General features: G+C 72.4%; 51 protein-coding genes and 2 riboswitches (2 of these 53 only partly in view). Of the genes, 20 read left to right on the plus strand and 31 right to left on the minus strand.

Translation table 11 applies throughout. The features are described 5' to 3' along the window. Positions 1 to 1,528, minus strand: partial view of an alkaline phosphatase D family protein gene (locus tag ACFV0T_RS21275; protein ID WP_385781220.1) — the 5' portion only. Its footprint begins 104 nt before the window's first position; only the first 1,528 of its 1,632 coding nucleotides appear in the window; its start codon is at positions 1,526 to 1,528; its stop codon lies beyond the left edge, outside the window. Positions 1,529 to 1,637: 109 nt separating this feature from the next. Continuing rightward, complete coding sequence (locus ACFV0T_RS21280; protein WP_385781223.1) at positions 1,638 to 2,282, minus strand: HNH endonuclease family protein; 645 nt, start codon at positions 2,280 to 2,282, stop codon at positions 1,638 to 1,640. A gap of 401 nt (positions 2,283 to 2,683) precedes the next feature. Here ACFV0T_RS21280 and ACFV0T_RS21285 point away from each other — a divergent pair, with 401 nt between their 5' ends. Both ACFV0T_RS21285 and ACFV0T_RS21290 read left to right on the plus strand, forming a co-directional pair. After that, entirely contained in the window at positions 2,684 to 3,265 is a 582-nt protein-coding gene (locus tag ACFV0T_RS21285; protein ID WP_385781226.1) for a TMEM165/GDT1 family protein, read from the plus strand. A gap of 159 nt (positions 3,266 to 3,424) precedes the next feature. Next, positions 3,425 to 4,093 (plus strand): HAD family hydrolase, encoded by a 669-nt coding sequence (locus tag ACFV0T_RS21290; protein WP_385781229.1) that lies wholly within the window; start codon positions 3,425 to 3,427, stop codon positions 4,091 to 4,093. Positions 4,094 to 4,351: 258 nt separating this feature from the next. Here the strand turns inward: ACFV0T_RS21290 and ACFV0T_RS21295 are convergent, their stop codons facing one another. Further along, positions 4,352 to 5,509 (minus strand): peptidoglycan-binding protein, encoded by a 1,158-nt coding sequence (locus ACFV0T_RS21295; protein ID WP_385781231.1) that lies wholly within the window; start codon positions 5,507 to 5,509, stop codon positions 4,352 to 4,354. 161 nt (positions 5,510 to 5,670) lie between these two features. On the opposite strand from ACFV0T_RS21295, the gene ACFV0T_RS21300 reads away from it, so the two are divergent. Next, positions 5,671 to 7,707 (plus strand): DHA2 family efflux MFS transporter permease subunit, encoded by a 2,037-nt coding sequence (locus ACFV0T_RS21300; RefSeq protein ID WP_385781234.1) that lies wholly within the window; start codon positions 5,671 to 5,673, stop codon positions 7,705 to 7,707. Positions 7,708 to 7,774: 67 nt separating this feature from the next. Here ACFV0T_RS21300 and ACFV0T_RS21305 read toward each other — a convergent pair whose 3' ends face one another. Then, positions 7,775 to 8,353 carry a GNAT family N-acetyltransferase gene (locus tag ACFV0T_RS21305; RefSeq protein WP_385781237.1) on the minus strand — a complete coding sequence of 193 codons (579 nt, stop codon included), beginning with the start codon at positions 8,351 to 8,353 and terminating at the stop codon, positions 7,775 to 7,777. Between the two features lie 209 nt (positions 8,354 to 8,562). On the opposite strand from ACFV0T_RS21305, the gene ACFV0T_RS21310 reads away from it, so the two are divergent. After that, positions 8,563 to 9,261 carry a hypothetical protein gene (locus ACFV0T_RS21310; protein WP_385781240.1) on the plus strand — a complete coding sequence of 233 codons (699 nt, stop codon included), beginning with the start codon at positions 8,563 to 8,565 and terminating at the stop codon, positions 9,259 to 9,261. 5 nt (positions 9,262 to 9,266) lie between these two features. Further along, a complete protein-coding gene (locus ACFV0T_RS21315; RefSeq protein ID WP_385781243.1) occupies positions 9,267 to 10,019 on the plus strand; it encodes a hypothetical protein in 753 nt (250 codons plus the stop codon). On the opposite strand, the gene ACFV0T_RS21320 is transcribed toward ACFV0T_RS21315, so the two are convergent. Then, entirely contained in the window at positions 10,008 to 10,472 is a 465-nt protein-coding gene (locus tag ACFV0T_RS21320) for a DUF1992 domain-containing protein (protein WP_385781246.1), read from the minus strand. The genes ACFV0T_RS21315 and ACFV0T_RS21320 overlap by 12 nt on opposite strands. Positions 10,473 to 10,571: 99 nt before the next feature. On the opposite strand from ACFV0T_RS21320, the gene ACFV0T_RS21325 reads away from it, so the two are divergent. After that, a complete protein-coding gene (locus tag ACFV0T_RS21325) occupies positions 10,572 to 10,964 on the plus strand; it encodes a hypothetical protein (RefSeq protein WP_385781249.1) in 393 nt (130 codons plus the stop codon). Between the two features lie 30 nt (positions 10,965 to 10,994). Here the strand turns inward: ACFV0T_RS21325 and ACFV0T_RS21330 are convergent, their stop codons facing one another. Beyond that, positions 10,995 to 11,684: an O-methyltransferase gene (locus ACFV0T_RS21330; RefSeq protein ID WP_385781252.1), complete on the minus strand. Its 690-nt coding sequence runs from the start codon at positions 11,682 to 11,684 to the stop codon at positions 10,995 to 10,997. 156 nt (positions 11,685 to 11,840) lie between these two features. After that, entirely contained in the window at positions 11,841 to 13,214 is a 1,374-nt protein-coding gene (gene proP / locus ACFV0T_RS21335) for a glycine betaine/L-proline transporter ProP (protein WP_385781255.1), read from the minus strand. 375 nt (positions 13,215 to 13,589) lie between these two features. On the opposite strand from proP, the gene ACFV0T_RS21340 reads away from it, so the two are divergent. After that, positions 13,590 to 15,641 (plus strand): bifunctional glycosyltransferase 87/phosphatase PAP2 family protein, encoded by a 2,052-nt coding sequence (locus ACFV0T_RS21340; protein ID WP_385781259.1) that lies wholly within the window; start codon positions 13,590 to 13,592, stop codon positions 15,639 to 15,641. 17 nt (positions 15,642 to 15,658) lie between these two features. On the opposite strand, the gene ACFV0T_RS21345 is transcribed toward ACFV0T_RS21340, so the two are convergent. The 3 genes from ACFV0T_RS21345 to ACFV0T_RS21355 all read right to left on the minus strand — a co-directional run bounded on the left by ACFV0T_RS21345 (position 15,659) and on the right by ACFV0T_RS21355 (position 19,857). Beyond that, complete coding sequence (locus ACFV0T_RS21345) at positions 15,659 to 16,789, minus strand: acyltransferase family protein (protein ID WP_385781262.1); 1,131 nt, start codon at positions 16,787 to 16,789, stop codon at positions 15,659 to 15,661. Between the two features lie 61 nt (positions 16,790 to 16,850). Next, positions 16,851 to 18,491, minus strand: a complete 1,641-nt coding sequence (locus ACFV0T_RS21350; RefSeq protein WP_385781265.1) for a hypothetical protein — start codon at positions 18,489 to 18,491, stop codon at positions 16,851 to 16,853. Between the two features lie 196 nt (positions 18,492 to 18,687). Further along, positions 18,688 to 19,857 (minus strand): steroid 3-ketoacyl-CoA thiolase, encoded by a 1,170-nt coding sequence (locus tag ACFV0T_RS21355; protein WP_385781268.1) that lies wholly within the window; start codon positions 19,855 to 19,857, stop codon positions 18,688 to 18,690. Positions 19,858 to 20,051: 194 nt separating this feature from the next. Between ACFV0T_RS21355 and ACFV0T_RS21360 the strand changes: the two genes are divergently transcribed. After that, positions 20,052 to 21,287, plus strand: coding sequence for a cytochrome P450 (locus ACFV0T_RS21360; protein ID WP_385781270.1), 1,236 nt, complete (start codon positions 20,052 to 20,054; stop codon positions 21,285 to 21,287). 81 nt (positions 21,288 to 21,368) lie between these two features. On the opposite strand, the gene ACFV0T_RS21365 is transcribed toward ACFV0T_RS21360, so the two are convergent. From ACFV0T_RS21365 to ACFV0T_RS21400, 8 genes are all read right to left on the minus strand, one after another. Continuing rightward, a complete protein-coding gene (locus ACFV0T_RS21365) occupies positions 21,369 to 22,058 on the minus strand; it encodes a YoaK family protein (protein WP_385781274.1) in 690 nt (229 codons plus the stop codon). Positions 22,059 to 22,159: 101 nt separating this feature from the next. Beyond that, the gene (locus ACFV0T_RS21370) at positions 22,160 to 22,573 is read right to left on the minus strand and encodes a transglycosylase SLT domain-containing protein (protein ID WP_385781276.1); all 414 of its coding nucleotides are present in this window, start codon (positions 22,571 to 22,573) and stop codon (positions 22,160 to 22,162) included. Positions 22,574 to 22,910: 337 nt separating this feature from the next. Further along, positions 22,911 to 23,729, minus strand: a complete 819-nt coding sequence (locus ACFV0T_RS21375; protein WP_385781280.1) for an ECF transporter S component — start codon at positions 23,727 to 23,729, stop codon at positions 22,911 to 22,913. Next, entirely contained in the window at positions 23,726 to 25,531 is a 1,806-nt protein-coding gene (locus tag ACFV0T_RS21380) for an ABC transporter ATP-binding protein (RefSeq protein WP_385781282.1), read from the minus strand. Before ACFV0T_RS21380 ends, ACFV0T_RS21375 begins: the two co-directional genes overlap by 4 nt. Continuing rightward, positions 25,528 to 26,565 (minus strand): energy-coupling factor transporter transmembrane protein EcfT, encoded by a 1,038-nt coding sequence (locus ACFV0T_RS21385; RefSeq protein WP_385781409.1) that lies wholly within the window; start codon positions 26,563 to 26,565, stop codon positions 25,528 to 25,530. Before ACFV0T_RS21385 ends, ACFV0T_RS21380 begins: the two co-directional genes overlap by 4 nt. A gap of 298 nt (positions 26,566 to 26,863) precedes the next feature. Further along, positions 26,864 to 27,526: an SCO2322 family protein gene (locus tag ACFV0T_RS21390; protein WP_385781284.1), complete on the minus strand. Its 663-nt coding sequence runs from the start codon at positions 27,524 to 27,526 to the stop codon at positions 26,864 to 26,866. Next, the gene (locus tag ACFV0T_RS21395) at positions 27,523 to 28,764 is read right to left on the minus strand and encodes a prenyltransferase/squalene oxidase repeat-containing protein (RefSeq protein ID WP_385781287.1); all 1,242 of its coding nucleotides are present in this window, start codon (positions 28,762 to 28,764) and stop codon (positions 27,523 to 27,525) included. Before ACFV0T_RS21395 ends, ACFV0T_RS21390 begins: the two co-directional genes overlap by 4 nt. Positions 28,765 to 28,879: 115 nt before the next feature. After that, a riboswitch (cobalamin riboswitch) is annotated at positions 28,880 to 29,015 on the minus strand. Between the two features lie 116 nt (positions 29,016 to 29,131). Then, positions 29,132 to 30,160, minus strand: coding sequence for an MBL fold metallo-hydrolase (locus tag ACFV0T_RS21400; protein ID WP_385781289.1), 1,029 nt, complete (start codon positions 30,158 to 30,160; stop codon positions 29,132 to 29,134). Positions 30,161 to 30,328: 168 nt separating this feature from the next. On the opposite strand from ACFV0T_RS21400, the gene ACFV0T_RS21405 reads away from it, so the two are divergent. After that, positions 30,329 to 31,786, plus strand: a complete 1,458-nt coding sequence (locus ACFV0T_RS21405) for an aldehyde dehydrogenase (RefSeq protein WP_385781292.1) — start codon at positions 30,329 to 30,331, stop codon at positions 31,784 to 31,786. Positions 31,787 to 31,792: 6 nt separating this feature from the next. Beyond that, positions 31,793 to 32,026, plus strand: a complete 234-nt coding sequence (locus tag ACFV0T_RS21410) for a ferredoxin (protein ID WP_385781295.1) — start codon at positions 31,793 to 31,795, stop codon at positions 32,024 to 32,026. Between the two features lie 67 nt (positions 32,027 to 32,093). After that, a riboswitch (TPP riboswitch) is annotated at positions 32,094 to 32,281 on the plus strand. A gap of 118 nt (positions 32,282 to 32,399) precedes the next feature. Here the strand turns inward: ACFV0T_RS21410 and ACFV0T_RS21415 are convergent. Continuing rightward, positions 32,400 to 33,041 (minus strand): TetR family transcriptional regulator, encoded by a 642-nt coding sequence (locus tag ACFV0T_RS21415; RefSeq protein WP_385781298.1) that lies wholly within the window; start codon positions 33,039 to 33,041, stop codon positions 32,400 to 32,402. Between the two features lie 209 nt (positions 33,042 to 33,250). Here ACFV0T_RS21415 and ACFV0T_RS21420 point away from each other — a divergent pair, with 209 nt between their 5' ends. From ACFV0T_RS21420 to ACFV0T_RS21430, 3 genes are read left to right on the plus strand one after another with little or no spacing between them, the layout of a single operon-like run. Beyond that, positions 33,251 to 34,675, plus strand: a complete 1,425-nt coding sequence (locus ACFV0T_RS21420; protein ID WP_385781300.1) for a glycosyltransferase family 4 protein — start codon at positions 33,251 to 33,253, stop codon at positions 34,673 to 34,675. Continuing rightward, positions 34,669 to 35,421 carry a class I SAM-dependent methyltransferase gene (locus ACFV0T_RS21425; protein ID WP_385781303.1) on the plus strand — a complete coding sequence of 251 codons (753 nt, stop codon included), beginning with the start codon at positions 34,669 to 34,671 and terminating at the stop codon, positions 35,419 to 35,421. Before ACFV0T_RS21420 ends, ACFV0T_RS21425 begins: the two co-directional genes overlap by 7 nt. Beyond that, the gene (locus ACFV0T_RS21430; RefSeq protein ID WP_385781306.1) at positions 35,418 to 36,488 is read left to right on the plus strand and encodes a prenyltransferase; all 1,071 of its coding nucleotides are present in this window, start codon (positions 35,418 to 35,420) and stop codon (positions 36,486 to 36,488) included. Before ACFV0T_RS21425 ends, ACFV0T_RS21430 begins: the two co-directional genes overlap by 4 nt. A 13-nt stretch (positions 36,489 to 36,501) precedes the next feature. Here the strand turns inward: ACFV0T_RS21430 and ACFV0T_RS21435 are convergent, their stop codons facing one another. Then, positions 36,502 to 36,795, minus strand: a complete 294-nt coding sequence (locus ACFV0T_RS21435) for a hypothetical protein (RefSeq protein ID WP_385781309.1) — start codon at positions 36,793 to 36,795, stop codon at positions 36,502 to 36,504. A gap of 147 nt (positions 36,796 to 36,942) precedes the next feature. Here ACFV0T_RS21435 and ACFV0T_RS21440 point away from each other — a divergent pair, with 147 nt between their 5' ends. Further along, the gene (locus ACFV0T_RS21440; protein WP_385781312.1) at positions 36,943 to 37,494 is read left to right on the plus strand and encodes a hypothetical protein; all 552 of its coding nucleotides are present in this window, start codon (positions 36,943 to 36,945) and stop codon (positions 37,492 to 37,494) included. 27 nt (positions 37,495 to 37,521) lie between these two features. On the opposite strand, the gene ACFV0T_RS21445 is transcribed toward ACFV0T_RS21440, so the two are convergent. The 5 genes from ACFV0T_RS21445 to ACFV0T_RS21465 all read right to left on the minus strand — a co-directional run bounded on the left by ACFV0T_RS21445 (position 37,522) and on the right by ACFV0T_RS21465 (position 43,560). Next, positions 37,522 to 38,532: an LLM class F420-dependent oxidoreductase gene (locus ACFV0T_RS21445; RefSeq protein WP_385781314.1), complete on the minus strand. Its 1,011-nt coding sequence runs from the start codon at positions 38,530 to 38,532 to the stop codon at positions 37,522 to 37,524. Between the two features lie 99 nt (positions 38,533 to 38,631). Then, positions 38,632 to 39,477, minus strand: coding sequence for a hypothetical protein (locus ACFV0T_RS21450; protein WP_385781317.1), 846 nt, complete (start codon positions 39,475 to 39,477; stop codon positions 38,632 to 38,634). 159 nt (positions 39,478 to 39,636) lie between these two features. Then, positions 39,637 to 40,590 carry an N-acetylmuramoyl-L-alanine amidase gene (locus ACFV0T_RS21455; RefSeq protein ID WP_385781319.1) on the minus strand — a complete coding sequence of 318 codons (954 nt, stop codon included), beginning with the start codon at positions 40,588 to 40,590 and terminating at the stop codon, positions 39,637 to 39,639. Between the two features lie 449 nt (positions 40,591 to 41,039). Then, a complete protein-coding gene (locus ACFV0T_RS21460) occupies positions 41,040 to 41,690 on the minus strand; it encodes a class I SAM-dependent methyltransferase (protein ID WP_385781322.1) in 651 nt (216 codons plus the stop codon). Positions 41,691 to 41,820: 130 nt separating this feature from the next. Then, positions 41,821 to 43,560 carry an MFS transporter gene (locus ACFV0T_RS21465; RefSeq protein WP_385781325.1) on the minus strand — a complete coding sequence of 580 codons (1,740 nt, stop codon included), beginning with the start codon at positions 43,558 to 43,560 and terminating at the stop codon, positions 41,821 to 41,823. A gap of 314 nt (positions 43,561 to 43,874) precedes the next feature. Here ACFV0T_RS21465 and ACFV0T_RS21470 point away from each other — a divergent pair, with 314 nt between their 5' ends. Genes ACFV0T_RS21470 through ACFV0T_RS21480 form a run of 3 tightly spaced genes read left to right on the plus strand, consistent with a single transcriptional unit; the run spans position 43,875 to position 46,936 of the window. Beyond that, positions 43,875 to 45,500 (plus strand): MFS transporter, encoded by a 1,626-nt coding sequence (locus ACFV0T_RS21470; RefSeq protein ID WP_385781327.1) that lies wholly within the window; start codon positions 43,875 to 43,877, stop codon positions 45,498 to 45,500. A gap of 51 nt (positions 45,501 to 45,551) precedes the next feature. Then, a complete protein-coding gene (locus tag ACFV0T_RS21475) occupies positions 45,552 to 46,091 on the plus strand; it encodes a SigE family RNA polymerase sigma factor (RefSeq protein WP_385781330.1) in 540 nt (179 codons plus the stop codon). Further along, a complete protein-coding gene (locus ACFV0T_RS21480; RefSeq protein WP_385781333.1) occupies positions 46,091 to 46,936 on the plus strand; it encodes a hypothetical protein in 846 nt (281 codons plus the stop codon). The genes ACFV0T_RS21475 and ACFV0T_RS21480 overlap by 1 nt, the downstream gene beginning before the upstream one ends. Positions 46,937 to 46,984: 48 nt before the next feature. Here the strand turns inward: ACFV0T_RS21480 and ACFV0T_RS21485 are convergent, their stop codons facing one another. The 4 genes from ACFV0T_RS21485 to ACFV0T_RS21500 are packed head-to-tail and all read right to left on the minus strand — an operon-like array spanning position 46,985 to position 50,609. Further along, positions 46,985 to 47,617, minus strand: a complete 633-nt coding sequence (locus tag ACFV0T_RS21485; RefSeq protein WP_385781412.1) for a response regulator — start codon at positions 47,615 to 47,617, stop codon at positions 46,985 to 46,987. Positions 47,618 to 47,669: 52 nt separating this feature from the next. Further along, positions 47,670 to 48,974 (minus strand): sensor histidine kinase, encoded by a 1,305-nt coding sequence (locus ACFV0T_RS21490; protein ID WP_385781335.1) that lies wholly within the window; start codon positions 48,972 to 48,974, stop codon positions 47,670 to 47,672. A gap of 16 nt (positions 48,975 to 48,990) precedes the next feature. After that, positions 48,991 to 49,707, minus strand: a complete 717-nt coding sequence (locus ACFV0T_RS21495; protein ID WP_385781337.1) for an ABC transporter permease — start codon at positions 49,705 to 49,707, stop codon at positions 48,991 to 48,993. Then, positions 49,704 to 50,609, minus strand: a complete 906-nt coding sequence (locus ACFV0T_RS21500; protein ID WP_385781339.1) for an ABC transporter ATP-binding protein — start codon at positions 50,607 to 50,609, stop codon at positions 49,704 to 49,706. The genes ACFV0T_RS21495 and ACFV0T_RS21500 overlap by 4 nt, the downstream gene beginning before the upstream one ends. A gap of 559 nt (positions 50,610 to 51,168) precedes the next feature. Here ACFV0T_RS21500 and ACFV0T_RS21505 point away from each other — a divergent pair. The 3 genes from ACFV0T_RS21505 to ACFV0T_RS21515 all read left to right on the plus strand — a co-directional run bounded on the left by ACFV0T_RS21505 (position 51,169) and on the right by ACFV0T_RS21515 (position 54,187). Further along, on the plus strand, positions 51,169 to 52,029 hold the full coding sequence (locus ACFV0T_RS21505) for a MaoC/PaaZ C-terminal domain-containing protein (RefSeq protein ID WP_385781342.1): 861 nt from the start codon (positions 51,169 to 51,171) through the stop codon (positions 52,027 to 52,029). A 97-nt stretch (positions 52,030 to 52,126) separates the two neighbouring features. Further along, on the plus strand, positions 52,127 to 53,203 hold the full coding sequence (locus ACFV0T_RS21510) for a Zn-dependent alcohol dehydrogenase (protein WP_385781345.1): 1,077 nt from the start codon (positions 52,127 to 52,129) through the stop codon (positions 53,201 to 53,203). A 39-nt stretch (positions 53,204 to 53,242) separates the two neighbouring features. Next, entirely contained in the window at positions 53,243 to 54,187 is a 945-nt protein-coding gene (locus ACFV0T_RS21515; RefSeq protein WP_385781347.1) for a 3-oxoacyl-ACP reductase, read from the plus strand. Between the two features lie 162 nt (positions 54,188 to 54,349). Here the strand turns inward: ACFV0T_RS21515 and ACFV0T_RS21520 are convergent, their stop codons facing one another. Beyond that, positions 54,350 to 54,505: a hypothetical protein gene (locus ACFV0T_RS21520; protein ID WP_385781350.1), complete on the minus strand. Its 156-nt coding sequence runs from the start codon at positions 54,503 to 54,505 to the stop codon at positions 54,350 to 54,352. A gap of 95 nt (positions 54,506 to 54,600) precedes the next feature. After that, positions 54,601 to 55,612: the 3' portion of a hypothetical protein gene (locus ACFV0T_RS21525; RefSeq protein ID WP_385781352.1), read on the minus strand. It continues 137 nt past the right edge of the window; the window shows 1,012 of its 1,149 coding nt (coding positions 138-1,149); the start codon falls outside the window, past its right edge — the gene reads right to left on this strand; its stop codon occupies positions 54,601 to 54,603.

Consider the following 55,612-nt stretch of genomic DNA (forward strand, 5'->3'; position numbering starts at 1 on the left):
TCAGCTGGTTGCCGAACCACGGGCCGCCGGTCCTGCGCCAGCCGACGGACGAACGCGCGCAGCGCCCGTGCCGGGCGAGACGGCGGCCGAGCAGCCGCGCGACGGCGCTCCAGCCGAAGCGGAAGCCCACCCGTATCGACAACGGGATCGAGTTGTGGACGGGGGAGCAGGTCAGTTGCAGCACCTTGGCGTCCGGTCCGGTTCCCGGCGCCCACGACGGCTCGGCGACGTACGCGTGGTGCACGTCTCCGGACAGCACGAGCACCGTCGCCGGCGCCGCCGTCCCCGAACCGGCCTCGGCGATCAGGTCCGCCAGCGCCTCGAAGGACGCCGGGAACGCCGCCCAGTGCTCCAGGTCGGCCCCGCGCCGCAGCCGCTCCCCGAACCGGGCCCACCGCTCGCCCCGTTCCCCCCGGCACAGCGCCGCGTCCCACGCCTCGGCGTCGTGCACCAGATGCGGCAGCAGCCAGGGCAGGGAGGTGCCGATGAGGAGGTGGTCGCGGGACCCGGGCGCGTCCAGCGCCTGGGTCCGCAGCCACTCCGCCTCGCCCGGGTCGAGCATCGCCCGCTCGCCCTCGTCGAGGACGCGGGCGGCCCGGCTGTCCACCATCAGCAGCCGTACCCGGCCGAAGTCGCGCCGGTAGCTCCAGCGCACGGAGGCCGGGTCGGCGTCGGCGCGGGTGGCGAAGGCGCGCAGGATGTCGGTGCCGTCGGGAGTGTCGCGGACGGCCGCGTACAGGGCGTCGGAGGCGAGTTCGGCCGGGGACAGGTTGCCCAGGTGCTGGTGCACCCAGTACGACATCAGGCCGCTGAGCACCCGCTCCTGCCACCAGCAGGTGGCCCGCATGTCGGCGAGCCAGGCGGCGGAGGTGTTCCAGTCGTCGACGACGTCATGGTCGTCGAAGATCATGCAGCTGGGCACGGTGGACAGGAGCCAGCGCACCTCGGGGTCGAGCCAGGACTCGTAGTAGAGCCGGGTGTACTCCTCGTAGTCCGCGACCTCGGCGCCCGGGGCCTCCCGCAGATCGCGGCGGCCGGCCAGCCAGCGGCGGGTGGCGGCGGAGGTCTCGTCGGCGTACACCTGGTCGCCCAGCAGCACCAGCACGTCGGGCCGTTCGCCGTCCGGGTGGGCGGCGATCCGTGCCGCCAGGCTGTCCAGGGCGTCGGGGCCGACCGGGTCGTGCTCGTCGGCGGGCGGCGCGGCCCAGCGGCAGGAGCCGAAGGCGACCCGTACGTCGTCCCCGGCGTCGGGGGAGCGGATGACCGAGGGCGGGAAGGGGGAGCCGGGCAGCGGCCACACGGGCGTGTCGTCGAGGAGCACCTCGTACGACGGCGAGCCGCCCGGTGTGAGCCCGGTCACCGTTATCAGGGCGTAGTGGTGACCCGCGACCTGAAAGGTGCGGGAGCTGCCGCCGGCGCCGTCCGCGCAGCGCACCTCGGCGGCGCACGGACGGCTCGCCTCGATCCAGACCGTCGCCGACGAGCCGTCGGCGTACCTCAGCAGTGGTCCCAGGCGTAGTTCCGCCACGGTGATCGCCCTCCTCCGTCGCCCCGTACGGTACGGAACGAGGGGGGTGAACGGGGAGGGTCCGGCGCGGACCGGATGGACCGCGCCGGCCGGGCGGACCGACTCGGGCTCAGCAGCCGTTGAGGACCGAGCTCAGCTTGGTCTTCTCGGCGGAGTCGACCTTGAGGTTGTAGTAGTACTTCACCTGGACCCAGGCGCGGACGTAGGTGCAGGCGTACGAGCTGAGCGAGGGCATCCACTCGGCCGGGTCCTTGTCGCCCTTGGCCTGGTTCACGTTGTCCGTGACGGCGAGCAGCTGCGGGCGGGTCACGTCGTTGGCGAAGCCCTGCCGCTGGGCGGTGGTCCAGGCGCTCGCGCCGGAGTCCCAGGCCTCGGCCAGCGGGACGAGGTGGTCGATGTCGACGTCGGAGGCGGCGCTCCAGGTGGCCCCGTCGTAGACGGAGTGCCAGCTGCCGCCGGTGGCGACGCACGCGGAGTCGGTGGTCACGTTGGAACCGTCCCGCTTGAGGATGTACTCACGGGTGTTGCAGGTTCCGCTGATGGTGATCCAGGTGGGGAACAGGTCCCGGTTGTAGCCGGTGCGGTTCTCGGTCGCCACGGTGAGCGAGGCGAGGTAGGTCCGGGCGGTGGCGGCGCTGACCGGGGTGGGGAGGGCGGCGGAGGCGGTCGGCGAGTTGAAAAGCCCGACCGAGGCTATGAGGCCGGTGAGGGCGGCCAGTATGCTCACCTGTCGACGCGCGTAGAACTTCGGCATGCGAACTCCCTGGGGGTGTGGGGGTGTTGGAGTGCGAGCGAGGGAATGCTCGCGGCGCCGCATTGCGGGGGGATGTGCGCCGGGTAAGAAGCTAATGACGTGTGCATGACACAACAAGGGGTGCGGAGGGACTTTCGGCCCTCGGAGGCGCGTCGGGGTGTCGCGTACTATGGGGGGAGCAGAAGGGGAGTAGCTCTTCGCCGGACCGTCGACATACTGCTCAGCTCGTCTGAGCCGGCGCCCGGAGGCAGACCTCGTCCACGAGGTCGGCCAGCGAGACCTTCGGCAAGCAGTGCAGGCCCGTGCCCGACGGCACGGGAGCCGTGTGCTGCCGTGCCGAGGTGTCGCGAAACGCAGCGTGCAGCACTCTCGGCGGGGCAGCCCCGACCGATTGAGGGACCTTGATCAGCATCACCGTGACGGCGCTCGTCTTCGGCGTCGTCTTCCTGGCCGAACTGCCGGACAAGACCGCGCTCGCCGGCCTCGTCCTCGGCACCCGCTACCGCGCCTCGTACGTCTTCGCCGGTGTCGCCGCCGCGTTCACGCTGCATGTCGTGCTCGCCGTCGCGGCGGGCAGCGTGCTGACGCTGCTGCCGCAGCAGATCGTGCACGCGGTCACGGGTGTGCTCTTCCTCGGTGGTGCCGCGGTGCTGCTGATGAAGAAGGACGACGGTGACGAGGAGATCCGCAAGCCGCAGGACCAGTCCTTCTGGAAGGTCGCCGGAGCGGGATTCATGCTCATCCTGGTCGCCGAGTTCGGCGACCTCACCCAGATCATGACGGCTAACCTCGCGGCCCGCTATGACGACCCGCTCTCCGTCGGCCTGGGCGCGGTGCTCGCGCTCTGGGCGGTCGCCGGGCTCGGCATCGTCGGCGGAAAGGCGCTGATGAAGCGGGTTCCGCTGGGGCTCATCACCAAGATCGCGGCGCTGCTCATGCTGGCTCTGGGGGCGTGGAGCCTGTGGGAGGCGGTCGCCGCCTGACCGCCCGCGCGAGCTGAACTGTGGGTGAACGCTTCGCGGGGGCGGTGGCGCGATACCGGAACTGTTTTGTACCGTAGAGAAACAAAGTGGCTCCCGCCCGTGTTCCCTGACCGGCGGGCGGGGCCGCCTTGTCCCCCCACCCCACGTTCGGAGCTGCCGATGACGGCCACCACCGCGCCCACCGTTCTGACCGCCCGTGCCCTCCTGCTCGACATGGATGGCACCCTCGTCAACTCGGACGCCGTCGTGGAGCGGATCTGGCGCCGCTGGGCCGACCGGCACGGGCTGGACGGGGACGAGGTCATGAAGGTCGTTCACGGGCGGCAGGGGTACGCGTCGATGGCGCTGCTGCTGCCCGACCGGCCCATGGAGCGCAACTACGCGGAGAACACCCGCATGCTCGCCGAGGAGACGGCCGACATGGACGGCGTCGTGCCGGTGCCGGGGGCGCCGGAGTTCCTCGCGTCGCTGCGCGAGGTGCCGCACGCGCTGGTGACGTCGGCCGACGTCGCGCTGTCCACGGCACGGATGACGGCGGCCGGGCTGGCGCTGCCCGACGTCCGGATCACCGCCGAGTCCGTCGGGGCGAGCAAGCCGGACCCCGAGGGGTTCCTGAAGGGCGCCGCCGAACTGGGCGTCGCTCCCGCCGACTGCGTGGTCTTCGAGGACTCCGGGGCGGGCATCGAGGCGGGCCGCGCGGCGGGGATGCGGGTCGTCGGGGTCGGGCCGCGGGCCGGGTTCCACCGGCCGGACGTGGTGGTGCGGGACCTGACGCAGGTGAGGGTGGAGCCGGCGGGCGACGGGGCGGTCCGGCTGTACCTCGGATAGGCCCGGCGGTACCTCGGGGTGGGCGCGGCTGCACTTCGGTCAGGTCCGGCGGTACCTCGGGTTGGGTACGGCGGCGGACTTCTCGTTCCGAGGTGTCCGGCTACGGTTCCGGCGTCCTGCGGCTGCGACGTGTCCGCTCGGGCTTCGCCCGGCACCGGCGTCCTACGGATCCGGCGTCCTACGGTTTTGGCGTCCTACGGTTTTGGCGTCCTACGGTTTTGGCGTCCTACGGTTTTGGCGTCCTACGGTTTTGGCGTCCTACGGTTCCGACGTCTCCGCTTCCAGCTTCGCCCGGCTCTCCGCCCCGTACACCCCCAGCTCGTCGCTGCGGATCCCGCGTGCCCACTGGTAGTTGCGCAGGGCGTCCTCGAGGCGGCCGCCGAACCTGCCGTCGATCTGGTCGTTGTAGAGGTACAGCTGACGCAGCCGCTGCTGGAGTTCGCTCACCTCGGGGCCCCTGTCGCCGCGGCGCAGGACCTGGACGTCGCCCTGGCCGCCGTTCCCCGGGGCCAGCGAGGCCGTCGCGGCGGCGCTCGTCGCGGTTGCGGTCGGCTCGGTCGAGCGGGACGGCGACGGGGAGGCGCTGGAGCGCGACGCGGACGGCGAGGACGACGGGCTCGCGCCGGCCGACCGGGACGGCGACGCCGACTCGGCGGACGGCGTCGCGGACGCGGAGGCCGTGACCGAGGACTCGGAGGCCGTGCTGGTCGCGGTGTCCGGCACGGCCGCCCGGATGTCCTCCGGCGGCGCGGTGTCCCGCGACGGCGTCTCGTAGGAGAACAGCCCGCCGGCGAATCCGGCCGCCGCCATCACCGCGACGACCGCTCCCGCCGCCCCGAGCAGCGCCGCGCGGCGCCGGCCACGGTGCGGCGGCTCGGGGGCCTCGAACGCCTCCGCGTACGGTTCCCCCGCCGCGCCCTCGAACAGGCTCAGGTCGCCCGCGCTCGGCGCGTCCGGCGGCGGCGCGAGGGGTGTGGGAAGCGTGGGGGGTGCTTCGATCCGGCGCAGGGGCATGGTGATGTCGGCGGGCTGCGGTACGGGTGGTGCTGGTGGTACCGCCGTCTCTGGTCGTACCGACGCTTCCATGGATTCCGTCGGACCGGTCGTCGCATCCGTCATCGCACCGGTCGTCGGTTCCGTGGGGTGCCGGTCCGGCCGGTCCGTCGTGGGCTCCGGGGCGTTCGGGGTGTTCGCGTCACCCGCGAGCTCCACGTACGGCCGTATCCGCAGCGGGTCGAAAGCCTCCGTCGCGGCCGCCTCCGCCGTGCGGGCGTCGCGCAGGGCGTCGGACGCCTGCTGGGTGCAGGCGCACGACGGGGTGTGGTCCGGGCCTCGGGGCGCGCCGCACTCCGGGCACCGGTGCCCGTGCGCGCGCTCGTCCGGTCCGGCCCCGCCCTCGGTCCAGGGTTCGTCCACGTGTTCGTTCCTCCCCATGCGAACTCCAGAGATTATGCAGACCCTCCACACAACCCGTGACCCGAAACCCCCCGGAATGCCAGGTTCCGTAGGGACTCGACAGGCCATAACCGGTCACACCCACCACGATGGAGGTGTCACGAGAGCCTCAGGAGGTCTCCATGGCCGTGGACGCGCACGCCCGGACGGGCGACGCGGAGCAGCAGCATGTGTCCGGCAACGTGTTCGTCTCGATGGGCGCCCTGCTGCTGGGCATGTTCCTCGCCGCTCTCGACTCGACCATCGTGTCGACGGCGCTGCCCACCATCGTCAGTGAGCTGGGCGGTCTGGAGCACCTGTCCTGGGTGGTCACGGCATACTTGCTGGCGTCGACCGCCGCGACCCCGCTGTGGGGCAAGCTGGGCGACCAGTACGGGCGGAAGAAGCTGTTCCAGGCCGCGATCGTGATCTTCCTGATCGGTTCGGCGCTGTGCGGCATGGCGCAGAACATGCCCGAGCTCATCGCCTTCCGCGCGCTCCAGGGACTGGGCGGCGGCGGGCTGATCGTGCTGTCGATGGCGATCGTGGGCGACATCGTGCCGCCCCGTGAGCGCGGCCGCTACCAGGGCCTGTTCGGCGCGGTCTTCGGCACGACCAGCGTGCTCGGCCCGCTGCTGGGCGGCCTGTTCACCGAACACCTCAGCTGGCGCTGGGTCTTCTACGTCAACCTGCCGATCGGCATCGTCGCGCTCGCCGTGATCGCGGCGGTGCTGCGCATCCCGCGCAAGGCGACCCGGCACGTCATCGACTACCTCGGCACCCTCCTCATCGCCGCCGTCGCCACCTGCCTGGTGCTGGTCGCCTCGCTCGGCGGCACTACCTGGGCCTGGGACTCGGCGCAGATCATAGGTCTCGCGGTGCTGGGCCTCGTGCTGGCGGTGGTGTTCGTGACCGTCGAGCGGCGGGCGGCCGAACCCGTGCTCCCGCTCAAGCTCTTCCGCGTCCGCACGTTCACCCTTTCGGCCGTCATCAGCTTCATCGTCGGTTTCGCCATGTTCGGAGCGATGACCTACCTGCCGACCTTCCTCCAGGTCGTCCGCGGCATCTCCCCGACCCTGTCCGGTGTCCACATGCTGCCGATGGTGGTCGGCATCCTGCTGTCCTCGACCCTCTCCGGACAGATCGTCAGCCGCACCGGCCGCTGGAAGGTGTTCCCGATCCTGGGCACCGGCCTCACCACCGTCGGACTGCTCCTCCTGCACCAGATGGACGAGTACAGCTCCACCGCCGAGATGAGCGTCTACTTCTTCGTCTTCGGCCTGGGACTCGGCCTGGTGATCCAGGTGCTCATCCTCATCGTCCAGAACGCGGTCTCGTACCAGGATCTCGGCGTCGCCACCTCCGGCGCGACCTTCTTCCGGTCCATCGGCGCCTCCTTCGGCGTCGCCATCTTCGGCTCGATCTTCGCCAACCGCCTGGCCGAGCAGCTGGCCGACGTCTTCCGGGGCGTGCGCCTGCCGGCCGGCATCTCCGTGGACTCGCTCCAGGCCGACCCACGCGGCATCGCCGCCCTCCCCGCCGCCCTGCGCGGGGCCGCCCTGCACGCGTTCGCCTCCTCCATCACGGACGTCTTCCTCTACGCGGCCCCCGTCGCCCTCGCCGGCTTCGTCCTGGCGTGGTTTTTGAAGGAGGACCGGCTGCGCGGCTCGGTCACGGCCCCCGACCTCTCGGAGACCCTCCCCCCCAATCCCGTTCAGCGTTCGTCGTACGACGAGGTGTGCCGCGCGCTGTCCACGCTCGGCACCCGTGAGGGGCGGCGCGAGGTCTACCGCAAGATCACCGAGCGGGCGGGCTACGACCTCCAGCCCGCCGCGAGCTGGCTGCTGCTGCGGATGAAGAAGTACGGCTCGGCCGAGCCCGCCGTACTCGCCGAGCGCACCACGGTTCCGATGACCGTCGTCATCGAGGCCGCCCGGCAGACGGAGGAAAGGCGTCTCGCCTTCCGCGAGGGCCTCGACCTCTACCTGACCGACGAGGGACGCGAGGTCGCCGAACGGCTGGCGCAGGCCCGTGAGGAGTCGCTGGCCGAGCTGCTCGGCGACTGGTGGGGACCCGACCGGCCGACCGACCTGAGCCAGCTGGTGAAGGAACTGAACGACGAGCTGTGCGGCTCGGACCAGGAACAGCCGCACAACGGATCGCCGAAGTCCTTCAATTGAGCGCGTTGCATTCCCGGAGCCCTCGGAGCCCTCGGAGCCCTTAGAGCCCTCGGAGCCCCTAGAGCCCCTAGAGCTTGTTGAGTTCCTCGTGTTCCTCGTGTTCCTCGTGTTCCTCGTGTTCCTCGTGTTCCTCGTGTTCCTCGTGTTTCTTGTGTTCCTTGAGCTCCTTGCGGAACCAGTGCTCGGCGTACGGGTCGTCGTTGTGCGGTCCGGTCTCCGTGTAGCCGAGCCGGGCGTACAGGGCGCGGGCCTCGACCAGGTCGTCGCGCGTGTCCAGCACCACCCGCGTGGCGCCCAGGCCGCGGGCGGCGTCCTCGGCGGCGGCCACCAGCGGCGCGGCGCCGCCCCGGCCACGCATCCCCTCGTACAGGAACACCCGGGTCAGCTCGGCGGTCGTGGCGTCCAGCAGCCGTACGCCCGCGCTGCCGGCCGGCTCACCGCCGTACCGCGCGACGAGCAGCAGGCCGCCCGGCGGGGCGAGGTCGGCGCCGGTCCGCGCGGCGATCTCCCGCTCCAGCTCGTCCGGGTCGGTACGGCGTCCCTCGTGCAGCAGGTACCAGCGGTCGCTGACCTCCGTGTAGTACGCCCGCCAGAGGCCGGCGGCGATGGGCGAGTCGAAGGGTTCGGGCGCGATGGTCCAGATCATGACCACATTGTCGGGACCGGTCCCGGACCGCCCGCAACCGAATATCCATGCTGGAGAGGCGCGTTGGAAGCGTGTGGCCGGTGACGGGTCGGCCCCGCTCCACGCCGGGCCACGGCCCGCCCGGCACCGCCCGGACACCGTTTGGACAGTGTCTTCGGGGTAACCCGGAGTGAGAACCGGCCCGTTGGGCCGATACAGGGAAGGCAACCATGTCCACAGGCGTGATGATCGCTCTGATCGTGATCGTGGTGGCCGTCGTCGCGGTGGCGGTCGCCCTGGCCCTGCGGGCCCGAGGCCCGCGGAGCGGAGGGGGTCTGAAGCGTCGCTTCGGACCCGAGTACGACCGGGTGGTGGCCGGGCACGACGGCGACGTACAGGCGGCCGAGCGAGAGCTGACCGAGCGCGTGGAGCGGCACGGCGGGCTGCGTGAACGCCCGCTGGAGCCCGCGGAACGCGAGCAGTACGAGGCCCGCTGGACGGCCGTGCAGGAGCGCTTCGTCGACTCTCCTCGGGAGGCGGTCGCCGAGGCCGACCGGCTGCTCGCGGAGCTGGCCGGCGCCCGCGGCTTCCCGGACGGCGCGCAGTACGAGGAGCAGCTCGCCGCGCTCTCCGTGCACCACGCCGACCATGTGCAGGGCTACCGCCGCGTGCACGGCGCCGGCGCCGTGCGCACCGACACGAGGGGTGACGGCGACGGTCCGGGCACGGGCACCGAGGAGATGCGGGAGGCGCTGGTCGAGGCCCGCGGGCTGTTCGCGGACCTGGTGGCCCCGGCCCGCCACGACACCGGCCGCCACCGGACGGACCACGACTCCGGGCCGACGCCGGACGAACGGCGGACCACGGCCCGATCCAACGGCCACGGCACTCCGTGGGCGTTCAACAAGCGTCACGCGAAGGGGAGTTGAGCTACATGTCGGATGGGAAGCGACCCGCGGCCGACCGCAGCGGCACGGATACCGAGAGCACGGGTACGGGCCCGGGGGCGGAGACGTCTCCCGGCACGCCCGGCACGCCCGAGCCGTACAAGACACCTGAGGCACGCGAGACATCCGAGGCACACGAAGCCCGCGAACTGCGTGAGGCACGCGAGACACGCGAACCGGCCGGCTCGGTGACGGCGGGGACCGGAACCCGCCCCGCGACCGGCCCTGATGCCAAGCGCCGTACGACCGGAACGGCTGGAACGGCTGGAACGGCTGGAACGACCGGAACCACCGGCACCACGAGTACGAACAGCACTGCCGGAACTGCGAGCACCACAGGCACCACAAGTGGCACCAGCCGCACAGGCACCACCACCGCCCTCTTCCCGCACGACGAGTCCGACAAGCTCACGCTCCGCCTCCAGCAGGCGGTCACCGGATTCGTCGACGCGCCCCGGGGCTCCGTGGAGGAGGCCGACCACGTGCTCGAGGAGATCGCCGCCCGCTTCACGGACGCCGTGGCCAAGCGCCGTCAGACCCTGCGCACGTCCTGGCAGTCCGCGGAGCACACCTCGGGGCGGTCCCCGGAGCGCTCCGCGGAACGCTCCGCAGGGCACTCCACGGACGGGGACCGGACGACGGCCTCCGGCGCCGCCACGGACACCGCCACCGACACGGAACAACTCCGCCTGGCCCTGCGGGACTACCGCGAGCTCGCGGAGCGGCTGCTACGCGCGTGACCCCTGCTCCGCATCCCCCACACCCGTGTCACCCGTGTCACTCGCACCACTCGCCGCCCGGCGCTCCCGCCATTCCCGTGCGACCTCATCGATGTCGTACGGCTTCATACCCAGCGGGGGGCCGGGCGGCGGCCTGAACATCATGTCGCGGATCTTGACGTTGACCTCGGTGAGGATCTTCCGGGCGATCCGCTCGGACGGCGCGGCGTAGGCCGCGGTGAGGGCGTCCTCGGCCTCCTTGCGCAGAGCCAGCGCCGGAGGCAGGACCGCGAGGCCCTCGCGGGCCATCTTCTGTCTGATCCACCACAGTTCGTCGTACGTCGTGTCCGTGCCCGTCGGCAGCGGCTTGCCCGCGCCCGCGAGATGGGCGAACTCACCCCGCGCCTCGGCATCGCGGATCTGCTTGTCGACCCAGGACTCGAACGGCACACCCGGTGGCTTTCGCTCGGTCATGAGTCCATTGTGCCGGACGCGGTACGGCCGGGCGATTTATCATGCGGCGGCGGTGCGCCAACCCGGCTGCCGTACAAGGACATTCCAGAAGGAGCGCACGTGCTCGAACTCACCATGGCCTCCGTCACCGGGACGGACGCTGGCGCCACGGCCGGCATGCTCATGGCCGACGCGCCCAGCGACCCGGGCGCCGTGCTGCGGGTGGGCCGGGACGCGTCCGTGTGCCGGCTCGCGACGCCCGACGACTGGCTGTTCGTCTCGCGGATCCACCTGGAGTTCCTGTGCGGACCCGAAAACACCTGGCACGTGTCGTGGCTGCGTGGCTCGCAGCCCGACCCGTCCTCCGAGGTGCGGCTGAGGATCGGGGACCAGGTCCAGCCCGTCGCGTACGGCGGGACCGTGCCGCTGCCGCGGGGCGGGGCCGGTGAGATCGTCATCCTGGACCGCACCGGCCCGCGCAGCGTCAACGTGGGCTTCTACCACGAGGCATAGCCCTGTGCCCGTCCACCCGGCCCGTCCGGTCTACTCGTCCGGCTCGGTCTGCTCCAGCACCCGCGCCAGCGCGAAGCCGTCGTGGCCCTTGCTGCCCACCGTCTGGATCGCCGTCGCGCTCAGCCTCGGGTGGGCGGCGATCAGGTCGATGGCGGCCCGGGTGCCCTGGACGTCCGGTGCGGTGCTCTCGGCGTCGATCACACGGCCGTCCCGTACCACGTTGTCCACGATGATCAGGCTGCCCGCGCGGGTGAGGCGCAGCGCCCACTGCACGTAGTGCGGGTTGTTGGCCTTGTCGGCGTCGATGAAGACCAGGTCGAACGGGGCCGGGTTCTCGTCGGCGAGCTGGGGCAGCGACTCCAGGGCCGGCCCGACGCGTACCTCGACGAGCCGGTCGAGGCCCGCGCGGGCGATGTTGCGGGTCGCGACCTCGGCATGCCGGGGGCTGTACTCCAGCGAGACCAGCCGGCCGTCGGCCGGGAGCGCGCGGGCCAGCCAGATGGTGCTGTAGCCGCCGAGCGTGCCGATCTCCAGGATGGTGCGGGCCCCCTGGATCTGGGCCAGCAGCTGCAGCAGCTTGCCCTGGGGCGGGGTGACGGCCGCGTGCGGGAGTCCGGCGGCCTCGCTGTCGCGCACGGCCGCCTGGAGGACCTCGTCGTCCGGCGCCAGATGGGTGGAGAAGTAGAAGTCGACGTCATCCCAGAGCTGCGACCCGCTCATGAACTCCACCTTTCGAATACCTAGTTAGGGATGCTAACCAGCCGGCTCGCGAATGTAGTCACATCCGGGTCCCGCGTCACCGGATTCCGGCCGATCGGGGCAGTCCGGCGGAAGGCGCCGATATGCCCCCCGCCCATCGTCACGCAGTCGGCCTGATCACGCAGCCGACTCGACCGCGGGAGCCGAGCCCGGCAGCGGGCGGCCGGCCGACTCCGCCATGTACCAGACCGCGACGCCGCCGATCACGGCCGCGGCCATCATGTAGTACGCGGGCATCATCATGTTGCCGGTCGCGCCGATGAGGGCGGTCACCACGAGCGGGGTCGTGCCGCCGAAGAGCGACACCGACACGTTGAAGCCGATGGACAGCGAGCCGTAGCGGACCCTCGTCGGGAACAGGGCGGGCAGCGCCGCCGGCATCGCGGCCGTGAAGCAGACCAGCAGCAGGCCCAGCGCGCCCATGCCGAGGGCGACGGCGAGCAGGCTGCCCTGGCGGATCAGCAGCAGCGCCGGGATCGACAGGAACAGGAAGCCCGCGCAGCCGGCCGCGATCACCGGGCGGCGGCCGACGCGGTCGGTCAGCGCGCCGGCGAAGGGCTGCACGACCATCATCACCGCCATCACGCCCAGCACCACCAGCAGGCCGTGCGTCTCGTCGTACTTGAGCTCGCTGGTCAGATAGCTCGGCATGTACGACAGGAGCATGTAGTCGGTGACGTTGAAGACCAGGACCAGGCCCACGCACAGCAGCAGCGCCTTCCACTGGCCCGTGACCATCTCGCGCAGCGGCACCTTCGGGCGGGTCGCCTCGGCCTTCTCGATCTCCGCGCGGAACGCCGGGGTCTCCTCCAGCCGCATCCGCAGGTAGAGGCCGATGACGCCCATCGGGCCCGCGATCAGGAACGGGATCCGCCAGCCCCAGGAGACCAGGTCCTGCGAGGACAGCAGCGCGGTCATCAGGGTCACCAGGCCCGCGCCGCCGATGTATCCGGCCAGCGTGCCGAACTCCAGCCAGCTGCCCAGGAAGCCGCGCCGCTTGTCGGGCGCGTACTCGGCGATGAAGGTGGACGCGCCCGCGTACTCGCCGCCGGTCGAGAAGCCCTGCACCAGACGGGCGAGGAGGAGCAGCAGGGGCGCGCCGACGCCGATCGTGCCGTACGACGGGATCAGGCCGATGGCGAACGTGCCCGCCGCCATCATGATCATGGTCAGGGCGAGGACTTTCTGCCGGCCGATACGGTCGCCGAGCGGGCCGAAGACCATGCCGCCCAGCGGGCGGACCAGGAAGGCCGCGGCGAAGGCGCCGAAGGTGGACAGCAACTGGGCGGTCGGGTTGCCCGAGGGGAAGAAGACCTTGCCCAGGGTGACCGCGATGTAGCTGTAGACACCGAAGTCGAACCATTCCATCGCGTTGCCCAGCGCGGCGGCCTTCACGGCACGCCTGACGTGGGCGGGGTCGGTGGTGGTGACCTCGCGGGTCGTGGTGGTGGTCTCGGTGGCCGGGGGAGCGGCGACGGTGGCAGCCGACAAAACCTCGCTCGCCTACCTTTCGACGGGGACAGGGACATGGCCCGCAGCGGGCCGAAAAGCGACCATACGAGCCCTTGCTCCGCTTACGCGCGGTGCGCAAGTGATTGCATTGTGCATGTAAATGGCGTGTATGCAGGGACGTATGCCCGCTCCCCGGCACCTCTCCCGGTCTCGCGTTGTGATCCTTGTCGCCCCCCGCGGGCGCAACCGGGACCCGGGCGCACTATCGTCATCCGGACAAAAGGCGAGCGGACGTCAGGTGAAGCGGGGGTTTCCGGCGTCTCCCTCCTGGGGCGGTGCGAGCCTCATAGGGTTCGGGACGGGAAGCAGCCGAACGGGACGCGCGGGACGGACGGGGCGGGAGGCCGACAAGGCGTGGCGAATGCGGAGCACAGCGGGGGACCGGCGGAGGCGTTCGGAGCGGGGGACGCGGGAGCGGCCAGAGCACGACTGCGCGCGGCCCGCCTCGGTCTCTGGCTGATCGCGGCGATTCTCGCGATACGACAGGTGGCCGTCGTGCTCGCCACTCCGCGGGGAGAGCGGCTGACGGCCCTGGAGACCTGGGTCGGCCCCGAGGGCGTCCTGCACGTCAAAGGCTCTCTCTACGACTCCACGCTCTTCACCGGCACGCCGTTCGGCGGACTCGTCCTCAAGCCCCTCACCCGGGCCGCCGAACAGGCTCTCGGCTGGGGCTGGACCTTCGGCACCCTCCTGCTCGTCGCCGCCCTCGGCCTGGTCGCCGCCCGCGCCCTGCCGCAGCCGGTGAGCAGACGGACCTCCCTGTTCGCCGCGCCGGTCGCGATCAGCCTGCTCATGCTGTCCCTGCCGGTCCGCAACACCCTCTGGCTCGGCCAGACCAGCATCATCCCGGTGCTGCTCGTCCTGCTCGGCTGCTTCGCCGTCCGCGGCGAGAAGACGGGCGGCGTACTGATCGGCCTCGCCGCCGCCCTCCAGCCGACCGTGCTGCTCTTCGCACCGCTGCTCTGGTTCACCGGCCGGCGCCGCGCCGCCCTCGCCGCCGGCGTCACCTTCGCCGGCTCCACGGCCGTCGCGTGGGCGGCGATGCCGCACGACTCGTACACCTACTGGGTCCACCACATGGCGGGTGTCGGCCTCGGCGGTCAGGCCGACGCCCTCGCCAACCAGTCCCTGCACGGCGCCCTGCTCCGGCTCGGCCTGACCGGTCCCCTGGAGATCGGGCTCTTCCTGGTGCTGGGCGCGGCCGTGGCCGGCCTCGGTCTGCGCCGGGCCGTCCGCTACGCCCGTGACGGCCAGCTCCTGCTCGCCGTGGCCGTCACCGGCTGCGCGGCCGTCGCCGTCTCCCCGACGACCTGGCAGCATCAGCTGCTGTGGGTGCTGCTCGCGGTCGTGGGCCGGGTCGGCAAGCGCGCCTCCGACCGCTGTGTCTGGCCGGTCGCCGTGGTGCTGGTGATGACCCTCCCGGCGAAGATGATGGTGCCGAACACGTCGGCCCTGTACCCGCTGCGGGACAACGTGGTTCTGCTGGCCGCCCTCGCCGCGGCCACCGTCGTCCCCTTCCTCTCCCGCGCCTCCACGCCCTACCGGTCGCCGATCCCCACGCAGTACGCCCCGGCGGTTCCCGCGCGCCGGTGGCGCGTCCCGCCGCTGCCCTTCCTGCGCCGCGTCCTCACCCGCCCGAACCTCCTGCTCGAACTCCTCCTCATCCGTGTCACGTACGCCGCCTACCAGCGGGTCCGCCTCGCGGCGACCGGCGGCAGCGACGCCGGGGGCCGGGCGACGGCCGAGCGGCACGGCCGCGAGATCCTCGACCTCGAACGCCTCCTGCACATCGACATCGAGCACGCGGTCAACCACGCGGTGGTCCAGGTCGACTGGCTCCGGAACTTCTTCGACTTCTACTACGAGTCGTTCCACTTCGTCGTCCCGCTGGCCGTGCTCGGCGTCCTGTACTGGCGCCGTCCCGTCGACTACCGCTGGGCCCGCTCAGCCCTGGGCTTCGCCACCCTGCTGGCGCTGGCCGGCTTCTGGCTCTACCCGCTGGCCCCGCCACGCCTGCTGCCCGGCCTCGGCGTCCTCGACACGGTCCATGGCGTCCAGGACTTCTCCAAGCCGGACTACGGCACGCTGACGGCCCTGACCAACCAGTACGCGGCGATGCCGTCGCTGCACTTCGGCTGGTCCCTGTGGTGCGGTCTCGTGATCGCGATCGTCGCGCCGAGGTGGTGGATGAAGGCCCTGGGCCTGCTGCACCCGCTCCTCACCCTCGCGGCGATCGTCGCGACCGGCAACCACTGGGTACTGGACGCGGTCGGCGGCGCGGCGGTGGTCGGCGCGGGCTTCGGCCTCGCGTACGTGTTCCAGGGACCGCGGGCCCGCACGGCGGCGGCCGCCATCGCCCGCACCGCTTTGACGCCGGCCCCCGAGAAGGACCGTACGCCGGGCTGATCAACGGTCCGGCGCACTCAGCGGGAGCTCAGTGCCCGGTCGGGCTCGGCGGCCCGGGCCGGCGCGGGCCGCCCCAGCAGGTTGCGCAGCCGGCGTTCGGCGGGGCGTTCCACGCACTGGTAGGCCAGGGCGGCGGCGGTGAGGCTGACGGCCAGGACACCCGCCCAGAAGACGAGGGTCGCGCTGCCCGGGGCGGGCCTGCCCCAGTGGAAGAGGGCCGAACGGATCACGATCTCGTGGATGAGGTACCAGGCGAACGACCAGTGACCGAGGCGGACCATCCAGGGCCCGCCCAGCCCGGTGCGCCGGCCGTCGAGGTCGGCCCGTGCGGCCGAGACGATGAGCGCCGCGAAGACCGGTGCCGAGAGCCACTGCGAGGCGGAGTAGGGGCTGTACCAGAGGGAGTCGGGCACCGCGTCCGACCAGGGGATCAGCACCAGGTGCCAGGCGATGACGAGTCCGACGGTCACCGGCAGGGGCAGCCGGGGCCGCCAGCCGCGCTTGAGCGCGAGCCCGGTCAGCACGCCCAGGACGAACTGGAGGGAGCGGGTCAGCGGCAGGTAGTCGAGCGCCCAGGCGCGGGTGGTGGGGGACAGGCCGGACAGGGCGGGCCACAGAACGAGGGTGGCGCCTACGACGGCGACCGCCGTCCAGATCCAGACCCTCGCACGCCGTCCCGCGAGCACCGCCAGCAGCGCGGGGAAGATCAGGTAGAACCAGGCCTCGTCGCTGAGCGACCAGGCCGCCGGGTTGCCGCCCTTGAAGATGACCGGGATCGGGAACCACGCGTGCACGAGCAGCAGGGTCGCGGCGACCGCCTTGAGCGACACGGCCTGGTCCATGAGTGCCCATACGGCGACCGACGCCCCGACGCTGACGGCGAGCATGGGCCAGATGCGGGCGAAGCGGCGCCACAGGAAGACCCGGGTGGGCACGTTCGCGCCGTCGTAGGTCCAGGCGAGGACGACGCCCGACAGGACGAAGAAGAACGTCACGCCGCTGCGGCCGTACCAGACGGCGTCGCTGAGCCCGGGAACGGTTCCGACCTGTCGGGACAGGTGGTACAGGACGACCAGCAGGGCCGCCCAGAAGCGGAGACCGGTCAGCGACGGCAACCGGTCACGACCGGTCCCGGGTATGGAGGTCAATGAGTGGTCCTTCACCGTTCGAACGAGCAGCAGAGGATAGCACCGGATTTCGAACAGGCCATCAGCCTCGGCAGGCCCGCGCCGGGTGCGGGGTGAGACCGTATGCCGAGCCGATCCGGTACTCGCCGGGTGCGGGGACGGTGAGGCGGGTGAACTCCCCGGCCGGGGCGAGGCAGCCTCCGTCGGACTTCAGCCACGGCGAGTAGGCGACCCGTACGGTCACCGCGCCGGCCCGCGCCACGTGCAGCACCACCTCGGCGCTCGTCGTGCCGACGACGGTGCCGGGCGCCGAGACGAGCGGTACGGCGTCGCGCACCCGGAACACCCGCCAGTGGGCGTCCTGCCAGACGGGTTCCAGCCAGTCGGGCCGGTGGGCGCCGCCCACGAGCCGGGCCTCGTCCTCGGCGTACCCGTCGGGCTCGCCCAGCGGCAGGACGACGAACCCGACCGCCCACCTGTCCAGCCACGCACGGTAGGTGGTGGGGGAGAAGGTGCCGTCGTAGAACAGCCGGGCGCGTTCCATGTCGAGTTGCCGGTTCCAGCCGCGGGCGAGGTTGACGTGCGGGGCGAGTTCGGCGGCCTCGCGGTGGTTGCGGGCCGGGACGGCCTCGACCCGGGTCCGGTCCGCGCCGAGCCCTTGCAGGGCGCGTACGACGGGCCGCGCGTCGGCGGCCCAGGCCGGCACGGCGGTGGACACCTTCAGGTCGTCGGCGGTCTTCTTGCCGACCCAGCCGACGGAGAAGACGAGGGCGACGACGAGGAGAGCGCGGGCGATGCGCCGAAGCCGCGGCGCGGTCAGCAGCGCCGCCAGCAGCGCGGCGGGCGCGAACAGCTCCGCGAACCGCTCGACGTTCGTGCCGACCGGGGAGGCGACGAGGTACGTGAGCACGGTTCCGGCCGCGTACACGGCCCCGCTCCACCGGGCGACCCGCCAGCCGCGCGGGGCGAGCACGGCGACGGCGAGCCCGAGCGCGACCGGCGGCCAGATCCGGGCCGCCGGCATCAGCTGCTCACCACTGAAGGGGAAGAGGAGGGTGGTCCCCGCGACGACGACGGCGGGCGGGGCGAGGAGGGACAGCGCCCGGCCCCGGTCCCGCCGCCCGAGGAGGAACCCGGCCCCGACGACGACCAGGAACAGCCCGGCCACCGGGCTGGCCGCGGTCGCGAGTGCCGCGTACACCCCGGCCGCCACGGGCCGCCGTTCGCCCGTCAGCAGCACGCAGGCCGCGAGCCCGAGCGCCACGCCCAGCGCGAACGTCGTACGTCCCGAGGCGACGTCGCACCACAGCGCGAGCGAGGCCAGCAGGGCGGGCCCGACCGGTGCGCGGACCGAGGTCCGCCGGATCAGCACGGCCGCCAGCCAGGAAGCGGCGATCCCCGAGCCGACGGTGACCGTCCGCACGCCGAACCCGGCCATCAGATACGGCGAGAGCAGGCTGTAGTTGGCGGTGTGCATCCCGCCGTACCAGAACAGGTTGTACGCGGATCCCCCGTGCCGACCCGCGAACCCCGCCCACGCCTCCTGCGCGGCCAGATCCCCGCCGCCGGTGGCCAGGAACGCCCACCACAGTGCGTACAGGGGCAACACGGGCAGCGTCGCCAGGAGCGGCACGCGGTGGCGGACCCATAGCGCACGCAGCGGATGACTCCGCGCGGCGGCCGTGCGAGCTTCCCGGGGCAGGGTTTGTTCGGCTGGGATCACGGGGGTGAAGACGTGGCGCGGGGCGGGAACGTTCAGTGGCGGCCGAAGGTGATCGTGTCGCGGACCGCCGCTACCGGGTGCGAGCCCGGTGACGCGGCCGGGCGGGCGAGACCACAGGTCACCTTCACCGGCAACCGCCTCGACACCGCCCGGACCCGCGCCGTCACCGAGTCCGTGTCAGTGTCCTGGTCGGCGGCTAAAGGCGCTGGATGATCGTGCCGGTGGCCAGGCCGCCGCCCGCGCACATCGTGACGAGTGCGAACTCCTTGTCCGCGCGTTCCAGTTCGTGCAGGGCGGTGGTGATCAGGCGGGCGCCGGTCGCGCCCACGGGGTGGCCCAGGGCGATCGCGCCGCCGTTGACGTTGACCTTCGTCAGGTCCTGGTCGAAGACCTGGGCCCAGCTCAACACCACCGACGCGAAAGCCTCGTTGATCTCGACGAGGTCGATGTCCTTGAGGGACATGCCCGCCTTGCCCAGCACGGCGTTCGTGGCGTCGATCGGGCCGTCCAGGTGGAAGTGCGGGTCCGCGCCGACGAGAGCCTGGGCGACGATCCTCGCCCTCGGCTTCAGTTTCAGGGCCCGGGCCATCCGTTTCGACGCCCACATGACGGCTGCCGCGCCGTCGGAGATCTGGGACGAGTTGCCCGCCGTGTGGACGGCCGTCGGCATGATCGGCTTCAGCGCGGACAGGCCCTCCGGTGTGGTGTCGCGCAGGCCCTCGTCCTTGTCGACCAGGCGCCACATGCCCTGGCCCGCCCGCTGCTCGTCCTCCGTCGTCGGCACCTGCACCGCGAAGGTCTCCCGCTTGAAGCGCTCCTCGGACCAGGCGATCGCGGCCCGTTCCTGGGAGACGAGGCCCAGGGCGTCGACGTGCTCGCGGGTCAGGCCGCGGTGGCGGGCGATGCGTTCCGCCGCCTCGAACTGGTTCGGCAGATCCACGTTCCACTCGTCCGGGAACGGCTTCCCGGGGCCGTGCTTCGAGCCCGAGCCCAGCGGTACCCGTGACATGGACTCGACGCCGCACGAGATGCCCACGTCGATCACACCCGCCGCGATCATGTTGGCCGTCATGTGGCTCGCCTGCTGCGAGGAGCCGCACTGGCAGTCGACCGTCGTCGCCGCCGTCTCGTAGGGCAGGCCCATGGTCAGCCAGGCGGTGCGCGCGGGGTTCATGGACTGTTCGCCGGCGTGGGTCACCGTGCCGCCGACGATCTGCTCCACGCAGTCGGCGGGGATGCCGGTGCGGCCGAGGAGTTCGCGGTACGTCTCGCCCAGCAGATACGCCGGGTGGAGATTGGCGAGCGCGCCGCCGCGCTTGCCGATGGGGGTGCGTACGGCTTCGACGATCACGGGTTCGGCGGCCATGGGTGCGGGGTCCTCTCCTCCGAACTGATACGTGTTCTAGTTCTGTGTGCAGTCTGCGGAGGAGGCGTCCGCCGCCGCAAGGGTCTTGCAGGCAGATTCGGGGCGCCATACCCCTTGCCACTTGTAGAACCCGTTACTACCTTCGCGGCAGCTCTATTCCTGATGGGCCGTCAGATGGCTGGAGTGAGTTGCCGATGCCCTGTCCAGCGCTTCCCGACGGGTTCGACTTCACCGACCCCGATGTGCTGCAACACCGCGTGCCCCTGCCGGAGTTCGCCGAGCTGCGGCGCGCCGAGCCGGTCCGTTGGATCCCGCAACCGCCCAACCTTGCAGGCTTCCAGGACGACGGCTACTGGGCGGTCACCCGGCATGCGGACGTCAAGTACGTTTCCACTCATCCGGAGATCTTCTCGTCGTACCTCAACACGGCGATCATCCGCTTCAACGAGCACATCGAGCGGGACGCGATCGACGCCCAGCGGCTGATCCTGCTCAACATGGACCCGCCCGAGCACACCCGGGTCCGCCAGATCATCCAGCGCGTCTTCACCCCGCGCGCCATCCGCGCCCTGGAGGCCAACCTGCGCTCCCGCGCGGAGGCGATCGCGGCGCACGCGCGCGCCCGCTCCGGGACCTTCGACTTCGTCACCGAGGTCGCCTGCGAACTGCCCCTCCAGGCCATCGCCGAACTCATCGGCATACCGCAGGACGACCGCTCCAAGATCTTCGACTGGTCCAACCGGATGATCTCGTACGACGACCCGGAGTACGCGATCACCGAGGAAGTCGGCCAGGAGTCGGCCACCGAGCTCATCGCGTACGCGATGAACATGGCCGCCGCCCGCAAGCAGTGCCCCGCCAAGGACATCGTCACCACGCTGGTGGCGGCGGAGGACCAGGGGAATCTGGGCTCCGACGAGTTCGGCTTCTTCGTGCTGATGCTGGCCGTCGCCGGCAACGAGACGACCCGCAACGCCATCACCCATGGCATGCACGCCTTCCTCACCCACCCCGGGCAGTGGGAGCTGTACAAGAGGGAGCGGCCGGCGACGGCGGCCGAGGAGGTCGTCCGCTGGGCGACGCCGGTGAACTCCTTCCAGCGGACCGCCACGCAGGACACGGAACTGGGCGGCAAGCTGATCAGGAAGGGGGACCGGGTCGGCATCTTCTACGCCTCCGCCAACCACGACCCCGAGGTCTTCGACCACCCCGACGTGTTCGACATCACCCGCGATCCGAACCCGCACCTCGGCTTCGGCGGCGGCGGGCCGCACTACTGCCTCGGCAAGTCCCTCGCCGTGCTGGAGATCGACCTCATCTTCAACGCCGTGGCGGACGCCATGCCCGGCCTGCGGCTGACCGGCGACCCGCGCCGGCTGCGTTCCGCCTGGATCAACGGGGTGAAGGAGCTGCCGGTCAGTACGGTCTGAGCGCCCGGCCCGTTCCGAGGGAGGCAGGAGCGACCCCAGCCCGCACGCCCCGCCCCTGCCTCCCCCGAGACGTCAGCGCGGTCACTCACGGCCCGACGCCGTCACCGCCAGGACCGCCGTCAGCGCCGCCGCGATCAGCAGCGGGATACCCAGGCCGTGGTGCAGCACCAGCCATGCCCCGAGCAGCGCGCCCAGCGCCATCGCGGCCACCGCCGTGCCACGGCGCGCGAAGCGCCCGCCCGGGCCGCCCGTGGCCCGGGCGTCGGAGGCCAGTCCGGTCAGGGTCATCGTCAGGACGGTCGTCGTCAGGTCCGGCACGCCCAGCTTGCGTACGGTCGCGTTGCGCAGACCCATCGCGAGGGCCGTGACGGCGATGAGCGTGTACGTCGTGCCCGTGGCGCCCGGTGCGGCGAAGGCGACCGCGGCGGACGCGGCCACCAGAACCGCCTCGACGGCCAGGGTCAGCCGGGCCCAGGTGCGGCGCGAGCCCTCGCCGAGCCGCCGGGCGACGCGCCCTCCGGCGGCCGCGCCCACCAGGAAGCAGGCGAGGGAGGTCGCGGTGTGCGGCACCGAGAAGCCCGGCGCCCCGGCGGCGGCGAAGCCGAGGACGACGACGTTGCCGGTCATGTTGGCGGTGAAGACATGGCCGAGGCCCAGATAGCTGACGGCGTCGATCAGCCCGCTCACCACGGTCAGGGCCAGCAGCACCGCCACCAGGGACAGGCCGCGCGCCTCGGAGTCGTACGTCCCGGACTCGGAGTCGGTGGTCACCGCCTCAGTGGATCACGCGGCGGACGGGAAACAGGTGAAGGCGGCGGCCCCGGGGATCGGGGACCGCCGCCTTCACGTGTGATGCGGGGAAGTCGGTCGGCTCAGTACCAGCCGTTCGCCTGCCAGAACTTCCAGGCGTCGACCGGGCTGCCGTAGCGGGACTTCATGTAGTTCAGGCCCCACTTGATCTGGGTGGCCGGGTTGGTCTTCCAGTCGGCACCAGCGGCGGCCATCTTGTTGCCGGGCAGCGCCTGGACCAGGCCGTAGGCGCCGGAGGAGGAGTTCGTGGCGTGCATGTTCCAGCCACTCTCGTGCGACACGATGTTGTTGAAGGCCTTGAACTGCGCGGCGTCCGGGATCATCTTGTGCGCGATCGCCTGAGCCGAGGAGGACGACGTGGTGGCCGCCTGGGCCGGAGCCGCAGTGAGGGCCATGCCGGCGGTGGCGGCGGCCACGGCGGCGACGGTGAGGGCCTTCTTCGGGCTGGCGATGCGGCGGATGACGGAGACGGACACGGAGAACCTTTTTCTTCGGGGACAGGGGGTCACCCACTCGCTGCGACCACGCGGTGCGCGGTGTTGGCATGTGTCGGCGCCTCGGCCCTGAGGGGCTCGTGGCGCCTGGTGACGTCACCCAGAGAAGCAGCCACGACGAATGTCCGCAATGACCCTCTTTACTAGTGGTGGTCGCATCGGGGTGTTTCGTCGCTTGTGTGAGCTGGCTCTCAATCCGCAGGTCAGAGGCGGTAGGGTCGCATGCATATATCCCTTTTGTCCCTACTGTCCATCTTAGTAGGTGACGTGCGTCATGTGGGGTGCTTCACCGCTTCGGTCACGTTCCGCCCACAGGGACTCACGGTGTGGGTGCGTCGAATGTGACCGCGGTCTCGAACGCGGCCCGTCGGGTGGCGCGGCGCAGCGCCTTCAGCACCGCCGGACCGACCACGAGGGTCAGCACGACCGTGAGGAGGGCGCGGCCCAGGTCCCAGCCGAGCGAGGTGGCCACGCAGTACGCGACGAAGCGGGCCAGGTTCACGGGGACGGCCGCGTGCGGGTCGAAGGCGATGTTCGAGGCGTTGCCGTCCATGAAGGTCCAGCCGGCCATGTTCATCGCCGTGCCGTAGGCGAAGGCGGCCAGGAAGCCGTAGGCGCAGAGCAGGGCCAGCTCGCCGCGGCCACGCAGCCGGTCCGGGCCCGGCAGCAGGCCCGCGCCCATCGTGAACCACCCCATGGCGAGCATCTGGAACGGCATCCACGGCCCCACCCCGCCGGTGAGCAGCGCCGACGCGAACATCGTGACCGAGCCGAGCACGAAGCCGAAGCCCGGCCCGAGGACCCGTCCGCTCAGCACCATCAGGAAGAACATCGGCTCCAGACCGGCCGTACCGGCGCCGATCGGGCGCAGCGCCGCGCCGGTCGCCGCCAGGACGCCGAGCATGGCGACCGCCTTCGGGCCGAGTCCCGACTCGGAGATCGTCGCCGCCAGGACCGGCACCAGCAGCACCAGCAGCCCCGCGAACAGCCACGGGGCGTCCTGGGCGTGGGCACTGACCTGCGAGGTGGGCGGGGCCAGGAAGGGCCAGGTGAAGGCGACCACGCCGACGGCGCTGACCAGGGCGAGCGCGGCGAGGGAGCGGGGGCCGAGACGGACGGCCCGTGCCTGTCGGGTCATCGCAGGGCCTGCCTCACCTGGGTGACCGTGAGCCACCGCTGCGGGGCCAGGATCTTGGTGACCTGCGGGGCGTAGGAAGGGGAGGAGACGACCACCTCGGCGGTCGGGCCGTCGGCGATCACCTCGCCGTCGGCCAGCAGGACGACCCGGTGGGCGAGCTCGGCGGCCAGTTCCACGTCGTGGGTGGCGAGCACGATCGCGTGCCCCTCGGCGGCGAGCGCGCGCAGCACGCCGACCAGCCGGGCCTTCGCCGCGTAGTCCAGGCCGCGGGTCGGTTCGTCGAGCAGGAGAAGGGGAGGGCGGGCGGTCAGGATCACGGCGAGCGCGAGCGCCAGCCGCTGCCCCTCGGAGAGGTCGCGGGGGTGGGTCTCGTCGGCGACACCGGGCAGCAGCTCGCAGACGAGGGCGCGGCAGGTGCCGGGAGCGGCCTGCGCGTCCCGGTCGGCGGCCGTGCACTCGGCGCCGACCGTGTCGGCGTACAGCAGGTCGCGCGGCTCCTGCGGGACCAGGCCGACCCGGCGCACCAGATCGCGGGGCGAGGTGCGGTGCGGGGTGGCCCCGCCGACGCGGACCGTGCCGGAGGTCGGCTCGACGAGCCCGACCAGCGTGTTGAGCAGCGTGGACTTGCCGGCACCGTTGCGGCCCATGAGCGCGAGGGTCTCGCCGGGGGTGACGGTGAGGTCGACGTGGCCGAGGGCCTGGACGCCCGCGCGGCGGACGGCGAGGGCACGGACCTCGGCGACGGCGGACGGCGGGGCGGAGGCGAGGGACGCCTCCCGCTTGCGCGGGCGCCGGAGGGACCGGAGGGAGAGGAGCGGGCGGGACGAGGGGGCCCGCACCGCTGCGGGCGCGGATACGGGCGCGGATATGCGTGCCGATCCGGGCACGGAGACAGGTGAGGAGTCCGGTACCGATGTCGGTGCTGGTGCCGGTGCCGGTCGTGCGGGGCGGGGTGCCGCTTCGGAGGCGGCGGTCGGCTCGACCCGTCCCGCCAGCTGTTCTCGCAGGCCGGACGCCCGGCGGCGGGCGTCGCGCACCGTCAGCGGCAGCGGGGACCAGCCCGCCAGCCGGCCGAGGTCGACGACCGGCGGGTACACGGGGGACACCGCCATCACCTCCGCCGGGGTGCCCAGGACCGGGGCGGCGCCCGGGCCCGGCAGGAGGACGACCCGGTCGGCGTACTGGACGACGCGTTCCAGGCGGTGCTCGGCCATCAGGACCGTCGTCCCCAGGTCGTGGACGAGCCGCTGGAGGACGGCGAGGACCTCCTCGGCGGCCGCCGGGTCGAGCGCCGAGGTCGGCTCGTCGAGGACCAGGACCTCCGGGTGCGGGGTGAGGACCGAGCCGATCGCGACCCGCTGCCGCTGGCCGCCGGACAGGGTGGCGATCGGGCGGTCGCGCAGATCGGCCAGACCGAGCAGGTCGAGGGTCTCCTCGACCCGGCGGCGCATCACGTCCGGGGCGAGGCCCAACGACTCCATGCCGTAGGCGAGTTCGTCCTCGACCGTGTCCGTCACGAAGTGGGAGGACGGATCCTGGCCCACCGTGCCGACGACGTCGGCGAGTTCGCGCGGCTTGTGGGTGCGGGTGTCCCGGCCGGCCACCGTGACGCGGCCGCGCAGGGTGCCGCCGGTGAAGTGCGGGACGAGACCGCTGACCGCGCCGAGCACGGTGGACTTCCCCACGCCCGACGGGCCGACGAGCAGCACGAGTTCGCCCTCGGGCACCTCGAAGTCCACGCCCCGCACGCTGGGTCCGGCGGCGCCGTCGTACGTCACGGAGACGTCCTCGAAGCGGATCACGAGGGCTCCTTGGGGGCGGGGGCGAGGAAGGCGGGGAGCAGGCCGAGGAGTACGGCGGCGGCGGGCCCGAGCGGGAGCGACGGCGCCACCAGGGGGACGACGCCGGGGTGCAGCGCCGCCGGGTCGGCGGAGGCGGCGACGGTGAGCAGTGCGGCGACGGCGGCACCGGAGGCCGCGACCAGGCAGGCGCGCAGATCCCACCGGTCCGGGCGGTAGCGGGTGCGGGGCGTGCGGCGGCCGCCGAGCCACAGGCCGCCCAGCGCGGCGGCGAGCCCGGCCAGCAGGACCGGAATGCCGTACGTGCCGCCCTCCGCGGTGAGCAGGCCGTACGTGCCCGCGCAGACGCCGAGCAGCCCCCCGAGGGTGAGCGCGGCGGTGACGCGGCGGACGGGGGCGGGGACGGCGGCGGTACGGCCGTAGCCGCGGGCGTCCATCGCGGCGGCCAGGGCGACGGAGCGCTCCAACGCGCCCTCCAGGACCGGGAGCCCCACGTGCAGCAGGCCGCGTATGCCCCGGTCCGGGCGGCCGCGCAGCCGACGCGCGGCGCGCAGGCGCTGCGCGTCGGCGATGAGGTTCGGGGCGAAGGTGAGTGCCACCACCACGGCCACGCCGGTCTCGTAGAGGGCGCCGGGCAGGGACTTCAGGAGGCGGGTGGGCCCGGCGAGGGCGTTCGCGGCGCCCACGCAGATGAGGAGGGTGGCGAGCTTCAGGCCGTCGTAGAGGGCGAAGCCGAGCGCCTCGGCGGTGACCGCGCCGCCCAGCCGGATGCCCTGGGCCCAGTGGGGGAGCGGGACTTCGGGGAGGGTGAGGAGCACGTGCGTGCCGGGGATGGGCGAGCCGAGGGCGACGGCGAAGCCCAGGCGCAGGAGGAGCACCGCGAGGGCGAGTCTGGCGAAGGCGCCGTAGGAGCGGGACCAGGGGGTGGTGGGGGGACGGCAGGTCGCCACGACGTAGCCGGAGACGGTGATGAGGAGGGCGAGGAGGAGGGGGTTGGTGGTGCGGGTGGCGGCGATGCCGAGGCTGAGTGCCCACAGCCACCAGGCGCCGGGGTGGAGGGTCGCGTGGAGTTGCCGCCGGTCGCGGCGGTGCGACTGCCCGTGGCTCGGCGGCCGGTCGCGGCGGCACGCGTGTCCGCCGCTGTGCCGGGCCGTGCGGCCAGGGAGTGTTTCGAAAGTCCCGTCCGGCCCGCGACGCCTGGCACGGCACCGCGCCGCGTTGTCGGGATCATCCGCGTACGCCCAGTACGCGGACGACTCTCCGCCTTGCGACGCACCGCACCAGACGCCGCGAGCCCCGCCCTCCGGGCGAACGACGCTGCTTCCGAAACACGCCCTAGTCACGCCCGCGCCGCCGGACCTGCCAGAACGCCGCCGCCGCCAGGACGGCCACCGTCGCGCAACCGGCCGTCAGGCCCACCGACGGGCCCCCGCCCGTGGTGTGCTTGCTCGCCGCCGCGGTCGCCGTCGCCGTGCTCTTCGGCTTCCCGTTCGCCGACACCTGCTCGCCGCAGCCCTGTTCCGGGTAGCCCGCGATCGCGCACAGCAGGGCGTTGGTGTCGTAGCGCAGTGGCCTCGCGACCGCTGCCAGGGCCTCCGCCGTGGTCGCGGCGGAGGCTACCCGGGCGCAGGCCGTCCGGCTCACGGGCGGGGTCTCGCCGGAGGGCGCGTCGGACGCCGTACCGAAGTCGATGACCAGGGCGACCCGCTTGTGGCCGTCCCGGGCCGGTGTCCTCGCGCAGATCGTCGCGAAGTCGGCCGTGCCGCGTGGCCGGGTCGCGTCCTGGGAGTCCGCGCTGACCGCGAAGCGGAAGCCCTGGACGTCGCCGTCCGAGGGGCGCGCGGTCGACGGGCCCTGGGTGGCGTACGTCCAGCCCTCGCCCGCGCGGTCCCAGAAGGACCAGTAGCGGTAGCCGGTGGCCTGCGCCTGGCCGGCCGCTCCCAGCAGGGGGAGCAGGACGGCCAGGAGCAGGACGGCGGCGGCACGGCGGCGGCTCACGACCGGCGCTTCCTGACGCGGCCGAAGAGCAGGAATCCGACGGCGACGACGACGGCGAGCAGGACGCCGCCCGCGATCCACACGACCTTGCCGGTGCCGGAGGAGTCGGAGGCCGCCGAGCTCTTGGAGTCGCCGGCGGCCCCGGAGTCCTTGGCGTCGGGTACGAACACGGGGCCCGGGCCGGTCGCGTCGAGGAGCTTCACCAGGTCCTGGCCGCCGAAGTCGCGCGGGTCGTGGCCGGCGGCGTTCGCGGCGAGGATCAGCTGCGCGTACGCCGCCGGGCCGCCCTGCTGCGCCCACTTCGCGGAGTCGGCCTGGAGCCAGCGCACGGCCGGGACCGCGGCCTCGCCCTGGTGGGCGGTCGCGAGCGCGACGACCGCGTCGGCGGTGTTGCCGTAGTCGGGCTGGTCGTCGGCGCCGGGCAGCGCCGACGTCAGGTGGCCGTCCGAGGCCAGCTCCTTGGCGAGGTAGGCGGCGCCGTTGCGAGCGGCCTGCGCGGCGTCGGCGGCCGCGTCCTTGCAGGTGAGGTCGGTCGCGTTCGGCTGCGGGTCGGCACCCGCCAGGCCCTTGCCGAGGGCGGCGACCACGGCTGCCGCGGTAGCGTCCGCGTTGGCCGTGAGCGCGCCCTTCTTGTCGGGCTGGTAGGCGAAGGCGCCCGCTCCGTCGCCGGTGCAGGGCAGCGCGAGCTTCAGCAGGGCGTCGTACGGGGACTTGCCGCCCTTGCGGACGTCCTGCGGCTTCTCGCCCGTCGCCGACAGCGCGCCGACGACCACGGCGGTGGAGTTGGCGTCGCTGGCGCCGCCCGGCGCGTAGCCCCAGCCGCCGTCCGCGTTCTGCACGGACTTCAGCCAGGCCACGGCCTTGCCGGTGACGGGGTCGTGGTTGCCGAGCGCGGCGAGGGCCTGGACGGCGGCGGACGTGCTGTTGGTGTCGACCATGAGCTTGGCGTCGCAGGCCTTGGCGGTGTCGGCGCGGAACGCGGCGAACGACCCGTTCGCGCACTGCTGCCCGATCAGCCAGGCGATGGCCGACGAGGCGGGCCGCACGCCCACGGTGTCCTGCGCGAGCAGGGCGAGGGACTGCCGCCAGACACCGTCGTACGTGGGGTCGGTGCGGCCGTAGAGGCCGGTGGGTATCGCCACCGACGGGGACGGGGACGGGTCGGCGGCGACGGCGGGCGTGGCGGCGCCGATCACGGCGGCGGCGGCCAGGACCGCGGCGCTGCGGCGGACGTTCATGATCGGCGGGTGCCTCTCCCTGTGGGGAGCCGGGCGACGCGGGGCACCCCCGGGCGGCTCGGCTCCGTAGACCTCGACGGTGCCGTGCACCGGCGGACGGCCGGTGCGCGTAAGCCGGTCACGAACCGTACGGAGCGATCCGGCTCGCCACCCTGCGGTGGCTCACGGCTGCGGGTCAGCGCCGGAATTGCACCGGCTTCCCCCCGTACGGGTGTGATGACGACGCCGCCACTCTACCGGCCCGTAGGAAAGGGCCGAGGGGCGGCTGTGAGGGCGGGCGGACGGGTGGCGGCCCGGGCGCGGGGCGGCTTCGCCACGGGGCGAGCGGTTCGCGCCGTCCCGTACGGGTCACACCGCTATGTAAGGGTCACACCGCCACGTACGTCACCGGCTCGCTCCCCGTCACCGACTCCGCCCGTCCCAGTTTCACCAGTCGCCGCAGATGGGCCTCGGCCTCCGAGACCGCGATGTTCCGTGATCCGTAGGGGATCTGGTCCCAGGGGCGGTTCCACTCCATGCGTTCGGCGACCTGCCACGGGGTGAGGGGTTCGGCGAGCAGGGCGAGCAGGCCGTCGAGCCGGTCCTCGTGATGGGCCAGCAACTCCCGTACGCGGGAGGTCGCGTCGGTGAAGGTGTACTGGTGGGCCGGGAGCACGTCGGCGGGGGCGAGGCGGCCGACGCGTTCGAGGGAGTCGAGGTAGTCGCCCAGCGGGTCGGTGACGGTGATGTCGTCCGGGTCCTCGTACAGGCCGATGTGCGGGGTGATCCCCGGGAGCAGGTGGTCGCCGGAGAACAGGCGCCCGTGGCCCGGGAGTCGAGAAGGGTGCTCCTCCTCCAGGTGGAGGCAGACATGGCCGGGGGTGTGACCCGGGGTCCAGACGGCGCGCAGCCGGCGGCCCGGCAGGTCGAGCAGTTCGCCGGGGACGATCTCCCGGTCGGGCAGGGCGGGGGAGAAGCCGGGCAGGGTGCGACGGGGGCGGGCGGTGCGCAGCGGGGCCACGTGCTCCTCGGGGGCGCCGGCGGCGGCGAGCTTGTCCCGCATGTACGTGAACCAGCGGTCGGGGCGGGTCTCGCGGGTCCTGCGGACGATGGAGATGTCCGCCGCGTGCATCGCGACCCAGGCGCCGGAGGCCTCGCGCACCCGGCCGGACAGACCGTGGTGGTCGGGGTGGTGGTGGGTGATCACCACGCCGTGGAGCCCGGCGACCGACGTGCCGCAGGCGGTGAGGCCCTCGGCGAGGGTGTCCCAGGACGCCGGGTCGTCCCAGCCGGTGTCGATCAGCACCGGGCCGCGGTCGGTGTCGACGACGTACACGAGGGTGTGGCCGAGGGGGTTGTCCGGGATGGGGACCTCGATGGACCGTACGCCGCCGCCGTGGTCGTGCACCTGCGTCATGGGCTCCCCAATCGCCGCGTCCCGGTCACTATAACTAGAACAAGTTTCGATGGGAGCCCGAGTCGACCGACGCGGTGGACGTCCTGCCCGTGGACTCCTCGGAGCGGAGCTGCTATCAGTTCCGTATCTGATGGATCGTCAGAGCAGGCTCCCGGGGAGGCAGTCGCCATGACCGAGCTCGTGGAACACGGACAGCTGTTCATCGGCGGGGAGTTGACCGACCCCCTGGGCAAGGAGGTCATCGAGGTGATCTCGCCGCACACGGAGGAGGTCGTCGGGCGGGTGCCGCACGCCTCGACGGCGGACGTGGACCGGGCCGTCGCCGTCGCCCGGAAGGCGTTCGACGAGGGGCCCTGGCCCCGGATGACGCTCGACGAGCGGCTGGCGGTGGTCACCAGGATCAAGGACGCGATCGCCGTACGGCACGAGGAGATCGCCCGCGTCATCTCCGCCGAGAACGGATCACCGTACTCCTGGAGCGTCCTGGCGCAGGCGCTCGGCGCGATGATGGTGTGGGACGCGGCGATCACCGTCGCGCGCGGCTTCGTCCACGAGGAGCGCCGTGACGGCGTCCTCGGGAGGATCCTGGTACGGCGCGAGCCCGTCGGGGTCGTCGCGGCCGTGGTCCCGTGGAACGTCCCGCAGTTCGTCGCCGCCGCCAAGCTCGCCCCCGCGCTGCTCACCGGCTGCACGGTGGTGCTCAAGCCGTCGCCGGAGTCGCCGCTCGACGCGTATCTCCTCGGCGAGATCGCCCGCGAGGCCGGGCTGCCGGAGGGCGTGCTGTCGATCCTGCCCGCGGACCGTGAGGTCAGCGAGTACCTGGTGGGGCACCCCGGGATCGACAAGGTGTCCTTCACCGGGTCGGTCGCGGCCGGCCGGCGGGTGATGGAGGTGGCGTCGCGCAACCTCACCCGGGTCACGCTGGAGCTGGGCGGCAAGTCGGCGGCGGTGGTGCTGCCCGACGCGGACCTCGCGACGGCCGTCCCCGGCATCGTCTCGGCGGCCTGGATGAACAACGGGCAGGCCTGTGTGGCCCAGACCCGCATCCTCGTACCGCGCTCGCGCTACGACGAGTTCGCGGACGCCTTCGCGGCGGCGGCGAGCGCGCTGGTCGTGGGCGATCCGCTGGACCCGGCGACACAGGTCGGCCCGCTGGTGGCGCAGCGCCAGCAGCGGCGCAGCCTCGACTACATCCGGATCGGCCAGGAGGAGGGCGCGAAGATCCTCACGGGCGGCGGCCGTCCGCCTGGCCTGGAGCGCGGCTGGTACGTCGAGCCGACCCTCTTCGGCGATGTGGACAACTCGATGCGCGTCGCCCGCGAGGAGATCTTCGGCCCGGTGATCTGTCTGCTGCCCTACGGCGACGAGGCGGAGGCCGTGAAGATCGCGAACGACTCCGAGTACGGCCTGAGCGGCAGCGTGTGGACGGCCGACGTCGAGCGCGGCATCGAGGTCGCGCGCCGGGTCCGTACGGGCACGTACTCCGTCAACACCTTCAGCCTCGACATGCTCGGCCCGTTCGGCGGCTACAAGAACTCCGGTCTGGGGCGGGAGTTCGGGCCCGAGGGGTACGGCGAGTTCCTGGAACACAAGATGATCCATCTCCCGGCCGGCTGGGAGGCGTGAGGCGGCATGGGTGACCGCTGGCACGTCGAGGTCGACCGCGCCCTGTGTATCGGCTCCTCCCAGTGCCTCCACCACGCCCCGGCCGGCTTCCGGCTCGACACCGGGCGCCAGTCCCACCCCGTCGAGCCCGACACGGACGCGAACGAGCGGGTGCTGGCGGCGGCGGAGGGGTGCCCGGTGGAGGCCATCCTGATCACGCTGCTGGAGAGCGGGGAGCCGGTGTTCCCGCCGGAGGAATGAGGCAAAAGAAAATTTCGATTTGGGGTGTTATATCCAGCTCGGGAGGTTCTATCCTGGTAGTGGCCTACGAGGCGAGTGAGGGAGTTCGACCGGAGTAGCCGACTTGGGCGTGACGCCGAGGCATCTGTCAAGGCATCCGCCGAGGCCGACGTCGACGGTCGGGCTGAGAGGCCGGAAGGTAGCAGTCGGACCGGAAGGCGACCTCCACCACCTGATCCGGACCATGCCGGCGAAGGGAACCCGTCTCGTAGGTTTTCCGCTGCCCGGGCCGTGCCCCGCGCGGACCCAGTCTCCGCCGCCGCGTGGTGCTGACCCGCGCGGATCCCTTTGTCGCCGCCCCCGGTCCTGCCCTGCGCTCGGTCCCGCTCCGCCCCTACGGGGTCTCCTCGGGGGACGTGAGGTCGATCAGCCGGCACACCGTCTCGATGTCGATCTTGACCTGGGCGATGGAGGCGCGGCCCGACAGCCAGGTGATGAGGGCCGAGTGCCAGGTGTGCTCGATGACGCGGACCGCCGAGAGCTGCTCGGGGCTCGGGTGCTCCAGCCCCATGGCGTCCAGGATGATCACCGTGGTCTGGCGGGAGACCTGGTCCACCTCGGGGGAGACGCTGCGGTCCGCGAAGGTCAGGGCGCGCACCATCGCGTCCGCCAGGTGCGGCTCGCGCTGGAGGGCGCGGAACGCGCGCATCAGGGTCTCCGCGACCCGCTCGGCGGCCGTGTCGCCCGTCGGCGGCTTCTTGCGCAGCGTGCCGTGCATGTGCTCCAACTGGTCCTGCATGGTGGCGACCAGCAGATGCACCTTGGACGGGAAATAGCGGTACAGGGTGCCCAGCGCCACCTGCGAGGATTCCGCGACCTCGCGCATCTGCACCGCGTCGAACCCGCCCCGGCTGGCCAGCTGGGCACTCGCGTGCAGGATGCGGCGCCGGCGCGCCTCCTGCCGCTCCGTGAGCGGCGCGAGGGCCGGTCTGTCGGCGCTGGCTTCCACCTTGATCACCTTGGCTTCCGCAGGCATGGATCCTGTTCCGTGACAGTCGGTGAGGGCGAGTGATCAGACAGCATGGCAGAGCCGTCCGCCGTGGCGTGAATCACCTGATCCACTGCTCACAGCTCCCCTACCTGCCGGTAGATTCAGAGCCTCCCGAACGATCAAGTCTGAAACTTGTTCTAGATTAGCGTCCCGGCGTAATCTCGCGGGACAGTGCACGCAGAAGGGGGCCCAGAGTGACCGCTGAGGCCAGTCAGGCGGGTCCTCAGGAGGATCTCGCCGCGGACGGCGAGCGACCGCTCGACATCGCGCTCCTCACCTACAAGGGAAACCCGTTCTGCGGCGGCCAGGGCGTCTACGTCCGCCATCTCTCCCGCGAGCTGGCCCGCCTCGGCCATCGCGTCGAGGTCATCGGCGCCCAGCCGTATCCCGTCCTCGACGAGGGCGACGGCCCGGCCTACGACCGTCTGAGCCTCACCGAGCTGCCCAGCCTCGACCTCTACCGCCAGCCCGACCCGTTCCGCACCCCCGGCCGCGGCGAGTACCGCGACTGGGTCGACGCGCTCGAGGTCGCCACCATGTGGACCGGCGGCTTCCCGGAACCGCTGACGTTCTCCCTGCGCGCCCGCCGCCATCTGCGCGCCCGGCGCGGCGAGTTCGACGTCGTGCACGACAACCAGACGCTGGGCTACGGGCTGTTGGGTGACGTCGGCGCGCCCCTCGTCACCACCATCCACCATCCGATCACCGTGGACCGTCAGTTGGAGCTGGACGCGGCCGACGGCTGGCAGCGCCGCTTCTCCGTACGCCGCTGGTACGGCTTCACCCGGATGCAGAAGCGCGTGGCGCGCCGGCTGCCGTCCGTGCTCACCGTCTCCGGCACCTCGCGCCAGGAGATCGTCGACCACATGGGTGTCCGTCAGGACCGCGTCCACGTCGTCCACATCGGCGCCGACACCGACCTGTTCTCCCCTGACCCGTCGGTGCCGCAGGTCCCGGGCCGCATCGTGACCACGTCCAGCGCGGACGTGCCGCTGAAGGGCCTGGTCCACCTCGTCGAGGCACTGGCGAAGGTACGCACCGAGCACCCCGACGCGCACCTGGTCGTCGTCGGCAAGCGCGCCGAGGACGGGCCGGTCGCCCAGCTCATCGAGCGGTACGGCCTCGAAGGCGCCGTCGACTTCGTCAAGGGCATCTCCGACGCGGAACTCGTCGACCTGGTCCGCTCGGCGCAGGTCGCCTGCGTGCCGTCCCTCTACGAGGGCTTCTCCCTCCCGGCCGCCGAGGCCATGGCCACCGGCACACCGCTGGTCGCCACCACCGGCGGGGCCATCCCCGAGGTGGCCGGACGCGACGGCGAGACCTGCCTGGCGGTACCGCCGGGCGACGCGGGGGCGCTGGCCGGCGCGCTGAGCCGGCTGCTCGGCGACCCGGAGCTGCGGGCGCGGCTCGGCCACGCCGGACGCGAACGCGTACTGGCCCGCTTCACCTGGGCCCGCGCCGCCGAGGGCACGGTCGCCCACTACCGGGAGGCCATCGCCCGCCCCGACGCCCGGCTCCGCGCCGGCGGGGGCACCCCCACCGCGGCCTCACCAGGGTCCGGCCCCACGACCTCGACCAGCGTTACCGGCGTCTACCCCGAAAGCAGGGCCACGTGCTGACCGTCGACTTCTCCCGGTTCCCGCTCGCCCCGGGCGACCGAGTCCTGGACCTCGGCTGCGGAGCGGGCCGGCACGCCTTCGAGTGCTACCGGCGCGGCGCGCAGGTGGTGGCCCTGGACCAGAACGGCGACGAGATCCGCGAGGTCGCGAAGTGGTTCGCGGCGATGAAGGAGGCGGGCGAGGCCCCGGCCGGCGCCACCGCGACGGCCATGGAGGGCGACGCGCTCGCCCTGCCCTTCCCCGACGAGTCCTTCGACGTCGTGATCATCTCCGAGGTCATGGAGCACATCCCGGACGACAAGGGTGTCCTCGCGGAGATGGTCCGCGTACTCAAGCCCGGCGGACGCATCGCGATCACGGTCCCGCGCTACGGCCCCGAGAAGGTCTGCTGGACCCTGTCCGACGCCTACCACGAGGTCGAGGGCGGCCACATCCGCATCTACAAGGCGGACGAACTCCTCGCGAAGATCCGGGAAGCCGGCCTGCGCCCGTACGGCACCCACCACGCCCACGCGCTGCACTCGCCGTACTGGTGGCTGAAGTGCGCGTTCGGCGTCGACAACGACAAGGTGCTGCCGGTGCGGGCGTACCACAAGCTCCTGGTCTGGGACATCATGAAGAAGCCGCTGGCCACCCGGGTCGCCGAGCAGGCGCTGAACCCGCTGATCGGCAAGAGCTTCGTGGCGTACGCGACCAAGCCGCACCTGCCCCGTGTCGCCGGCTCGTCCGAGGCGGACGCCCTGTGACCACCCCCCGGACAGAACACCTCGTCCTGCCCGGGGTCCTCACCGCCGAGCAGGCCGCCGCGACCGTCCGCGGCATCCTCGACGTGCAGCGGGAGGACGGCGCGATCCCGTGGTTCCGGGGCCACCACCTCGACCCGTGGGACCACACCGAGGCCGCGATGGCGCTGGACGCGGCGGGCGAGCACGAGGCCGCCGACCGGGCGTACACCTGGCTGGCCAGGCACCAGAACGCCGACGGCTCCTGGTACGCGGCCTACGCCGACGGCGCCTTCGACGAGGTCACCGACCGGGCCCGGGAGACGAACTTCGTCGCCTACATCGCCGTCGGCGTCTGGCACCACTACCTCGCCACCGGCGACGACACCTTCCTGGAGCGGATGTGGCCGGCGGTCGTCGCGGCCGTCGAGTTCGTCCTCGGGCTCCAGCAGCCCGGCGGGCAGATCGGCTGGCGGCGCGCGGACGACGGCACGGACACCACGGACGCGCTGCTGACCGGCAGCTCCTCGATCCACCACGCGCTGCGCTGCGCGCTCGCCATCGCCGAGCAGCGTGAAGAGCCGCAGCCGGACTGGGAGTTGGCGGCGGGAGCGCTCCGGCACGCCATCCGGCGCCACCCGGAGCGGTTCCTCGACAAGGACCGCTACTCGATGGACTGGTACTACCCGGTCCTCGGCGGCGCCCTGACCGGAGCCGAGGCCAAGTCCCGTATCGAGGAGGCCTGGGACCGCTTCGTCGTCCCCGGTCTCGGGGTGCGCTGCGTGGTCCCCAACCCGTGGGTGACGGGCGGCGAGTCGGCCGAACTCGCCCTCGCGCTCTGGGCGATGGGCGAGTCCGACCGGGCGCTGGAGATCCTCCAGTCCATCCAGCACCTGCGCGACGCGGACAGCGGGCTGTACTGGACGGGCTACGTCTTCGACGACGAGACCCTCTGGCCGCGGGAACTGACCACCTGGACGGCTGGTTCACTGCTGCTGGCCGTGGCCGCGCTCGGCGGCCACGAGGCCACCTGCGCGGTCTTCGGCGGCGAGTTCCTGCCCAGTGGGCTGGACCCGGACTGCTGCGGTTAGGCCGCGCCCGTCGTCAGTGGCGGTGGGCGCGGTTGGCGATGGCGTGGCCGATGAACAGGTAGACCACGGCGGCCAGGCCGTAACCGGCGACGACACGGGCCCAGGCCTCGTCGAACGTGAACAGGTCACGCGACCAGCCCGCGAGCCAGTTGGCCGCGTGATGGACGAACTGCACCAGGTCGTTGCCCCGGTTGGCGTCCAACAGGTACATGATGATCCACAGTCCGAGGATGACGGCCATGATGTCGGCGACCACCGCTATGACCGTTCCTGCGGAGTTGGACCCCGTGCGATATCGAGTGGACATGTCTACCGTCTGGCCCCGGATCCCTGATTGAAACCTGGAGAAACCCGGAGTGCCCAGGGGGCGCCCGGGCTCGCCGTCCCCCAAGTGGCGTAGTCGACGTCACGGGGTGAACCTGCTGGGAGAACCTCCTCACGTTGGGAGAACTCCGTGCCAGTGCCGATACGCCGCCTCGCCGTGGCGCTCACCCTCTGCTGTGCCCTCCTCGCAGGTGCCACCGCCTGCGGCACCGGGAACTCCGTGCAGAACACGGCGGCCGTCGCGGCGGCCAGCCCCAGCGCGACCGTCGAGCGGCAGAAACTCGCCAAGACCCGTTTCGTGGCGAACGCGAGCCTCGCGGCCGGCGCCACCTACCAGTGGATCGTCAAACCATGGAAGGCAGGCAAGTTCAAGAAGGGCACCAAGGGCAGGAGACTCGCCCTGGTGAAGGCGGGCGTCGCGGGCGCGTTCGCGTACAACCGGCTCAAGGCCGCGCTGCGCAACGCCCAGGGCGACCCCACGCTCGCGAAGGCCGTGGCCCCGCTCGGCGCGGGCGTCGAAGCGCTCAAGAGCCTGTCGTCCAAGCTGCGCAAGGGCGACTCGACCGACGCCGTCGTGGGTTCCTTCGACGACATCATCAACCAGGTCAAGTCCGCCGGCCAGAGCGCGGGCGCCGATGTGAAGAACAAGGTACCCTCCGCCGGCCAGCTGGCCGGCGGCTGAGCGGCGCCGCACAGACCCCCGCGCGTCCTAGGAGTTGAGTTCGGCCAGGACGCGCAGGGTGTGCGGATCCCGCACCAGCGCCAGCAGGTCCGTGACCGGACCCTTCCGCCACGACTCCAGCCGCTCGGCGATCCGGCCGCGCGGTCCCACCAGGGAGATCTCGTCGGCGAAGGCGTCCGGTACGGCCATGACCGCCTCCTCGCGCCGCCCGGACAGGAACAGCTCCTGGATCCGCCGCGCCTCCTCCTCGTAACCCATGCGCGCCATGAGATCCGCGTGGAAGTTGCGGGCCGCGTGGCCCATCCCGCCGATGTAGAAGCCGAGCATGGCCTTGACGGGGAGCAGCCCCTCGCCGACGTCGTCGCAGACCCGCACCTGGGCCAGTGGTGCGACGAGGAAGCCCTCGGGCAGGTCGGCGACCGCGGACCCGTACGCCTCCGGCCGGTTCGGCGCCCAGTACAGCGGCAGCCAGCCGTCCGCGATCCGGGCCGTCTGCGCCACGTTCTTCGGCCCCTCGGCACCGAGCAGGATCGGCAGGTCACGGCGGAGGGGATGAGTGATCGGCTTCAGCGGCTTCCCGAGGCCGGTGCCGTCCGGACCCCGGTACGGATGGGAGTGGAAGCGGCCGTCCAGCTCCACCGGCGCCTCGCGCCGCAGCACTTGCCGTACGACGTCCACGTACTCCCGGGTGGCGGTCAGCGGTGACTTCGGGAACGGGCGGCCGTACCAGCCCTCGACGACCTGCGGGCCGGACAGACCGAGGCCGAGCAGCACGCGTCCGCCGGAGAGGTGGTCCAGGGTCAGCGCCTGCATCGCGGTCGTCGTCGGCGGCCGGGCCGCCATCTGCGCGACCGCCGTCCCCAGCCTGATCCTGGAGGTCTGCGCGGCGATCCAGGTCAGCGGGGTGAAGGCGTCCGAGCCCCAGGACTCCGCCGTCCACACGGAGTCGTAGCCGAGCCGCTCCGCCTCCTGGGCCAGCGGCACGTGGTCCGCGCCGGGGCCGCGCCCCCAGTAGCCGAGTGCGAGACCGAGCCGCATGCCGCCTCCAGTCGCCTGATGGGGTGTCAGTCAGGGGCTGCGACTGTACGACAACGGCCCCCCGCCCGGAAGGGCGAGGGGCCGCTCACGACAGCCACGTCAGCCGCGCTGGATCCCGGAGGTGTCCCGCAGCACGCCACGACGGCCGTCCTGCGTCTGCGCGATCAGCGCCGCGCCGTTCTGCTCGACCGCCAGGTACCAGGTGCCCGGGGCGAGTTCGGCGATCGGCGTCGGTGAACCGTCCTCCGCGAACAGCGGACGCGGCACCGGCACGGCGAACCAGAACGGGGAGAAGTCCCCGGCCGACGGAGCCGGCGGCTGCGCCGAGGCCGGGGCGGGAGCGGGGGCCGGAGTCTGGGCCTGGGGCTGCGGCGGCTGGCCGCCGTACGAGGGCTGACCGCCGCCGTACTGCGGCTGCGGCGCGCCCGGGTAGCCGTAACCGCCGGGCGGCTGGGCGCCGTAGGGCTGCGGGGTCTGGGGCTTGGGGGCCGGGACGAGCGGGGCCTGGAGGGCGGGGACCATCGGGGTGGCGACGGCCGCCCCGGCCAGGACCAGCGTCGCGATCAGGGCCAGGACCAGTCCGGTGCCGGCGCTGACTCCGCTGGAGTCGTTGCCGACGTTGTCGTAGCCACCGGCCGGGTCGAAGACGTTGCCGAGCGCGGCCCACACGGCGAACACCGCGAAGGCGACGCCGAACTGGCCGAGGTCGAGACCGACGACCTTCGGCGGTTGCGGCAGACCCCGGGAGACGACGATGAGCGCGGCGCCGATGATCCCCGCCAGCACAACCCCGAGGACGACCCCTCCACTGCCCCACAGGCTCGGGAGGTCGTAGCTGCCGGGGATCCCGTCGATCGAGTACAGATCGAAGAACGACGCGATGAACAGCAATACCGCTGCTCCGATCACCACGCCGTCGCCTCGAGTGAGGGAGCGGATATTCACTTCAGGTCCTTCGTCAGTCGTCACATCGTCGGTAGAGGCGTCGCTGTACACCATGTCGCCGTCAGGCGCTGGTGTGAAGCGCGGGGGTGGCCCCTCATCGTAAGAACGACATTATCGTCCGTACGATCGGGCTGTCCGCCTGGTGCGGCGCCCTGATGACTACCCGCGCAGGAAACTCACGATTCCCTCAGAGACGCCCTGAGCTGCTTTCTGCCGCCAGGCGCCGCTGGTCAGCAGCGCCGCGTCCTTGGTATCGCGCATGTTGCCGCATTCGATGAACACCTTGGGAACCGTTGACAGATTGAGACCGCCGAGGTCCTCGCGCGTGACGAGACCGGTGCCGTCGCCGATGTAGTTGGAGGGCGCGCTGCCCGTGACCCGGACGAAGGCGCCCGCGACGCGCTCGCCGAGGTCGCGCGAAGGGCCGACGATCGCGCGGGTGTCGGCGGCCCCGGCGTGCACGGACGCCGGGAGGATCACATGGAAACCGCGGTTGCCGACCGCCGAACCGTCCGCGTGGAGGGAGACGACGGCATCGGCGTGTGCGGCGTTACCGATCCGGGCCCGCTCGTCCACGCACGGCCCGTACGGACGGTCGCCGTCCTGCGTCAGTTTCACCGTGGCGCCCTGCGACTGGAGGAGCGTGCGCAGGCGATGGGCGACGTCGAGCGTGAACTTGGCCTCCGCGTAACCGGAGTTGGTGGCCGTCCCGGTGGTGTCGCACTCCTTGCTGTTCGTTCCGATGTCCACCTTGCGGTTGATCTCGGCGGTGTGCAGGTGGTTGGTCGGGTTGTGGCCCGGGTCGATGACGACGACCTTGCCCTCGAGCGGGCCGGACGCCGTGGTGGCCGACGCCGGCGGGGGCTTCTTCCCGTCGGAGCCGTCGGAGCCGTCGGAGCCGTCGGAGCCGTCGGGGGAGGAGGGGCCGCCCGCCGGCGTCCCCACCGCGGCGGTGTCCGCGCCGCCCGAGTCCCCAGGACCGCCGCTCGCCGCGTACACCCCCCAGCCGAGCAGTGTCCCCGGCACCAGCGCGGCGAGCACCACGACCAGCGGGCGGCGCAGCGGGGAGCGGCGGGGCTGTGCGGGTTCGAACTCCGGGCCTTGATACGACACGACAGTCACCCTAACCGCCTCGTCCCCGGCGCCCGGGCCGGCGGTGCCGGACGCGCGCGGGACGGCGCGGAAAACGGGGTGCCCGCGCGACGGCGTCCGGATAGCGTGGTGGTCGTTCAGGTGCGCAGGTTGCGGCTACTTCTCCTCTTCAGAGAGCAACGCGGGTTCGAATCCCGCCGCCGGCCCAGGCCGGTGTCGTCCAGTGGCCCAGGACACTACGTCGCCGCCGCCGACTCGGATCTCTGAACACCAGGACACGAGCCGTCCGCCATGGGAGACCTGGCGGACGGCTGTGTCGTGTGCACGAACCGCTTCGGCCCGTAGCCTCGCAGCCTTCTTCGGCCCGCGGACCGGCACCCCGCCCATCTTCGGCCCACAGGCGCGCAGCCTTCTTCGGCCCGCCGGCCCGCCGGCCCGCCGGCCCGCAGGCCGCTTCGGCCCGCGGGTCCTCAGATCCCCGGGCCCGTGCGGCGCAGGACCCGGAGGGAGTCCGTCGCCGAGATCTCGGTGAACGCGCCCGACTCCAGCGCCCGGAGGTACACGCGGTACGGGGCCTGGCCGGTGAACTCGTCGGCCGGGTCAGGGAAGACGTCGTGGATGAGCAGCAGACCGCCCTCGGCGACCTGGGGTGCCCAGCCCTCGTAGTCGGCGCCGGCGTGTTCGTCGGTGTGGCCGCCGTCGATGAAGACGAGACCCAGGGGCGACTTCCAGAAGGCCGCGATCTGCGGGGAACGGCCGACCACCGCCACCACGTGGTCCTCCAGACCGGCCCGGTGCAGGGTGCGCCGGAAGGTGGGCAACGTGTCCATCAGGCCGATCTCGGGGTCGACCGTCTCCGGGTCGTGGTAGTCCCAGCCCGGCTGCTGCTCCTCGCTGCCGCGGTGGTGGTCGACCGTGATCGCGGTGACCCCCCTCGCGCGGGCCGCGTCGGCGAGCAGCACCGTGGAGCGGCCGCAGTAGGTGCCGACCTCCAGCAGCGGCAGCCCGAGCTTCCCCGCCTCGACGGCGGCCGCGTACAGCGCGAGCCCCTCGTGCACGGGCATGAACCCCTTCGCGGCCTCGAACGCGGCCAGGGTCTCGGGCTTGGGTGCTGCGGGCATGGGGGGCCTCTTCGGTCGTACGGGTGGCTCCGGGCGCGGAGGACGCTCATGCTGCCGCACCCCCCGGCGCCGGAGCGACGGGGGGTGCGGGGGAAGGGGCGGAAGGGGACGGGGCGACAGGTGTCGCGGGTCAGGCCGGGACGGTCTCGCCCGGCAGGGAGAGGTCCAGGTCCACCGGGCGGTCCTCGCCGGGGTGGGTCGCCGCCGAGGCGAGCGGGGCGTGGCCCGCGGCCCTGGCGGCGAGGACGTAGGGGCCCTGGGCGGGCACGGCGAGGGCGTAGCTGCCGTCCTCCGCGGAGAGGGTGGCGCCGGCCTGGCGGCCCCGGCGGTCGATCAGCGTGACCTTGGCGCGGGGCACGGGAGCGCCGTCGGCGCCCAGGACGCGTCCGCGGAAGCTCCGCAGCACCTCCTCGGCGCGCTCCAGGTTGGCGTCCTCCTCGCTGCTCGCGCGCAGCTGCGACACGGCCGACGCGCGCTGCCCGGGCAGGAAGAGGGCCAGCAGGAGGCCGACGGCGACGGCTGCGGTCGCGATCAGGAAGGAGACGTGGAAGCCGTGCAGGGTCGGGATCGCCTTACCGCCGACGTTGTTCGCCGTGTTGGCCAGCACCATGCCGATGACGGCGCTGGAGACCGACGTGCCGATGGAGCGCATCAGCGTGTTCAGACCATTGGCCGCGCCCGTCTCCGAGGCCGGGACCGCGCCGACGATCAGCGCGGGCAGGGAGGAGTAGGCGAGGCCGATACCGGCGCCCAGGATCACGGACGTGACGATGGTCTGCCAGGCCGCGTCCATCAGGCCGAGGCCGCCGCCGTAGCCGAGGGCGATGATCAGCATGCCGAGGATGAGGGTGGTCTTCGGGCCGTAGCGGGCCGAGAGGCGGGCGTAGACCGGCGCCGTGAACATCATCGTCAGGCCCAGCGGGGCCACGCACAGACCCGCGACGACCATCGACTGGCCGAGGCCGTAGCCGGTGGCGGTGGGCAGCTGGAGCAACTGGGGCAGGACGAGGGAGACGACGTAGAAGCTGACACCGACCATGATCGAGGCGAGGTTCGTCAGGAGCACCTCACGGCGGGCGGTGGTACGCAGGTCCACGAGGGGGGCCTTGACGCGCAGCTCCATCACGCCCCACAGGAGCAGGACCACGATCGCGGCGGCGAACAGGCCGAGCGTGGTGCCGGACGTCCAGCCCCAGTCGCTGCCCTTGGTGACCGGCAGCAGGAGCAGGACGAGGCCGGTGGACAGGCCGATCGCGCCCGGCAGGTCGAAGGTGCCCGCGGCGCGGGCCGGGGATTCGGGCACGACGAAGAGGGTGAGGGCGATGGCGAGCACGCCCAGTCCGGCGGCGCCGTAGAAGAGGGCGTGCCAGTTCGCGTGCTGGGCGACGAGGGCCGCGGCGGGCAGCGCGAGACCGCCGCCGACGCCGATCGAGGAGCTCATCAGGGCCATCGCCGAGCCGAGCTTCTCGCGGGGCAGCATGTCGCGCATCAGGCCGATGCCGAGCGGGATGGCGCCCATCGCGAAGCCCTGGAGCGAACGACCCACGATCATCGTGATGAGATCGCTGGTGAGCGCGCTGATCAGCGCGCCCACCACCATCACGGCCAGGCTGAGGATGAGCATGCGCCGCTTGCCGTTGAGGTCGCCGAGGCGGCCCATGATCGGCGTGGCCACGGCTCCCGAGAGCAGCGTCGAGGTCAGGACCCAGGTGGCGTTGCTGGGCGCGGTGCCCAGCAGCTGCGGCAGATCCTTGATCACCGGGACGAGCAGGGTCTGCATCACCGCGACAACGATGCCCGCGAAGGCGAGGACCGGGACGACGGCCCCGCCCGCTCTCCGGGTGGGCTGGTCGGTCGTCGTGTGCGTCATTGAGTGAGGCCTCCAGGCCGGAAGAACGTCGAGAGAGTGATCCGTGCGGGGATCGCGGTAGAGGACCCGCGCGGGCATACGTGCACGGAAAACCCGTGTGCCGGGGCAACTATTCCGATGCTTTGGGTTACTAACGAAATCTTGACCTTCTCTTGGGGAAGCGCCCGGCCGTCCCCTGGCCCCTAGCCCCTAGCCCCTGGCCCCTAGCCCCTGGCTCCTCGCTCCTGGCGCCTGGCGCCTGGCCCCTGGTCCTCGTGGCCTAGGTCGCGTCTCGGCCGAAATCCCGATGCAAGGGGTGCGGGCCGGTTGAGACCATGACACCCATGCCGGAAGCCGCTGACACCACCCGTCCCTTCAGTCTCTCTCACCGCTCTCGCCTCCTCCACCTCTCTCATCTCGCTCGTCTCGCTCGTCACCCTCGACTCCCTCGTCGCACCGAGTCCTCCACCGGGCTGGTGGTGGCGCTCGCCTGCGCCGGACAGTTCCTCGTCGTGCTCGACGTGTCCGTCGTCAACGTCGCGCTCCCGTCGATGCGCGCCGATCTCGGGCTGAGCTCCTCGGGACTGCAATGGGTGGTGAACGCGTACGCCATCGCCTTCGCCGGGTTCATGCTGCTCGGCGGCCGGGCCGGCGACCTCTACGGGCGCAAGCGGATGTTCCTGACGGGGCTCGCCCTGTTCACGCTGGCCTCGCTGGGCGGCGGGCTGGCCCAGGACGACTGGCAGTTGCTGCTCGCGCGGGCCGTGCAGGGACTGGGCGCGGCGGTCCTCGCGCCGTCGACGCTGACCATCCTGACCGCCGCGGTCCCCGAGGGCGCCGCGCGGGCGCGGGCCATAGCGACCTGGACGGCGGTCGGCGCGGGCGGCGGAGCCGCGGGCGGTCTGGTCGGCGGGGTGCTGGTGGACGTGCTGTCGTGGCGCTGGGTGCTGCTGATCAACGTGCCGGTCGGCGCGCTCGTCCTGCTCGGCGCCCTGCGGTGGCTGACGGAGAGCCGGGCCGGGGACGGGCGGCGGCTGGACCTGCCGGGCGCGCTGCTGGTGACGGCCGGGCTCGCCACGCTCGCCTACGGCATCTCGCAGACCGAGGCGGAGGGATGGACGGCGGCGGCCACGCTGGTGCCGCTGGCCGTCGGGCTCGCGCTGATCGGGCTCTTCCTCGCCGTCGAGGCGCGTACGGCGGCCCCCCTGATGCCGCTCGGGCTGCTGCGGCTGCGCTCGGTGGCGTCCGCGAACGCGGGGATGTTCATCAGCGGCTCCGGGATGTTCTGCATGTGGTTCTTCATGACGCTGTACGCGCAGAACGTGCTCCGCTACACCCCGCTGGAGGCCGGTCTCGCGCTGGTGCCGAGCTCCCTCGCCGTCGTCCTCGGCTCCAAGCTCGCGCCGCGGCTGATGCGGACCGCCGGGCCGCGGACGGTGGCGGTGCTGGGCACGCTGGTGGCCGCGTCGGGCTTCGGCTGGCAGTCGACGATGACCGCGGACGGCGGGTACCTCACGACGATCATGCTGCCGGGGATCCTGATGATGCTGGGCGCGGGCCTGGCCGCGACACCGCTGGCCGCGCTGGCCACCTCGGGGGCGGCGCCGGGAGAGGCCGGGCTGGTGTCCGGCCTGGTCAACACCTCCCGCACGATGGGCGGTTCGCTGGGACTCGCGATCATGTCCACGCTCGCGGCGGCCCGCACGGGAGGCAGCGCGACACCACAGGCACTGACCGAGGGGTACGCACTGGTGTTCCGCACATCCACGGCGGTGCTGCTGGCGGGCGCGGCACTGATGCTGCTGTGGCTGCCGCGACGGCCCGCGGCGGCTCTGGCGACAGCCGTGCCCTCGGAGAATGGCGTGGGTCCAGGGGTCACTGGGGGTTCCGGGGTTTCAGAGGCTTCCGGGAGTGCCAAGGGATCCGGGGGTGCGAGGAGTTCCGGGAAATCCGCGGAGTGAGGCAACGGTCCGGGCGGCCCATGGACTCCTTTGTACATCTAGGAGGTGCCCATGGGGGAGCGCAAGTCGGCCCGGGACGAGGAGTTCCAGGCCTTTGTCATCGGCCGCTGGCCGCGGCTGATGCGTACGGCATTCCTGCTCACGGGGGAGCAGCACGCCGCGGAGGACCTGGTCCAGTCGACGCTGGAGAAGACCTTCGTGGCCTGGCGCAGAGTCGGCTCGGCCGACGACCCGGAGGCGTATGTCCGGCGCGTGATGATCAACGCGCATGCGCGCCGACACCGCAGGAAACTGCGGGAGTTCCTGGCGCCGAAGGACGACACGGGTCTCGCGCACGAGGTGGCGGACACCGGTGACCGCATCTCCCAGGCGGACGACCGCAACGCCCTGCTGAAGGCGCTGGCCCAGCTGCCCCCGCGGCAGCGGGAGGCGGTCGTGCTGCGGTACTGGGAGGACCTGACCGAGAGCCAGGCGGCCGAGGCGATGGGCTGTTCGGTCGGCGCGGTGAAGAGCAACGCGGCCAAGGGGATCGCGAAACTCCGTGCCGTACCGGGGCTCGCCGAGACGCTGACCTGCGGAGGGCGGAAGTGATGAGCGCGGACCGGGAGACGAACCACGACATGGCACACGACGACATCGCCCTCCTGCTGGCCGAAGCCGCGGACGGGGTCGAGATCGGTATAGCCCCCACGGACGCGGTCGTGCGCGGCGGCCGACGCCGACGGGCCCGCCGCTGGGCGGTCGCGACGGCCACCGCTCTGGTGATCGTCGGCACGACCGGGACACTGGCGCCGGCCGGGATGCCCGGCGGGAGCGGGGACGGGGCGGATCCGGCCGTGACGGCGCCGTCGGAGACCGGGACGGCGGGCGTGTTCGCGCCGCACCGGACGCTGCTGGCGCACGGCACCGAGCAGGGCAAGCCGTGGAAGGTCTTCGTCGACGTGTGGACGGCACCGCGCGACGAGTCGGAAGCGCAGGCGGAGGTGTCGGCGATGGCCGAGTACGCGGAGATGCCGGTGGACGTGAGTGTGGCCTCCGACCTGGTCGGCAGGACCTCCTACTTCGCGTACCGGGGCTTCGGGGACAAAACCGGCCGCGATGCCTCCTGGATCATGCACAGGACGGTCGACGCGCAGGACGCGCAGACGGGCACCGACCTGGAGAGTGGTGCCCTCGCGCTGGACCCCGCTTCCGACGGACCGCAGCGCCTGGTCGTCGGTCATGTCGCCAGGACCGCCCGGCAGGTCACCTGCACCTGGAAGGACGGGACGACGACCGTGCTCGGCAGGGACTCGACCGGCGGCGGTGAGACGCCCGACGACGCGGTCGCGGCCGACGAGTTCGCGATCCGGCCGGCCGAGGGCTCCCTGGACGACTGGTTCGTGTGCCTGGCCCCGAAGGGCACGTCCTTCAAGTCGGCGGAGGTGACGAAGTAGGGGATCCTCAAGACGACTTGGCGCAGTCGTAGGTGGTGTACGGGCGGGTCACAGCCATCCCTGGCGGCGAGCCTCCCGCATCGCCTCCATCCGGTTGCGGGTGCCGGTCTTGCCGATGGCGGCGGAGAGGTAGTTGCGCACGGTGGACTCGGAGAGGTGCAGCCGGACGGCGATGTCGGCGACGGTCGCGCCGTCCGCGGAGGCGTTGAGCGCGTCGCACTCGCGGGCGGTCAGCGGGTTGGGCCCCGCGCTCAACGCGGCCGCGGCGAGCGCCGGGTCGATCACCGTCTCCCCGGTCAGCACCCGCCGGACGGCGACGGCCAGTTCCTCCACCGGCCCGTCCTTGACGAGGAAGCCCGCGGCTCCCGCCTCCATGGCCCGCCGCAGATACCCGGGCCGCCCGAAGGTGGTCAGGATCAGCACCCGGCAGTCTGGCGCCTCGTCGCGCAGCTCGGCGGCGGCGTCCAGGCCGCTGCGGCCCGGCAGTTCGATGTCGAGGAGCGCGACGTCCGGCCGGTGCAGGAGCACCGCGTCCACGATCTGGTCCCCGGCGGACACCTGTGCCACGACCTCGATGTCCGCCTCCATCCCCAGCAGCAGGGCCAGCGCCCCGCGCATCATTCCCTGGTCCTCCGCGAGCAGAACCCTGATGGACTTCGCGGGCCGATGGTCCCGGGGCATCTCGTTCACGGGGCAAGGGTAGGCCGTAGGGCCCGCCCGGGCGCGCGTCCGCTCACGCGCCCGTGCGTCCCGCCGTGAGTTCGTCCGGTTCCGCCGCGTCCACCGGGAGTTCCGCCCGGACCACGAACCCGCACCGTGGTCCGGGGCCGGCCGCCAGGGAGCCGCCCGCCGTCGCGAGGCGTTCCGTCAGGCCCTTGAGGCCGGTGCCCCCGATCCCGGGCGCCGGGCCGGTCGCCGGATCGGAGGCCGAACCCGGTGTCGGTCCCGTTCCGTCGTCGGTGACCGTCAACCGGACCCGGTCCTCGCCGCCGGAGACGGCTATCTCGCAGTGGGTGGCGCCGCTGTGCCGGACGACGTTCGTGACCGCCTCCCGCACCACCCACCCGAGCAGCGCCTCGGCCTGGGACACCAGGGGCGGCCCCGACTGCCGTACCGACGGCTCGATGCCCGCCGCGGTCAGGGCGGACCGGGCCCGGTCCAGTTCGGTGGCCAGGCTGCCGTCGCGGTAGCCGGTGACCGCCTCGCGGATCTCCGTCAGCGCCTGACGGCCGACGGACTCGATGTCCGCGATCTGGGCCAGCGAGGCCGCCATGTCCCGGGGCGCCAGCCGCCGCGCCGCCTCCGACTTCACCACGATCACCGACAGCGTGTGTCCGAGCAGGTCGTGCAGGTCGCGGGAGAAACGCAGCCGCTCCTTCTCCACCGCGCGCCGGGCCAGTTCCTCGCGGGCGGCACGCAGTTCCCGAACAGCCTCGGAGAGAGACAGGATCGCGGCGGTCACCATCGTCGAGATCCAGGTGGCGTAGGCGATGTTGAGCCCGCTCCAGCCGTCGCGGGCGCAGGAGACCACGCCCGCGAGCACCGCCACCGCCGTACCGACGGACCGCAGGTGCGTCAGACGCAGCGCCGCACCCGTCGCAAGGCCCAGCAGCGGGAAGAACAGCAGCCAGTTGCCGCCGTAGCCGATGGCGAGTCCGCAGGTCACCACGGCCATCAGGCCGAGCGCCGCCCGGGTCGACACCGCCTCCCGCACCTCCTTGTGGAAGGCGCGGAACACCACGTAGATGTACAGGGAGTTGAAGGTGAACAGGCCTATTCCGCCGATCCACGGGTTGGGTGTCCGGCCCTGGAAGAGGTTGGAGAACGCGCCCATCCCCATCAGCAGCCACGGCAGCAGGCTGAAGCCGGTCGGCGGCGGCCCCGGGTGCTCCGGTGCCTTCCCGGCCTTCCGCGCGGCGCGGTACTCGGCCGTCAGCCGTCTACTGGTCCGCCGGTGGTGCCGCTGCCGCTCCCGCGCCTGCCCGGCCGCCGTCCGCAGCGCGTCGAGCCGGTTCCCGGCCCGGTGAAGCAAGGACATCACTCTGTTCCCCCGTTCAGACGGTCCGCCCGGACCGTCGGTACGACAGCACAGCGTACGAACCGAACACCACGAGCCAGGCCGCCAGTACGAACAGCGCACCGGGCGGGGGAGCGTGGCCGTCGGCGACGGACGTGCCGAGCTGGGCGAAGCGGTTGGTCGGGGTCCAGGCGGACAGGGCGCGCAGCCAGCCGGGGAACAGGGCGACGGGGAACCACAGGCCGCCGACCACCGCGAAGCCCAGGTTGCACACCATGTTCGCCACGCCTGTCGTCTGTCCGGTCAGCCGGTAGCCGTTGCCGAGACCGAGCAGGGTGAAGGGGATCGAACCCAGCCACAGCAGCACCGCGAGCGCCACCCACTGCCAGGCCGCCAGCCGTACCCCGTTGACCAGGCCGCCCGCCGCGAGCACCGCGACGATCGCCGGGAGCACGGTGACCGAGCCGGTCAGCGTCCGCCCGGTGACGACCTCGCGCGGGGTCATCGGGGTCACCCTCAGCTGCCGCAGCCAGCCGATCGCCCGGTCCTCGGCGACCCCGCCGCCGGTGTTGAGGGCGGAGCCGACCGCGCCGTACGCGGCCAGGCCGACCATCGAGGCCGTCCGCCAGCCGCCGTCCTGGGCACCGAGGTTGGTGAAGAGCAGGTACATCATCACCGGCATCGCGACCCCGCCGATCACGAAGCCGGGGTCGCGCAGGGTGCGCCGCACCTCCAGCCGCAAGTAGTCCCTCATCGCACCTTCTCCGTCGCTCGTGACGTCAGGGCCAGGAACGCGTCGTCCAGCGACGCCGGGACGACCTCCAGACCGCGTACCGCACCCAGTTCCGCCAGCGCGACCACCGTCGCGTCGGAGTCTTCGCAGCGCAGCAGCGCCCGTTGCCCGCGCACCTCCACCGAACGCACCCCGGGCAGCAGGGACAGCCCGTCGGCGGCGCGGCCGGCCAGGTCGAAGGAGACCAGGTTGCCGCCGGCCTCCCGTCTGAGCTGCTCGCCCGTGCCGTCCGCGACGATCCGTCCGCGGTCGACGACGAGGATCCGGTCGGCGTACGCGTCGGCCTCCTCCAGGTAGTGGGTGGAGAACATGACGGTGTGGCCGCGGCGGGCCTGCCCGCGCATCGAGTCCCAGAAGGCGTGCCGCGCCTCCACGTCCAGCGCCGCGGTCGGCTCGTCGAGGACGATCAGCGCGGGGTTCCCGGCGAGCGCCACCGCGAACCGCACCCGCTGGACCTGGCCGCCGGAGAGCCGGTCCACCCGCCGCCCGGCCAGCTCCGCCACCCCGGCCAGCTCCAGGGCGCGCGCGACGGGCAGCGGCGCCGGGTAGCGGCCGGCCACGAAGGAGACCAACTCGCGGACCGTGACCCGGGGGACGGCCCGTGCCTCCTGGAGCATCGCGCCCACCCGCCCCGCGCGCACGGCCGACTCCGGAGGGCCGCCGAACAGTTCCACCGTGCCCGCGTCGGGCTCGTACAGGCCGAGCAGCAGCGCGATCGTCGTGGACTTCCCGGCGCCGTTGCGGCCCAGCAGCGCGACCGTCTCGCCGCGCGCGATCTCCAGATCGAGGCCGTCGACGGCGCGTACGGCGCCGAAGGACTTGACCGCCCCCGTGCAGGACACGGCCGACTGTGTCTGTGTCATGCCGTCGACGCTACGGACCGGGGCCTCCGCCGGGCAGATGCGGTTGTACGGACTCGGGCAGGACAAATGTCACGGCCTGCGACGGCCGCTTCCGGGACGGGAACTGACGCAGTGTCAGGAGTCTTCACAAGTGCTGGGGCCTGGGCTATACAGGGGGACGCCGTACTGGAACGCGTTCTAGAACCGGCGGGTTCCGCGGCCCCGTGACGACCTCGGTGCGGCCGACGGTGCGGACGGCCGTGCCGGGGTCTTGCCGGGGTCCCACGGAGTCCGCACCGGGGTCCGCACGGGGCCGTACAAGGTCCCGGGGGTCCCACCGGGGCCGTCCCACCAGGGCTGTTCCCGCCGGGGCCCGGCCCGTCACCAGCGTCAGCCGTCCTCCAGCGTCAGCCGTCCTCCAGCGTCAGCCGTTCTCCAGCGTCAGCCGTCCCCAGCGTCAGCCGTTTTCCAGCGTCAGCCGTCCCAGCGTCAATCGCGACCCAGTGTCAGCCGTCCCCAAGCGTCAACCACCCAGCCTCAACCGCCACCAGCGTCAGCCGCCGTCACCCTCAGGAGTCCCATGCCCATCGACGCAGCCAAGGCAGTCGCCGCCGCCCCCCGCTCCGGCGAGATCACCTGGGACAGCAAGGACATCCAGCTCTACCACCTCGGTATCGGCGCCGGAACCCCCGCCACCGACCCGGACGAGCTGCGCTACACCCTGGAGTCCCGGCTGCACGTCCTGCCCAGCTTCGCCACCGTCGCCGGTGGCGGCAAGCCCGGCGTGATCAGCGGACTGTCCCTGCCCGGCATCGAGGTCGACCTGGCCCGCGTGCTGCACGGCGGCCAGTCGCTGACCGTCCACCGCCCGCTGCCCGCACAGGGCACCGCGACCACCACCGGCCGGATCGCCGCCGTGTACGACAAGGGCAAGGCAGCCGTCCTGGTCATGCGTACCGAGGCCGCCGACGCCGACGGCCCGCTGTGGACCAACGACGCGCAGATCTTCGTACGCGGCGAGGGCGGCTGGGGCGGCGACCGCGGCCCGTCCACGCGCCTCGAACCCCCGGTCGGCCCGCCGGACCGGGTCGTCGAACGAACCGTCCGCGAGGACCAGGCCCTCCTCTACCGCCTCTCCGGCGACTGGAACCCGCTGCACGCCGACCCCGAGTTCGCCAAGGTGGCCGGCTTCGAACGGCCCATCCTGCACGGCCTGTGCACCTACGGCATGACGCTGAAGGCGGTCGTCGACACCCGGCTCGACGGCGACGTGACCCGGGTACGCGGCTATGTCACCCGCTTCGCCGGGGTCGTGTACCCGGGCGAGACCCTGCGCATCCGGATGTGGCGGCACGGGGACGGGGAGATCCGCGTCGCCGTGAGCGCCGTCGAGCGGAACGAGGCACCCGTCCTCGCCGACACCGTCGTACGGCACACCTGAACCTGATTCCCCCACCACCTGAGCCCGCTCCGTCCGCCAGCACTTCTCAGCCCGCCCACTGTCATTCCTGAACCCGCCCGCCGAGGGGAGCCGCACCATGCGCGCAGCCGTACTGCACGAGATCGGCCAGGACAAGCTGGAGGTCCTCGACGACGTCGAGGCGGTGGGCTTCGGCCCCGGCAGGGTGAGGATCCGGGTGCGGGCCACGGGCCTGTGCCACTCGGACCTGTCCGCGATGAGCGGGGTGCTGCCGCAGCCCGCGCCGTTCGTGCCGGGGCACGAGGGCGCGGGCGAGATCCTCGAAGTGGGCGAGGGCGTGCGCCATGTGAAGGCCGGGGACCGGGTCGTGGTCTGCTGGCTGCCGGCCTGCGGCGCGTGTCCGGCCTGCAAGCGCGGGCAGACCGAACTGTGCCTGGCCGGGTTCATGAACGCGGGCATCCCCAACTTCCGGCGGGCCGGCGGCGACGTCTTCGGCTTCGCCGGCACCGGCACCTTCACCGAGGAGGTCGTCGTCGACGCCGGATGCGCGGTCCCGATCCCCGACGACGTGCCCTTCGACATCGCCGCCCTCATCGGCTGCGGGGTCACCACCGGGCTCGGCGCCGCCCTCAACACCGCGGACGTGACGGCCGGTTCGTCGGTCGCCGTGATCGGGTGCGGGGGAGTGGGCATCTCCGCGATCCAGGGGGCGCGGCTCAAGGGCGCCGCCGAGATCGTCGCCGTCGACCCGGTCGCCGCCCGGCGGGAGGCCGCCCTGCGGTTCGGCGCCACGAAGGCCGTCTCGCCGGACGAACTGCCCGACGCCAAGCAGCAGGTCACCGTCGGAGAGGGCTTCGACTACGTCTTCGAGGTCGTCGGCAGGTCCGCCACCGCCCGCACGGCGTACGACAACACCCGGCGCGGCGGCACGCTCGTCGTCGTCGGCGCCGGAGCCATGGACGACCACCTCCAGCTCAACATGTTCGAGCTGTTCTTCGACGAGAAGCGCATCCTGCCCTCGATGTACGGCGGCGGTGACGTCCTGCGCTCCTACGAACGGACCATCGCCCTGTGGCGGGCCGGCCGGATCGACCTGGCGGGCCTGATCACCCACCGGGTGCCGCTGGCCGACATCAACGAGGCCCTGGACCAGATGCGCACGGGCACGGCCCTGCGTACGTGCATCGAGATCTGAACCCACCGGCGTGGCGGGGTACCTGGGGAAGGGGACTTGATGGCACTGCCACTCGAAGGTCGGTCCGCGGTCGTCACCGGCGCGGGCCGCGGGCTCGGCCGGGTCGAGGCGCTCGAACTCGCCCGGCTCGGCGCGGCCGTGGTCGTCAACGACTACGGACAGCCGGGCCGCGACGGCTCGGGCACGGCGTCCGCCGGGCCCGCCGAGGAGGTCGCCGCCCAGATCCGGGCGGCCGGCGGCCGCGCCCTCGCCCACACCGGGGACGTCGCCGACTTCGGACAGGCCCGTGACCTGGTGGAGCTGGCGGTCGCGGAGTTCGGCGCGCTGGACATCCTGGTCAACAACGCGGGCATCCTGCGGGACCGCATGGTCTTCTCGATGTCCGAGGGGGAGTGGGACTCCGTGATGCGGGTCCACCTCAAAGGCCACTTCAACACCACCCGCTTCGCGGCCGCGCACTGGCGGGAGCGGTCGAAGGCGGCGGGCGGGCCGGTGTACGGGCGGATCGTGAACACCTCGTCGGAGGCGTTCCTGGCCGGCTCGGCCGGACAGCCCAACTACGCGGCGGCGAAGGGCGGAATCGTCGGTCTGACCACCTCCACGGCCCTCGCCCTGGCGAAGTACGGCGTCACGGCGAACGCCATCTGCCCGCGCGCCCGCACCCGGATGACCGAGGACGTCTTCGCGGGAGCCGGGTTCGAGCCCCCGGCCGAGGGCCTCGATCCGCTCGCCCCCGAGCACGTCGCCCCGCTTGTCGGCTATCTCGCCTCACCCGCCGCCGCACGGATCAACGGGCAGTTGCTCGTGGTCCACGGAGGCATGGTGGCGATCGTCGAACGGCCGCGTGTGCAGGCGCAGTTCGACAGCAAGCAGGACACGTTCAGCTACGACGAGCTGGACGCCCTGCTCACCCCGCACTACGCGGACCGTCCGCAGGGGGAGACGTTCGCGGCGGCGGAGGTGCTGGGACTGAGGCGCCGCTGAGGAAACCCGGGAATCCGGCTCCGAGGACGAGGCCGTCAGGAAAGCGGGCCTGTGGCCGAGGGGCGGGCGTCGAGGCGGCGGGCCTGTGGCCGAGGGGCGTCAAGGAAGCGGAAAGGGCCCGCACATCAGCTGACGTGCGGGCCCCTCCCGGCGTACGGTCGGTCAGACCGACGCTTCGGCTTCCTCGGCCGGCCTGCGGTGACGGCCGTGAGGGGCCGTCTCGCCGTCCTGCGCCGAGTTCTGACCGCGATGCTTGCCGTGGCCGGAGTCCTCCCAGGTGCCGGAGGGCTGCGGCTGCGTCGTCCTTGCGTCGTTCATCGGAAACTTCACCCCGTCAACATGATCCTTCTTACAGCCGGGCGAGTCTAACCAACCCGCCTCGGGCCGAATCCAGGCGGCCACGCCAACCGGCACTACTTCGTTACAAGACGTCCCAGCGGCGCCTGCTGCAAGGGCACGGGACGGGGAGTGACCGGCTGCGGAGCTTCCGGTTCCGCGGGTTGCTCCGGCTCCGCCCACACCCTCGCCGGTGCCGCGGGCGCCGCCACCTCCGCCACTGCGCACGGCGCCGCCTCCGTGGCGTACGGCAGCCGCAGCACCCCGTCCGGCGTCCACAGCCCGGACCCTGCCAGCCACCCCTCGGGCGCCGGAAGATGGTGCACCTGCCGCTCGGCCGGCCGCCACACGCCGACCCAGGTGCCGGCCGGCCCGTCGACGCGCAGCGCCACCGCGCAGCCCTCCGGCATCAGCACCTGCCCCGGCTGGATCGCGAACGGTGTCACCCCGCACTCCGGAACCCGCAGGCACTCCGGGAAGCGCACCGGCAGCGTGCTGCCCAGGACGCCCCAGCCGAGCCGGTACTCGCCCGGCGAGGGCGCGTCCGAGCGGATCAGCAGCAGCCCGCTGTCGGGGTCGGCGAGCAGGACCCGGTCGTCGCTGTCCGCCGCGATCTGCAGCAGCGGCGACACCTCGCCCCCGCGCTCCAGATCCACCACGACCGCCTTGGTCCGGCCCCCCAGCTCCCGGTCCAGGGCCAGCATCCGCCCGGCACGGTCCAGCCACACCCCGCCCGAGCAGCGCCCGGGGAGCTCGGCGAGGTGCTCGGGCCCGAAGGCACCGCCCGCCACCAGCCACACCGCCGTGGAGCGCCGGCCCACGGCGAGGGCGTAGGCCCGCTCGCCGCCCGGGGCCGGGGGCAGCAGCCACAGCCGGCTGCCCTCGTCCGGGCACTCGACGGCGCCCAGGGGCAGCTCGCCGGTGCCCGGGCCGGTGGGGTAGAGGAGCGAGAAGACATGCCGCCCGTCGACCAGCCGGTGGATGAGGACCCGTCCGTCCCCCATCGGCTGCACCTCGGTGCCGGGCTCCTCCGGCTGGTGGCCGGGCAGCGGCACGGCGTACGGCTCGTGGCCGTCGAGCGTCCAGCGC

Origin of the sequence: Streptomyces sp. NPDC059582 (assembly GCF_042735715.1) — a bacterium.
In the GTDB taxonomy this organism is placed as follows: Bacteria; Actinomycetota; Actinomycetes; order Streptomycetales; family Streptomycetaceae; genus Streptomyces.

What these genes read in the sequence shown, in the direction of transcription:
- ACFV0T_RS21410 (WP_385781295.1), top strand. Translation starts at nt 31,793, where the DNA reads ATGGGTGACCGCTGGCACGTCGAGGTCGACCGCGCCCTGTGTATCGGC.
- ACFV0T_RS21495 (WP_385781337.1), bottom strand. Translation starts at nt 49,707, where the DNA reads ATGAGGGACTACTTGCGGCTGGAGGTGCGGCGCACCCTGCGCGACCCC.
- ACFV0T_RS21405 (WP_385781292.1), top strand. Translation starts at nt 30,329, where the DNA reads ATGACCGAGCTCGTGGAACACGGACAGCTGTTCATCGGCGGGGAGTTG.
- ACFV0T_RS21435 (WP_385781309.1), bottom strand. Translation starts at nt 36,795, where the DNA reads ATGTCCACTCGATATCGCACGGGGTCCAACTCCGCAGGAACGGTCATA.
- ACFV0T_RS21355 (WP_385781268.1), bottom strand. Translation starts at nt 19,857, where the DNA reads ATGGCCGCCGAACCCGTGATCGTCGAAGCCGTACGCACCCCCATCGGC.
- ACFV0T_RS21520 (WP_385781350.1), bottom strand. Translation starts at nt 54,505, where the DNA reads ATGAACGACGCAAGGACGACGCAGCCGCAGCCCTCCGGCACCTGGGAG.
- ACFV0T_RS21315 (WP_385781243.1), top strand. Translation starts at nt 9,267, where the DNA reads ATGTCGGATGGGAAGCGACCCGCGGCCGACCGCAGCGGCACGGATACC.
- ACFV0T_RS21300 (WP_385781234.1), top strand. Translation starts at nt 5,671, where the DNA reads ATGGCCGTGGACGCGCACGCCCGGACGGGCGACGCGGAGCAGCAGCAT.
- ACFV0T_RS21445 (WP_385781314.1), bottom strand. Translation starts at nt 38,532, where the DNA reads ATGCGGCTCGGTCTCGCACTCGGCTACTGGGGGCGCGGCCCCGGCGCG.
- ACFV0T_RS21470 (WP_385781327.1), top strand. Translation starts at nt 43,875, where the DNA reads ATGACACCCATGCCGGAAGCCGCTGACACCACCCGTCCCTTCAGTCTC.
- ACFV0T_RS21400 (WP_385781289.1), bottom strand. Translation starts at nt 30,160, where the DNA reads ATGACGCAGGTGCACGACCACGGCGGCGGCGTACGGTCCATCGAGGTC.
- ACFV0T_RS21510 (WP_385781345.1), top strand. Translation starts at nt 52,127, where the DNA reads ATGCGCGCAGCCGTACTGCACGAGATCGGCCAGGACAAGCTGGAGGTC.
- ACFV0T_RS21485 (WP_385781412.1), bottom strand. Translation starts at nt 47,617, where the DNA reads ATGCCCCGGGACCATCGGCCCGCGAAGTCCATCAGGGTTCTGCTCGCG.
- ACFV0T_RS21360 (WP_385781270.1), top strand. Translation starts at nt 20,052, where the DNA reads ATGCCCTGTCCAGCGCTTCCCGACGGGTTCGACTTCACCGACCCCGAT.
- ACFV0T_RS21310 (WP_385781240.1), top strand. Translation starts at nt 8,563, where the DNA reads ATGTCCACAGGCGTGATGATCGCTCTGATCGTGATCGTGGTGGCCGTC.
- ACFV0T_RS21475 (WP_385781330.1), top strand. Translation starts at nt 45,552, where the DNA reads ATGGGGGAGCGCAAGTCGGCCCGGGACGAGGAGTTCCAGGCCTTTGTC.
- ACFV0T_RS21500 (WP_385781339.1), bottom strand. Translation starts at nt 50,609, where the DNA reads ATGACACAGACACAGTCGGCCGTGTCCTGCACGGGGGCGGTCAAGTCC.
- ACFV0T_RS21375 (WP_385781280.1), bottom strand. Translation starts at nt 23,729, where the DNA reads ATGACCCGACAGGCACGGGCCGTCCGTCTCGGCCCCCGCTCCCTCGCC.
- ACFV0T_RS21320 (WP_385781246.1), bottom strand. Translation starts at nt 10,472, where the DNA reads ATGACCGAGCGAAAGCCACCGGGTGTGCCGTTCGAGTCCTGGGTCGAC.
- ACFV0T_RS21515 (WP_385781347.1), top strand. Translation starts at nt 53,243, where the DNA reads ATGGCACTGCCACTCGAAGGTCGGTCCGCGGTCGTCACCGGCGCGGGC.
- ACFV0T_RS21415 (WP_385781298.1), bottom strand. Translation starts at nt 33,041, where the DNA reads ATGCCTGCGGAAGCCAAGGTGATCAAGGTGGAAGCCAGCGCCGACAGA.
- ACFV0T_RS21465 (WP_385781325.1), bottom strand. Translation starts at nt 43,560, where the DNA reads ATGACGCACACGACGACCGACCAGCCCACCCGGAGAGCGGGCGGGGCC.
- ACFV0T_RS21460 (WP_385781322.1), bottom strand. Translation starts at nt 41,690, where the DNA reads ATGCCCGCAGCACCCAAGCCCGAGACCCTGGCCGCGTTCGAGGCCGCG.
- ACFV0T_RS21280 (WP_385781223.1), bottom strand. Translation starts at nt 2,282, where the DNA reads ATGCCGAAGTTCTACGCGCGTCGACAGGTGAGCATACTGGCCGCCCTC.
- ACFV0T_RS21480 (WP_385781333.1), top strand. Translation starts at nt 46,091, where the DNA reads ATGAGCGCGGACCGGGAGACGAACCACGACATGGCACACGACGACATC.
- ACFV0T_RS21305 (WP_385781237.1), bottom strand. Translation starts at nt 8,353, where the DNA reads ATGATCTGGACCATCGCGCCCGAACCCTTCGACTCGCCCATCGCCGCC.
- ACFV0T_RS21395 (WP_385781287.1), bottom strand. Translation starts at nt 28,764, where the DNA reads ATGAACGTCCGCCGCAGCGCCGCGGTCCTGGCCGCCGCCGCCGTGATC.
- ACFV0T_RS21490 (WP_385781335.1), bottom strand. Translation starts at nt 48,974, where the DNA reads ATGTCCTTGCTTCACCGGGCCGGGAACCGGCTCGACGCGCTGCGGACG.
- ACFV0T_RS21290 (WP_385781229.1), top strand. Translation starts at nt 3,425, where the DNA reads ATGACGGCCACCACCGCGCCCACCGTTCTGACCGCCCGTGCCCTCCTG.
- ACFV0T_RS21330 (WP_385781252.1), bottom strand. Translation starts at nt 11,684, where the DNA reads ATGAGCGGGTCGCAGCTCTGGGATGACGTCGACTTCTACTTCTCCACC.
- ACFV0T_RS21505 (WP_385781342.1), top strand. Translation starts at nt 51,169, where the DNA reads ATGCCCATCGACGCAGCCAAGGCAGTCGCCGCCGCCCCCCGCTCCGGC.